At 63.8% G+C, this 45,003-nt stretch carries 52 protein-coding genes and 1 pseudogene; 29 read left to right on the forward strand and 24 right to left on the reverse strand.

Annotated elements, in window-relative coordinates:
- A partial coding sequence (locus A3E77_RS14870; RefSeq protein ID WP_293647313.1) for an FAD-dependent oxidoreductase occupies positions 1 to 496 on the forward strand: 496 nt, incomplete at its 5' end.
- Here the strand turns inward: A3E77_RS14870 and A3E77_RS14875 are convergent.
- Complete coding sequence (locus A3E77_RS14875) at positions 493 to 960, reverse strand: EF-hand domain-containing protein (protein ID WP_293647315.1); 468 nt, start codon at positions 958 to 960, stop codon at positions 493 to 495. The two genes, A3E77_RS14870 and A3E77_RS14875, sit on opposite strands and share 4 nt — an antisense overlap.
- Before the next feature lie 136 nt (positions 961 to 1,096).
- Here A3E77_RS14875 and A3E77_RS14880 point away from each other — a divergent pair, with 136 nt between their 5' ends.
- The gene (locus A3E77_RS14880) at positions 1,097 to 2,002 is read left to right on the forward strand and encodes a hydrogen peroxide-inducible genes activator (RefSeq protein ID WP_293647317.1); all 906 of its coding nucleotides are present in this window, start codon (positions 1,097 to 1,099) and stop codon (positions 2,000 to 2,002) included.
- Positions 2,003 to 2,037: 35 nt separating this feature from the next.
- Here the strand turns inward: A3E77_RS14880 and A3E77_RS14885 are convergent, their stop codons facing one another.
- From A3E77_RS14885 to pgsA, 3 genes are read right to left on the reverse strand one after another with little or no spacing between them, the layout of a single operon-like run.
- A complete protein-coding gene (locus tag A3E77_RS14885) occupies positions 2,038 to 2,478 on the reverse strand; it encodes a molybdenum cofactor biosynthesis protein MoaE (protein WP_293647319.1) in 441 nt (146 codons plus the stop codon).
- Positions 2,475 to 2,732 carry a molybdopterin converting factor subunit 1 gene (moaD, locus tag A3E77_RS14890; RefSeq protein ID WP_293647321.1) on the reverse strand — a complete coding sequence of 86 codons (258 nt, stop codon included), beginning with the start codon at positions 2,730 to 2,732 and terminating at the stop codon, positions 2,475 to 2,477. Before moaD ends, A3E77_RS14885 begins: the two co-directional genes overlap by 4 nt.
- Positions 2,733 to 2,739: 7 nt before the next feature.
- Entirely contained in the window at positions 2,740 to 3,312 is a 573-nt protein-coding gene (pgsA, locus tag A3E77_RS14895; protein WP_293647323.1) for a CDP-diacylglycerol--glycerol-3-phosphate 3-phosphatidyltransferase, read from the reverse strand.
- Between the two features lie 147 nt (positions 3,313 to 3,459).
- On the opposite strand from pgsA, the gene A3E77_RS14900 reads away from it, so the two are divergent.
- Entirely contained in the window at positions 3,460 to 4,731 is a 1,272-nt protein-coding gene (locus A3E77_RS14900) for an MFS transporter (RefSeq protein WP_293647325.1), read from the forward strand.
- Between the two features lie 7 nt (positions 4,732 to 4,738).
- On the opposite strand, the gene A3E77_RS14905 is transcribed toward A3E77_RS14900, so the two are convergent.
- The 3 genes from A3E77_RS14905 to nadC form a co-directional block, all read right to left on the reverse strand.
- Positions 4,739 to 4,963 carry a hypothetical protein gene (locus A3E77_RS14905; RefSeq protein WP_293647327.1) on the reverse strand — a complete coding sequence of 75 codons (225 nt, stop codon included), beginning with the start codon at positions 4,961 to 4,963 and terminating at the stop codon, positions 4,739 to 4,741.
- Positions 4,964 to 5,057: 94 nt separating this feature from the next.
- The gene (locus A3E77_RS14910) at positions 5,058 to 5,750 is read right to left on the reverse strand and encodes a ribonuclease T2 family protein (protein ID WP_293647329.1); all 693 of its coding nucleotides are present in this window, start codon (positions 5,748 to 5,750) and stop codon (positions 5,058 to 5,060) included.
- A 16-nt stretch (positions 5,751 to 5,766) separates the two neighbouring features.
- Positions 5,767 to 6,615, reverse strand: coding sequence for a carboxylating nicotinate-nucleotide diphosphorylase (gene nadC, locus A3E77_RS14915; protein WP_293647331.1), 849 nt, complete (start codon positions 6,613 to 6,615; stop codon positions 5,767 to 5,769).
- Positions 6,616 to 6,720: 105 nt separating this feature from the next.
- Between nadC and A3E77_RS14920 the strand changes: the two genes are divergently transcribed.
- Positions 6,721 to 7,851: an NAD(P)H-dependent flavin oxidoreductase gene (locus tag A3E77_RS14920; RefSeq protein ID WP_293647333.1), complete on the forward strand. Its 1,131-nt coding sequence runs from the start codon at positions 6,721 to 6,723 to the stop codon at positions 7,849 to 7,851.
- A gap of 36 nt (positions 7,852 to 7,887) precedes the next feature.
- Here the strand turns inward: A3E77_RS14920 and A3E77_RS14925 are convergent, their stop codons facing one another.
- Positions 7,888 to 8,334, reverse strand: a complete 447-nt coding sequence (locus A3E77_RS14925; RefSeq protein WP_293647335.1) for a peptidylprolyl isomerase — start codon at positions 8,332 to 8,334, stop codon at positions 7,888 to 7,890.
- Between the two features lie 157 nt (positions 8,335 to 8,491).
- On the opposite strand from A3E77_RS14925, the gene mgtE reads away from it, so the two are divergent.
- Both mgtE and A3E77_RS14935 read left to right on the forward strand, forming a co-directional pair.
- Positions 8,492 to 9,943, forward strand: a complete 1,452-nt coding sequence (mgtE, locus tag A3E77_RS14930; protein ID WP_293647337.1) for a magnesium transporter — start codon at positions 8,492 to 8,494, stop codon at positions 9,941 to 9,943.
- A gap of 223 nt (positions 9,944 to 10,166) precedes the next feature.
- Positions 10,167 to 10,295 carry an entericidin A/B family lipoprotein gene (locus tag A3E77_RS14935; RefSeq protein ID WP_293647339.1) on the forward strand — a complete coding sequence of 43 codons (129 nt, stop codon included), beginning with the start codon at positions 10,167 to 10,169 and terminating at the stop codon, positions 10,293 to 10,295.
- Between the two features lie 32 nt (positions 10,296 to 10,327).
- Here A3E77_RS14935 and tatC read toward each other — a convergent pair whose 3' ends face one another.
- From tatC to A3E77_RS14980, 9 genes are all read right to left on the reverse strand, one after another.
- Positions 10,328 to 11,137 (reverse strand): twin-arginine translocase subunit TatC, encoded by an 810-nt coding sequence (gene tatC, locus A3E77_RS14940; RefSeq protein ID WP_293647341.1) that lies wholly within the window; start codon positions 11,135 to 11,137, stop codon positions 10,328 to 10,330.
- A complete protein-coding gene (tatB, locus tag A3E77_RS14945; protein WP_293647343.1) occupies positions 11,134 to 11,505 on the reverse strand; it encodes a Sec-independent protein translocase protein TatB in 372 nt (123 codons plus the stop codon). The genes tatC and tatB overlap by 4 nt, the downstream gene beginning before the upstream one ends.
- 32 nt (positions 11,506 to 11,537) lie before the next feature.
- Entirely contained in the window at positions 11,538 to 11,768 is a 231-nt protein-coding gene (locus tag A3E77_RS14950; protein ID WP_293647345.1) for a twin-arginine translocase TatA/TatE family subunit, read from the reverse strand.
- Between the two features lie 25 nt (positions 11,769 to 11,793).
- Complete coding sequence (gene scpB / locus A3E77_RS14955; RefSeq protein ID WP_293647347.1) at positions 11,794 to 12,387, reverse strand: SMC-Scp complex subunit ScpB; 594 nt, start codon at positions 12,385 to 12,387, stop codon at positions 11,794 to 11,796.
- A complete protein-coding gene (locus tag A3E77_RS14960) occupies positions 12,384 to 13,169 on the reverse strand; it encodes a segregation and condensation protein A (RefSeq protein ID WP_293647349.1) in 786 nt (261 codons plus the stop codon). The genes scpB and A3E77_RS14960 overlap by 4 nt, the downstream gene beginning before the upstream one ends.
- A gap of 7 nt (positions 13,170 to 13,176) precedes the next feature.
- Positions 13,177 to 14,184 (reverse strand): beta-N-acetylhexosaminidase, encoded by a 1,008-nt coding sequence (nagZ, locus tag A3E77_RS14965; protein WP_293647351.1) that lies wholly within the window; start codon positions 14,182 to 14,184, stop codon positions 13,177 to 13,179.
- Positions 14,185 to 14,291: 107 nt separating this feature from the next.
- Positions 14,292 to 15,065 (reverse strand): SPOR domain-containing protein, encoded by a 774-nt coding sequence (locus A3E77_RS14970; protein WP_293647353.1) that lies wholly within the window; start codon positions 15,063 to 15,065, stop codon positions 14,292 to 14,294.
- On the reverse strand, positions 15,065 to 16,792 hold the full coding sequence (argS, locus tag A3E77_RS14975) for an arginine--tRNA ligase (protein ID WP_293647355.1): 1,728 nt from the start codon (positions 16,790 to 16,792) through the stop codon (positions 15,065 to 15,067). Before argS ends, A3E77_RS14970 begins: the two co-directional genes overlap by 1 nt.
- Before the next feature lie 135 nt (positions 16,793 to 16,927).
- Positions 16,928 to 17,599: a hypothetical protein gene (locus A3E77_RS14980; RefSeq protein WP_293647357.1), complete on the reverse strand. Its 672-nt coding sequence runs from the start codon at positions 17,597 to 17,599 to the stop codon at positions 16,928 to 16,930.
- 152 nt (positions 17,600 to 17,751) lie between these two features.
- On the opposite strand from A3E77_RS14980, the gene ispH reads away from it, so the two are divergent.
- The 3 genes from ispH to rnhA are packed head-to-tail and all read left to right on the forward strand — an operon-like array spanning position 17,752 to position 20,164.
- Positions 17,752 to 18,732: a 4-hydroxy-3-methylbut-2-enyl diphosphate reductase gene (gene ispH / locus A3E77_RS14985; RefSeq protein ID WP_293647359.1), complete on the forward strand. Its 981-nt coding sequence runs from the start codon at positions 17,752 to 17,754 to the stop codon at positions 18,730 to 18,732.
- Complete coding sequence (gene thrB, locus A3E77_RS14990; protein ID WP_293647361.1) at positions 18,732 to 19,694, forward strand: homoserine kinase; 963 nt, start codon at positions 18,732 to 18,734, stop codon at positions 19,692 to 19,694. Before ispH ends, thrB begins: the two co-directional genes overlap by 1 nt.
- Positions 19,691 to 20,164, forward strand: coding sequence for a ribonuclease HI (gene rnhA, locus A3E77_RS14995; RefSeq protein WP_293647363.1), 474 nt, complete (start codon positions 19,691 to 19,693; stop codon positions 20,162 to 20,164). The genes thrB and rnhA overlap by 4 nt, the downstream gene beginning before the upstream one ends.
- A 3-nt stretch (positions 20,165 to 20,167) precedes the next feature.
- Here rnhA and A3E77_RS15000 read toward each other — a convergent pair whose 3' ends face one another.
- Positions 20,168 to 20,344, reverse strand: coding sequence for a YegP family protein (locus A3E77_RS15000; protein WP_293647365.1), 177 nt, complete (start codon positions 20,342 to 20,344; stop codon positions 20,168 to 20,170).
- Between the two features lie 89 nt (positions 20,345 to 20,433).
- Positions 20,434 to 21,564, reverse strand: coding sequence for an NAD(P)/FAD-dependent oxidoreductase (locus A3E77_RS15005; RefSeq protein ID WP_293647367.1), 1,131 nt, complete (start codon positions 21,562 to 21,564; stop codon positions 20,434 to 20,436).
- A 95-nt stretch (positions 21,565 to 21,659) separates the two neighbouring features.
- Here A3E77_RS15005 and A3E77_RS15010 point away from each other — a divergent pair, with 95 nt between their 5' ends.
- The 7 genes from A3E77_RS15010 to A3E77_RS15040 all read left to right on the forward strand — a co-directional run bounded on the left by A3E77_RS15010 (position 21,660) and on the right by A3E77_RS15040 (position 28,714).
- Positions 21,660 to 22,142 (forward strand): A24 family peptidase, encoded by a 483-nt coding sequence (locus tag A3E77_RS15010; RefSeq protein ID WP_293647369.1) that lies wholly within the window; start codon positions 21,660 to 21,662, stop codon positions 22,140 to 22,142.
- A gap of 54 nt (positions 22,143 to 22,196) precedes the next feature.
- Positions 22,197 to 23,228, forward strand: a complete 1,032-nt coding sequence (cpaB, locus tag A3E77_RS15015; protein ID WP_293647371.1) for a Flp pilus assembly protein CpaB — start codon at positions 22,197 to 22,199, stop codon at positions 23,226 to 23,228.
- A gap of 1 nt (position 23,229) precedes the next feature.
- Positions 23,230 to 24,696, forward strand: a complete 1,467-nt coding sequence (locus tag A3E77_RS15020) for a type II and III secretion system protein family protein (RefSeq protein WP_293647373.1) — start codon at positions 23,230 to 23,232, stop codon at positions 24,694 to 24,696.
- A 25-nt stretch (positions 24,697 to 24,721) separates the two neighbouring features.
- The gene (locus tag A3E77_RS15025) at positions 24,722 to 25,363 is read left to right on the forward strand and encodes a CpaD family pilus assembly protein (RefSeq protein ID WP_293647375.1); all 642 of its coding nucleotides are present in this window, start codon (positions 24,722 to 24,724) and stop codon (positions 25,361 to 25,363) included.
- Entirely contained in the window at positions 25,360 to 26,634 is a 1,275-nt protein-coding gene (locus tag A3E77_RS15030; protein WP_293647377.1) for a pilus assembly protein CpaE, read from the forward strand. The genes A3E77_RS15025 and A3E77_RS15030 overlap by 4 nt, the downstream gene beginning before the upstream one ends.
- Positions 26,635 to 26,691: 57 nt before the next feature.
- Entirely contained in the window at positions 26,692 to 27,657 is a 966-nt protein-coding gene (locus A3E77_RS15035) for a type II secretion system F family protein (RefSeq protein WP_293647379.1), read from the forward strand.
- Between the two features lie 67 nt (positions 27,658 to 27,724).
- The gene (locus tag A3E77_RS15040; RefSeq protein ID WP_293647425.1) at positions 27,725 to 28,714 is read left to right on the forward strand and encodes a type II secretion system F family protein; all 990 of its coding nucleotides are present in this window, start codon (positions 27,725 to 27,727) and stop codon (positions 28,712 to 28,714) included.
- Positions 28,715 to 28,769: 55 nt separating this feature from the next.
- On the opposite strand, the gene A3E77_RS15045 is transcribed toward A3E77_RS15040, so the two are convergent.
- Together A3E77_RS15045 and A3E77_RS15050 are read right to left on the reverse strand one after the other, a co-directional pair.
- Positions 28,770 to 29,771: a fumarylacetoacetate hydrolase family protein gene (locus tag A3E77_RS15045; protein ID WP_293647381.1), complete on the reverse strand. Its 1,002-nt coding sequence runs from the start codon at positions 29,769 to 29,771 to the stop codon at positions 28,770 to 28,772.
- A 58-nt stretch (positions 29,772 to 29,829) separates the two neighbouring features.
- On the reverse strand, positions 29,830 to 30,240 hold the full coding sequence (locus A3E77_RS15050; protein WP_293647427.1) for a hypothetical protein: 411 nt from the start codon (positions 30,238 to 30,240) through the stop codon (positions 29,830 to 29,832).
- Between the two features lie 148 nt (positions 30,241 to 30,388).
- Here A3E77_RS15050 and A3E77_RS15055 point away from each other — a divergent pair, with 148 nt between their 5' ends.
- The 5 genes from A3E77_RS15055 (at position 30,389) to A3E77_RS15075 (ending at position 32,723) form a co-directional block, all read left to right on the forward strand.
- A complete protein-coding gene (locus tag A3E77_RS15055) occupies positions 30,389 to 31,624 on the forward strand; it encodes a sensor histidine kinase (RefSeq protein ID WP_293647383.1) in 1,236 nt (411 codons plus the stop codon).
- A gap of 187 nt (positions 31,625 to 31,811) precedes the next feature.
- The gene (locus A3E77_RS15060) at positions 31,812 to 32,018 is read left to right on the forward strand and encodes a cold-shock protein (RefSeq protein ID WP_293647385.1); all 207 of its coding nucleotides are present in this window, start codon (positions 31,812 to 31,814) and stop codon (positions 32,016 to 32,018) included.
- 4 nt (positions 32,019 to 32,022) lie between these two features.
- A complete protein-coding gene (gene infA, locus A3E77_RS15065) occupies positions 32,023 to 32,286 on the forward strand; it encodes a translation initiation factor IF-1 (RefSeq protein WP_037515274.1) in 264 nt (87 codons plus the stop codon).
- Positions 32,283 to 32,465: a hypothetical protein gene (locus A3E77_RS15070; protein ID WP_293647387.1), complete on the forward strand. Its 183-nt coding sequence runs from the start codon at positions 32,283 to 32,285 to the stop codon at positions 32,463 to 32,465. The genes infA and A3E77_RS15070 overlap by 4 nt, the downstream gene beginning before the upstream one ends.
- Positions 32,466 to 32,510: 45 nt before the next feature.
- Positions 32,511 to 32,723, forward strand: coding sequence for a hypothetical protein (locus A3E77_RS15075; RefSeq protein WP_293647389.1), 213 nt, complete (start codon positions 32,511 to 32,513; stop codon positions 32,721 to 32,723).
- Between the two features lie 9 nt (positions 32,724 to 32,732).
- Here the strand turns inward: A3E77_RS15075 and aptA are convergent, their stop codons facing one another.
- Complete coding sequence (gene aptA, locus A3E77_RS15080; protein WP_293647391.1) at positions 32,733 to 34,049, reverse strand: omega-aminotransferase AptA; 1,317 nt, start codon at positions 34,047 to 34,049, stop codon at positions 32,733 to 32,735.
- A 256-nt stretch (positions 34,050 to 34,305) separates the two neighbouring features.
- On the opposite strand from aptA, the gene A3E77_RS15085 reads away from it, so the two are divergent.
- The 8 genes from A3E77_RS15085 (at position 34,306) to A3E77_RS15120 (ending at position 43,788) form a co-directional block, all read left to right on the forward strand.
- Complete coding sequence (locus A3E77_RS15085; RefSeq protein ID WP_293647393.1) at positions 34,306 to 35,652, forward strand: glutamine synthetase family protein; 1,347 nt, start codon at positions 34,306 to 34,308, stop codon at positions 35,650 to 35,652.
- A gap of 14 nt (positions 35,653 to 35,666) precedes the next feature.
- A complete protein-coding gene (locus A3E77_RS15090; RefSeq protein ID WP_293647395.1) occupies positions 35,667 to 36,935 on the forward strand; it encodes an NAD(P)/FAD-dependent oxidoreductase in 1,269 nt (422 codons plus the stop codon).
- On the forward strand, positions 36,932 to 38,275 hold the full coding sequence (locus A3E77_RS15095; protein WP_293647397.1) for an aspartate aminotransferase family protein: 1,344 nt from the start codon (positions 36,932 to 36,934) through the stop codon (positions 38,273 to 38,275). The genes A3E77_RS15090 and A3E77_RS15095 overlap by 4 nt, the downstream gene beginning before the upstream one ends.
- A 7-nt stretch (positions 38,276 to 38,282) precedes the next feature.
- Positions 38,283 to 39,674: a glutamine synthetase family protein gene (locus tag A3E77_RS15100; protein ID WP_293647399.1), complete on the forward strand. Its 1,392-nt coding sequence runs from the start codon at positions 38,283 to 38,285 to the stop codon at positions 39,672 to 39,674.
- 103 nt (positions 39,675 to 39,777) lie between these two features.
- A complete protein-coding gene (locus tag A3E77_RS15105) occupies positions 39,778 to 40,884 on the forward strand; it encodes an ABC transporter substrate-binding protein (protein ID WP_293647401.1) in 1,107 nt (368 codons plus the stop codon).
- A gap of 23 nt (positions 40,885 to 40,907) precedes the next feature.
- A complete protein-coding gene (locus A3E77_RS15110) occupies positions 40,908 to 41,813 on the forward strand; it encodes an ABC transporter permease (protein ID WP_293647403.1) in 906 nt (301 codons plus the stop codon).
- Positions 41,813 to 42,655 carry an ABC transporter permease gene (locus A3E77_RS15115; RefSeq protein WP_293647405.1) on the forward strand — a complete coding sequence of 281 codons (843 nt, stop codon included), beginning with the start codon at positions 41,813 to 41,815 and terminating at the stop codon, positions 42,653 to 42,655. The genes A3E77_RS15110 and A3E77_RS15115 overlap by 1 nt, the downstream gene beginning before the upstream one ends.
- Positions 42,656 to 42,657: 2 nt before the next feature.
- Entirely contained in the window at positions 42,658 to 43,788 is a 1,131-nt protein-coding gene (locus A3E77_RS15120; RefSeq protein WP_293647407.1) for an ABC transporter ATP-binding protein, read from the forward strand.
- 83 nt (positions 43,789 to 43,871) lie between these two features.
- Here A3E77_RS15120 and A3E77_RS15125 read toward each other — a convergent pair whose 3' ends face one another.
- Together A3E77_RS15125 and A3E77_RS15130 are read right to left on the reverse strand one after the other, a co-directional pair.
- A complete protein-coding gene (locus A3E77_RS15125; protein WP_293647409.1) occupies positions 43,872 to 44,810 on the reverse strand; it encodes a DUF808 domain-containing protein in 939 nt (312 codons plus the stop codon).
- A 20-nt stretch (positions 44,811 to 44,830) separates the two neighbouring features.
- Positions 44,831 to 45,003 (reverse strand): annotated as a pseudogene (locus A3E77_RS15130) (aspartate aminotransferase family protein); the annotation flags it as partial.

Genomic DNA, 45,003 nt, shown 5'->3' on the forward strand with positions numbered 1-45,003 from the left:
CATGGTCGGTTTCCAGACCAAGCTGAAGCACGCCGCCCAGGTCGAATTGTTCCGCACCATCCCCGGGCTGGAAAAGGCCGAGTTTGCACGCCTCGGCGGGCTCCACCGCAACAGCTTCATTCGCTCGCCCGAACTGCTCGATGCGCAGCTCCGCCTCCGATCCGCGCCGCACATTCGCTTTGCCGGACAAATTACCGGCTGCGAAGGCTATGTCGAAAGCGCCGCGATCGGGCTGATCGCCGCCCGCTTCGCGATTGCCGAACTTGCGGGGCGCGATCTGCCGCCGCCACCCGCCGAGACCGCACTGGGCGCTTTGCTGGGGCACATCACCGGCGGCGCTGATGCGGCAAGCTATCAACCGATGAACGTCAATTTCGGCCTCTTCCCGCCGCTCGCGGACGACGTCCGCAAAAAAGACCGCAAACTGGGATATACGCAGCGCGCTGGTCGGGCGCTGGCCGACTGGGTCAAACTTGCCGACGGGGTCGCGGCCTAACAGCTACATTTCGGTTTGGCAGCTCGCTTCGGCGCGGTCGTCGCGAACTCGGCCCGCGTCAGGTCGCCCGACCTGTCGCGGTCGGCGCCGGCAAATCGCTCGCCCGTCGCGGCGGCCCATTCCTCGAAGGTCAGCAAATTGTTGCCGTCCCGGTCGAGCTTGCGGAACGCCGATGTCCGTGAAGACATCAGTTCGACGCGGCTGATCTTGTCATTCCGGTCGCGGTCGAAACGGTTGAATCGCCGTTCTTCGCGCGATGCCTCCTTGGCGGCGGGCAGCGCCGGCGGCGCAGGTCCGCGCTTCGGCGCACCCGCCGCTGCGACGGGAATGGCAGGCAACGCCGGCGGTGGATCGGGCAAAACTTCTTCCTCGGCGATCTGGGTATGGCCCTGCCACATGAACAAGCCGCCCGTCAGCAGCAGCGCACTCGCCACGCCGCCGACCAAAAAACGGGAAATCGCCATCCGCACCTCCGCCCCCGGTTGTCGGGACTAGCTATCACGATGCGGCATGGCGCCACAATAAGCGCCGCCATTCTGGAGCGGAAATTTAATCGAATAACCCTCTCGAATTTGCCTCAATGATTGCTACATTCGATCAATGCAACATTATCTTCCGTCCTTGAAACAGATGCAATATCTCGTCGCGCTGCACGAGCATGGTCATTTCGGGCGCGCCGCCGACGCCTGTAATGTGACCCAATCGACGCTGTCGGCGGGTATCCGGGAACTTGAAACCCTGCTCGGCCAGACGTTGGTCGAACGCACCCGCCGCGTCGTTCGGTTCACCGGCCTTGGCAATGCGATCGTCGACAAGGCGCATCGTGTCCTGCGCGAAGCCGAAGAACTGGCCGACATGGCGGCGGCCGCCGCCGCGCCGCTGGTCGGCGAACTCCGGATGAGCGTCATCCCGACGATCGCGCCCTTCCTCCTCCCCGGCTTGCTGCCGCGCCTGCGCAAGGAACGCCCGTCGCTCAAGCTCTTCCTGCGCGAAGAGCCCAGCGCACAAGCGTGCGAATCGCTCCACCACGGCACCGTCGATTGTGTGCTGCTCGCGCTGCCTTATGCGTGCGGCGACGTCGAGAGCGAGGCGTTGTTCGACGATGCGCTGTTTGTCGCCTTCCCAGGCGACCAGAGCGAAGATCTGCCCGCGATGGTCAGCGCCGACCAGATCGACCCCGCGCAAATGCTGATGCTCGAGGACGGGCATTGCCTGAAGGACCATGTCCTCGCCGCGTGCAACCGCCCCGAACTGCGCGCGGGCGCACGCATGATGGGAACTTCGCTCCACACGCTTGTGCAGATGGTCGACAATGGCCTCGGCATCACGATGCTGCCGCAAATGGCGATCGAGGCGGGCATCCTCGATCACACCGACATCGACACGCGCCCGCTCGATTCGGATCACGACTGGCGAACGATTGCGCTCGTATGGCGCAAGGGCAGCCCGCGCGCCGAAGAGTTCAGGATGCTGGCCGATATTTTTCGCAAGCATCAGGTCAGCTAGGACGGCTTCACTCCCCAGTCATGGGGGAAGGACGATTATCCCCACCGTTCCGCCCGCGCCGCATCGCCGTCACGCTGCTCGACCCAGGCTACACGTCCGTCGGCAAAAGTCTCGCGCTTCCACAGCATGACATCGGTTTTCAGCCGGTCGATCAGATATTCGCATGCTGCCAGCGCCTCGGCGCGATGCGGGCTGCTCGCGAGGACAAGGACGATCGTGTCGCCGGGTGCCATCGCACCGACGCGATGGATCAGCGTCAGCGCCGCAATCTGCCAGCGGTCCACCGCGCCATGGGCGAGATCGGCCAGCCCTGCCCCGGTCATCGTCGGATGATGATCGAGGAACAGCTCGGTCAGACCGTCGTCGCCGCGCACCCGGCCGATGAAACTCGCGCTCGCGCCATGGCCCCCGGCATCGTGGAGATCGAGTTCGGCGGCCACATCGATGGCCGCCGTCTGGACCAGGACGCGGATCACCCGCCCGTCACCGGCGGGAAAAGCGCAATTTCGCGGGCTCCCGCCAACGGTGAGCCGGGGCTCGCCATCACCCCGTCGATCGCCGCCCGAACACGCAGGGGGTCGGCAAAGGCGAGCGCCCCGCGATCGTCGCGCGCCGCCAGCCAAGCGACCAGCGCGGCGACGTCGGCCATGCCGGCCGGAACATCGACGACCTCTTCGGCCACCCCCATCCGCTCGCGCACCCACGCGAAATAGGCGATATTCAGCGCCATCGCCGCATCAATCCATATGCTTCAGGCCGACGCGCAGATAATCCCAGCCGGTGATCAGCGTCAGCACCGCGGCGCCCCACAGCGAGGCAAGCCCGACCGTCTTGATCCACGCCATCGCCGGAAGCGCCCCGGCAAGGATCAGCGCGCCAAAGGCGACGAGCTGGAACGTCGTCTTCCATTTCGCAAGCTGGGTGACGGGCATCGAGACCTGCAACGTCGCCAGAAATTCGCGCAGACCTGACACGATAATCTCGCGAAGCAGGATCATCAGCGCCGCAATGACATGATAGCCGGAAATATCGCGGGTAAACACCAGCAGCAGGATGACCGCCGCAATCATGATCTTGTCGGCGATCGGGTCCAGGAAGGCACCCAGCCGCGACACGATACCGCGCGACCGTGCAACATAACCGTCAAAATAATCGGTAATGCCCATCAGGCAGTACAGGCCAAAGGCGAGCGCATAGTCGACCGGCTTGGGCTGGTGCGATCCTTCGATCACCCCCGGCCACAGCAGGAACAGCAAGATGGGCACCGCCAATATGCGCGACAAAGTCAGGATGTTCGGAAGGCTGAGCATGGTCCCTGATTCCATCGCGCGCGTTATATGCAGCCCAAAATGGGCTTTGACCCTGCTTCCCCTAACCGATAAGCCCGCCGGGCGACAACCTTATTGCCCCACGGGGCGGGCGTTGTCCGGATGTCGGGACATAAAAGTGGATTTTCAATGACCGGTTCCTTTGCGCTGATGAAGCAACGCCGGTTCCTGCCCCTGTTTGCGACACAGTTCCTCAACGCTTTCAACGACAATTTCTACAAGATGGCGATGGTGATCCTGGTTACCTTCACCATCTACAAGGACCCGGAAACCGAGGCGTGGTTCAACGCGCTTGCGGGCGGTCTTTTCATCCTGCCCTTCTTCCTCTTTTCCGCACTTGCGGGACAACTCGCCGACAGCACGGACAAGACGCGGATGATCCGCGTCATCAAGACCGCCGAAATCTTCATCATGATCGTCGGCGCGATCGGGATCTGGTTTCACCTCGTGCCCGTGATGCTGCTCGCGCTCTTTGCGATGGGGATGCACTCGACCTTTTTCGGCCCGATCAAATACGCGATCCTGCCCCAACATCTGGAGGAGGACGAAGTGCTCGCCGGGACCGGCTGGGTCGAAGCGGGCACCTATATCGCGATCCTTGGCGGCACGATCGTCGGGGGCCTCACCCCGCCGCATATCGCCATTCCCGGCATTATCCTGGTGGCGATCATTGGGCGCCTGACCGCGACCTATGTGCCGGCGGCGCCGCCGGAAAAAGAAGCGGCGGGGATGGTCATCGACCGCAATGTCCTTCGATCGTCGTGGCAGATCGTCAATTCGACGATGCACATCCCGCGGCTGTTCCTCGCGATCCTCTCGATCAGTTTCTTCTGGGCCATCGGTGCCATCCTCGCGGCGCAGTTCCCGCCGCTCGTCAAAAACGCCCTCGGCGCCGACAACACGGTCGCGACGCTGTTCACCGCGATCTTCTCGGTCGGCGTCGCCATCGGGTCGATCGTCGTCAACCGACTGCTCAAGGGTCACGTCTCGGCGCGCTATTCGCCGGGGTCGGTGATCGTGATGGGGCTGTTCGTGCTCGACCTGTGGTGGAATGTCCGGGGATGGCACCATGTCGGCACCGGCCTGATGAACTGGCGCGACTTTCTGTCGCTGACCGCCGGCGATCGCATCATCCTCGACTTGCTCGGCATTGCGATTGCGGGCGGCATGTTCGTCGTCCCCCTCTATGCCTTTCTGACCACCACGGTCGCGAAATCGCAGACCGCCCGCACCGTCGCGGCGAACAATATCGTCAATTCAGGCTTCATGGTGGCGGCGACGCTGCTGCTCAGCGTGCTGATCGGAATTGGCCTGACGATCGACGACACACTGCTGATGGTCGCCGCGATGTGCCTCGTGTCCGCGGTTCTCGCGTGGAAGCTTCACAAGGCGTGCGATTAGGGTCTGATCAGATCAAGAACATCATCGTTGCGGTGAAGAACACCGCGAAACTCTGCAAAAACAGCTTCAGATCGCTGCCCGAAAAAATCGACACCGGCTCGCGGTGCGCTGCGAGGGCCGTTCGCAACTCGCGCTGCCAATCCTTGGGCGCGTTCAGCCGCGCGATCGTCAGCTGGCGCGCGCCATGTGCCCGGATCAGGCGGCGAATGTCGATATGATCGTCCGAATCCATGCCGCCAAAGCTAGGACGATGTTAACGAGTCGATAAGGTTAAAAGAGTGTTAACGCGGCGGCGTCCCGGCACGGGACGCTTCTGCTGGCGCGGGTTAAGCGCCCGGCAGCGCCCTGATGCGGATCGGACGACTGTCGCGAAGTCCGGTCTGAAAGGATTTGCACCGTGTCGGCTTCATTCGCGCGCCAAGACACAGGCGCACTTCCTTGAGCCAGCCCTGCCTGTCCGCGGACACCGCAATCATCGGCGCCGATATGCCGGGGTTCACCGCGACAAAGGCGCGGCGGATACTCCCCGCAGTCTGCGGTCTCGCACCAAGCCGCTTCATGTCGGGAAAACGCACCGCACGAAACAATATCTCGGCAGCCCGGAAATAGGCAGCGGGATTGGGGCTCATGCAGGTCCCGTGTTTCGCCCATTCATGCTGGATGAGCTGCGCCGACGGGGTCATGCACATATGTCGGCGCAGCACCGGCTGTGGGACGATCTTTGCCGGGCGGCACCATTGCGGATAACCGGGACTGTCGGTTTCGGGCCACAGGCCATGCAAGACCCAACCGAACCGCCCGCCCTCGCCCGAACATTGAAAACGGTCGCGCGCATCCTTGGGGTTGCGGACGCCCGCGCAATGCTGCGGCGACCAGCTCATGCTCAGCAAATAACCCGTCGTCTTGGGATTGCGCACGGGTTCGCCCCGCTTGGGCTGTTCGAGCCGCGGCACCGGGACGCGATCGGGGGCGCGGCATGTCAGGGCTTGCGCGTCGGCGGCCGCCGGAACGAAAGCCAACCCGAACAGGAGCAGTTTAGGCCAGCGCAAAGGCGAGGCCGATATCCGCCGCGGGCGCCGATTGTGTCAGACGGCCCACCGACACATAGGTGACACCCGTCTCGCCGATCGCCCGGATGGTGTCGAGCCGCACCCCGCCCGACGCTTCGGTCGGCACCGTCCCACCGACCAACGCGACACATTCGCGAAGCTGATCAAGGGTCATATTGTCGAGCAACAGGTGCGTCGCACCGGCAGCGAGAGCGGGCTCGACCTGCGCCACGCGGTCGACCTCGACGATGATGCTGGCGATCCCCGCCGCAACCGCGCGCCCAACGGCCTCCTCGACGGAGCCGGCCACCGCGACATGATTGTCCTTGATCATCGCCGCATCCCACAGGCCCATGCGGTGATTTTTCGCGCCGCCCATTCGCGTCGCATATTTCTCCAGCACGCGCAGTCCCGGGATCGTCTTGCGTGTATCGAGCAACGTTGCCGCGGTGCCGGCGAGCGCGTCGACATATTGGCGGGTCATCGTCGCGATGCCGGACAGGTGCTGGACCGTATTCAGCGCCGATCGTTCGGCGGTGAGCATGGCACGGGCATTGCCCGAAAGGCGCATCAAATCGCTGCCGGGCGCTGCCTGCGCCCCTTCCCCGACCAATGTCTCGATCTCCATCGCGGGGTCGAGCGCGCGAAAGAATCGCTCGGCAATGGGCAGGCCGGCGACGGTAATCGCATCGCGGCTGTCCATTGCGCCGCCGAAACGGGCGTCAGCGGGGATCGTCGCCATCGACGTGATATCGCCCTTTGCGCCCAGGTCTTCGGCCAAAGTGGCGCGAACAAAGGCATCAAGGTCGAAATCGGGCAAGGTAAAGTCGGTCATGCCTTCCGCGTTACCGCCGCCGCCCCGCAAATCAACTTGACGTTTACGTCAACTAACGCTGACATGAGTGTCAACCGGCGCTCAAGCCGATTTCGGAGAGGTCCTATGCAATCCCCTATCTGCACGATGCTCGGCATCGAATTTCCGCTGCTCGCCTTTTCACATTGCCGCGACGTCGTGGTCGCGGTGTCAAAGGCCGGCGGCATGGGGGTCTTCGGCGCCGCCTCGCTCCCACCCCAGCGGCTCGAAGAAGAACTTGCGTGGATCGACGCGCATATCGGTGGGCGTCCCTATGGCGTCGATCTGATCGTCCCCAACAGCTTCGCCGGCAAAGGCGAGGCCCGCGGCGCGATGCCCGCCATTCCGGCTGAGCATCAGGCCTTCGTCGCCGGCTTGCTCGAAAAACATGGTGTCGATGACGGCAATCTGTCGCTTCCCGCGGTCGGCGGAGGACTGGGCGAAAATATGACCGACGAAGGGGCCGCTGCGCTGCTCGAAGTCGCTTTCCGCCATCCGATCGGCTTGATCGCAAATGCGCTCGGCGTGCCGCCGCCGCTGATGCTCGAACTCGGCAAGCGACACCAGGTGCCGGTCGCCGCACTGGTCGGGACGCGCGACCATGCATTGGCGCAGGTTCACGCGGGTGTCGATATCCTTGTCGTCGCGGGCGGCGAAGCGGGCGGACATTGCGGCGAGGTCGCGACGATGGTGCTGGTGCCCGAAGTCGCGGCGGCGGTCGAAGCGGTCGGCGCGAACACGCCGATCCTGGCAGCGGGCGGCATCGTCACCGGACGTCAGATGGCGGCCGCGATGGCGATGGGCGCCCATGGCGCATGGACCGGGTCGGTCTGGCTGACGACGGCGGAGGCCGAAATAAACCAGGTGGTGAAGGAAAAGATGCTCGCCGCCTCCTCGCGCGACACCGTCCGATCGAAAAGCCGTACCGGCAAACCGTCGCGCCAGCTCCGCTCGCCCTGGACCGATGCATGGGAAGCCGAGGGCGCACCCAAGCCGCTGCCCATGCCGCTGCAATCGCTGGTTAGCGAACCGGCGCTGCGCAAGGTCGATAAATTGTCAGAGGGCGGCCACGAAGGCGCAAAGGCGCTCGCCACCTATTGGGTCGGCCAGGGCGTCGGCCTGATGAACGAGGCGATGGGCGCCGGCCAGGTCGTGCAGGAGTTCAAGCAGGACTGGATCTCCGCCTGTGAACGGCTCAACGGCTTTATCGGCGACTAGTCAAAAAAATCCCCGCCGAAGCGGGGATTTCCTGAATCAGCTGATGGTCGCCTTGACGATCTTGCCGGGCTCGCGCGGCGGCTCGCCCTTGGGCAGCGCGTCCACATTTTCCATGCCTTCGATCACTTCGCCCCACACGGTATACTGGTTGTCGAGGAAGCGTGCGTCGTCAAAGCAGATGAAAAACTGGCTGTTCGCGCTATTCGGGTTCTGCGCGCGCGCCATTGAACAGACGCCGCGAACATGCGGCTCGCTGCTGAATTCCTGGGGCAGGTCGGGAAGTTCGCTGCCGCCCATGCCGGTGCCGGTCGGATCGCCGCCCTGCGCCATGAAACCCGGAATCACGCGGTGGAAGACGACATCGTCATAAAAGCCTTCGCTGGCGAGCGACGAGATGCGTTCGACATGCTTCGGCGCGAGATCGGGGCGAAGACGGATGACGACGTCGCCGGTCGACAGCGAAAGGGTGAGCGTTTCGGACATGGGTGAACTCCTGCGGTCTGTGTTGGGGGGTCCCATAGCCGCCGCCGCCGCCAAAGCCACGCATTAAATGCGGAAAAGGCGTTCCCGACGTTGCCATCGGCCGGTCACGGCACTAGGGCAAAATCGGACGCCGCAAGAAACCAGGGAGGACCGCGCGATGGACAAACGCGAAGATTCCCTGCCGCCGGACGATGCGGTCATCGCCGACGATCGCAGCCGCGACCCCCCGCCGCGCGAAATCGAAACCGAACTGGACGAGGATGATCGGCTGAAACCCGAATTCGTCCGCGACGTCATCGAGCTTGCCGAGGCAGGCGAAGGCGAGGCCGCGCGCGAACGGATCGGCCGCCTCCACCCCGCCGACATCGCCGACCTGTTCGAGCTGGCCCGCGCCGACGAGCGTCCGATGCTCGCCGCGGTGCTGGGGGACATGCTGTCCGCCGACGTGCTGGCGGAAATGAACGATTATGTCCGCGAGGAACTGATCGACCTGCTCGCGCCCGAGCAAGTCGCCGAACTGGCGGCCGAACTCGACACCGACGACGCCGTCGCGATCATCGAGGACATGGAGGAGGACGAGCAACAGGCCGTACTCCAGGCCATGGAACCCGAAGATCGCGCCGCGATCGAAGACGCCCTCTCCTTTCCCGAGGAATCCGCCGGGCGCCTGATGCAGCGCGACCTGGTCGCGGTGCCCGAGCATGTGACCGTTGGCGACGTCATCGACCGTTTGCGCGAAGACACCGACCTGACCAGCGACTTCTGGGAAATTTATGTCGTCGATCCGATGCACCGTCCGGTCGGCACCTGCCAGCTGAGCTGGATCCTTCGCACCCCGCGCGACATTGCAATCAGCGACGTGATGAAGCGCGAGCAGACGCTGATCCCGATCGACATGGACCAGGAAGAGGTTGCGCTGCGGTTCCAGAAATATGCGCTGATCTCGGCCGCGGTCGTCGACAAGGGCGGGCGACTGGTCGGCATGATCACGGTCGATGACATCGTCCACATCATCCAGGAAGAAGCGGGCGAAGACATTTTGCGCCTCTCCGGCGCCGGCGACGGCGACATCAACGAACCGATCCGCGAAACCTACAGCGCGCGCGTCCGCTGGCTCGTCGCCAATCTTGGCACCGCGCTCCTCGCCTCTTCGATCGTCGGCTTTTTCGGCGGCGCGATCGAGCATATGGTCGCGCTCGCCGCGCTGATGCCGATTGTCGCGGGGGTCGGCGGGAACGCAGGAACGCAAACGCTTGCGGTCACCGTGCGCGCCCTCGCGATGAACCAGCTGACCGAGTCCAACAGCTGGCGGGCGATCTTGCGTGAGATGAAGATTGCACTGCTCAACGGCGGGACGATCGCCTTGATCGCGGGAACCGCAACCGCGCTGTGGTTCGGCAATCCCCAGCTCGGCGGCGTCATCGCTGCCGCGATGATCGTGAACATCTTTGTCGCGGGCGTTGCGGGGGTCGCCATCCCGCTATTGCTCGACCGGCTCGACCAGGACCCCGCCGTCGCGAGTTCGATCTTTGTCACCATGACCACCGATTCCATGGGTTTTCTGGCCTTCCTCGGCCTAGCGGTGCTCAGCGGATTGACCACGCTTTGAAATCAAACCACTGGAATCCGGGCGATTCCTGATCGGTCGAAAAAAATTTCAACGATGCGATTTTTTTGGGGAACTTATCGATTGTTCCGGTCGTTTCCCATTCGAGCAGCGGTCATCGCCCCCCCGCAGCGCTGCTCAGCAACATTGGCCCGGTCCGCATTTCCCTCCCCCCCTCGAAAGCGTGCCGGGCCATTTTGCATCGCATCCAGAGAGGTTTGAAAAAATGACGAGTTTCCGCGCTATCATTCTCGCCGTTTTGGCAAGTGTCGTCGTTACCGGCTGCAACACCGTCAAGGGTGCGGGCCGCGATATCGAATCGGTTGGTCAGGCAGGCAGCGACGCCATCGACTGATCGGGCGACCGCCGCGAGCTTACTCGCTTACCCTAAGCCTCTTCGAGAGGCTCGACAGGCGCCTCTTGGGCGCCTGTTTTGCGTCGGCGCTGCGTGAACCAGATCGCAAATATCGAAATTTCGTATAGCAGGATCAACGGCACCGCGAGCAGAAACTGGCTCAAAATATCGGGCGGCGTCGCGACGGCGGCAATCGCAAAGGCCGCGACGACCATATAACGCCGTGCCGACACAAGTTGCTCGCGCGTGACGATGCCAGCGCGTTCGAGCAGCATCAGCAGGATCGGCAACAGGAAACAGATGCCGAACGCCATGATGAACTGCATGATGAAGCTCAGGTAATTGGCGACCGACGGCAGCGCCTCTTGCTGAATACCGCCCAGATCGCCCTGAAAACCGAGCAGGAATCGCAGCGCGACGGGCACCGTCACAAAATATGCCAGGCTCGCGCCCGCGGCGAACAGCACCGGTGTCGCGAACAGAAAGGGCAGCAATGCGCGTTTTTCCTGCCTGTAGAGGCCGGGGGCGACAAATTTCCAGAGCTGGTTGGCGATGACCGGAAACGCGATCATCATGGCCGCGAACAGCGCGACCTTGATCTGGACGAAAAACGCCTCGAACAGCTGGGTATAGATGATCCGGCCCTGCCCGGCCGCAACCAGAGGCTGGACGAGCACGCGGAATATATCCTCCGCGAAATAGAGGCAGACGCCAAAGGCCACCGCGATCGCCAGCAGCGATTTAAGCAGGCGTGACCGCAATTCGATCAAATGATCGAGCAGCGGCATCTTCCCGCCCGCACCATCGTCGTCGCCGGGCGTCACGACTGTTTCTTCGCTCATGGCAATGGTCCGTCGCGCGGGGGAACGTCATGCGTTTCGGGTTCCGCAGGATTTGGCTCCGCGGGCCGTTCGCGATCGTCTTTCTGGATATTGACCGGAGCAGAGGGTGCGGGAAGGTCGGCGCCATCGATGCGGGGGAATTCGCGCATGATCGCGTCATTCTGTTCGCGCCACTGCTTTTCGAGCTCTTCCAGCTCGGCCTCGCGCATCATCGTATCCAGCCCGGAACGGAAATGGCGCGCCATCCCGCGCGCTTTCCCCATCCATTTCCCGACGAAGCGCATCGCTTTGGGGAGGTCCTTGGGGCCGATCACCACCAGGGCCACCACCACGACGAGCAGCAACTCGGTGGGCGCAACGTCAAACATGAACTAAAACTTCCCCCGCAAGCGGACGATGGTCAGAGCTTGTCGTGCTCGGCCGTCGGCATCGGCGCCGCGTCGGGCGCACGCTGGCCTTCGATATGCTTGGGGGCGGGCGTCGTCGGGCCGTCGTCTTCCGACATGCCCTTCTTGAAGCTTTTGATACCCTTGGCGACATCGCCCATCATGTCCGAAAAACGGCCCTTGCCGAACAGGAGCAGGACGAGAATCCCGACCACGAGCCAGTGCCAGATGCTGAAGCTACCCATCTTAAATTCTCCTTGAGGCCGTCATCTAGGCCTCTTCGCCGTCTTTTACTAGGTCCAGCTCGCCCATCGCTTCCTCGAAAGCGAGGTCGACCGGGTCGAGCAGCCCCGCCGCGCGCAAATCCTCGATACCCGGCAGGTCCTTGCGGCTGTTGAGACCGAAATGTTGCAGGAACGCGTCGGTCGTCTTGTAAATCAGTGGCCGCCCCGGCACTTCGCGCCGTCCTGCGGGCGCGATCCATTCGGCCTCCATCAACACGTCCAGCGTTCCCTTCGACGTCTGGACGCCGCGGATCGCTTCGATTTCGGCGCGGCTGACGGGTTCGTGATAGGCGACGATCGCCAGCACTTCGGCGGCGGCGCGCGACAGCTTGCGCGGATCGTCGCGCTCGCGGCGCAGCAGGTGGGCCAGATCAGCGGGGGTCTGGAAATGCCAATGCCCGCCGCGATCGACCAGTTCGATTCCGCTTCCGGCATGCCGCGCGGCGATCGCCTGGATGATCGCCCGGACATCGCCCGGGGCTATCTCGCCGCCCAGCCGACTCGCCACCTGACGCGCGTCGAGCGCCTCGTCGCTGGCGAAAAGCATCGCCTCTATAGCGCGTTCAAGATCGTCGATCATGCCCCTGGCTCCATCGCCGCTGCCTTCAGGAAAAGTGGCGTGAATGCGCCGTCCTGCTTTAATTGCACCCGGCCTTGCCGCGCCAGTTCGAGCGCGGCAACAAAACTCGACGCAATGGCAGAGCGGCGAAGCGGCCCATCATAATCGGCGGGCAGGAAATCCGAAAGCTCGGCCCAGTCGAGCTTGACCCCCAGCATCCGTTGAAGATGATGAAGCGCGGCGTCGAGCGTGATCACCGGACGCCGCGAAACCATGTGGACGACGGGTTCGGCGCGCAGCTTGACCTGACCATAGGCCGATAACAGGTCATAGAGGCTGGCGTCCCAGCGGCGTACGCGCACGTCGTGCAATCCTTCGGGTTTGGCGCGCAGAAAAACGTCGCGTCCGATCCGGTCCCGCGCGAGCAGCCGTGCCGCGGCATCGCGCATCGCCGCGAGCCGCTGGAGCCGCAGTTGCAGGCGTAACGCCAGCTCATCGGGCGACGGGTCTTCCAGCGGGTCCTTGGGCAACAACAGCGCGGATTTCAGATACGCCAGCCACGCCGCCATCACCAGATAATCCGCCGCGACCTCCAGCTTCAATTCGCGCGCTTCGGTGATGAAGGTCAGATATTGTTCGACCAGCGCGAGGATCGAAATCTGCTTCAGGTCGACCTTCTGGTTGCGCGCGAGCGCCAGCAGCAGGTCGAGCGGGCCTTCCCAACTTTCGAGCGAAAGCTGCAATGCGTCGTCGCGTTCGGGCGCTGCCGGTGCAATCTCGAAATCGAGCGGCAGTTCGTCCATCGGCGCGTCAGGCCATCGCCAGCAGCGCATCGCGCTGGTTGACCAGCGTCGCAAAGGCCCGATCGCCGCCGCCGCCCGAAACCCGGTCCATGGCACCTTCGAGGCGCGCCCGCGACACCGTGCTGATCGGATCGAGCGCATTGGCGATGCCGATCATGTCGTCCATCTTGCCCCAGCAATTGAGCGCGATGTCGCACCCCGCCGCCACGGCCGCGGCGGCGCGCGAAGGGACATCGCCCGACAACGCTTCCATATCCAGATCATCGCTCAGAAGCAGGCCGTGGAACCCGATACGCTGGCGGATCACGCTGTCGATGACGACCGGCGACAGCGTGGCAGGCCGGTCGGGGTCCCACGCCGTGAAGACGACATGGCAAGTCATCGCCATCGCCGCGTCGCGGAGCGCCGCAAAGGGTGCAAGATCGGTCTGGAGATCGCGGTCGAGTGCCGTGACCACGGGCAGTTCCTTGTGCGAATCGAGCAAGGCCCGACCGTGCCCCGGAATATGCTTGACGATCCCGACCACGCCGCCGTCTTGCAGGCCGTTGAGGATGGCTCGGCCGAGCGCCGCAACGCGCATCGGTTCGCTGCCCAGCGCGCGGTCGCCGATGACGTCGCTTGCGCCCGGCTGGCGGACGTCGAGCAGCGGCAGACAATCGACCGTGATGCCGACTTCGGACAACATCGCGGCGAGCGCCATGGCGTTGAGCCGCGCCGCCTCGATCGCGCTCGCCGGCGCGCGTTCATACAGCGTGTCGAACGCCGCGCCGCTCGGAAAAGCGGGCCATTCGGGCGATTTCATCCGCGCCACACGGCCGCCCTCCTGGTCGATCAGGATCGGCAAATTGGCACGCCCGTCGATCGACCGGAGTTCGTCGGTCAGGCGCCGGACCTGTTCACGGTTTTCGATGTTGCGCCCGAACAGGATATAGCCCGCCGGATCGCTGTCGCGAAAAAAGGCGCGCTCATCATCGGTGAGGGTCAGGCCCGACAGGCCAAAGATCGCGGGTATCATCGTGCGTCAAACTCCATCGGTCACCGCCCTGTCAGACCGCGACCAAGGTCCGATCATGCCATAGCGGCTCGATAGCTCCAACGGAGTCTGCGGCCAAACGGGCCGAATCAGCGAACGATGACGCAATTTTCACCGGCGACGCGCAGTTTTCCGCACAAATTCGCGGCATTTGCGGCTGTCCCCGCTGCCACCCGCAAACGATAGACGGTGCCGTCGCCGACCTTGGCGGGGGATACCGACTTGTTGAGTTCGGCCAGATAGGCGAAACGCTTGGACAAATTGGTCCATGCCTTGGCCGCCGCCGCGTTGCTGCTGAATGCGCCGAGCTGGATCATCGCGCCGCCCGATGCCACAGGCGCCGTTTTCGCGGCCGCATCGGGCGTCTTTGCCGACACTGCAGCCGACTTGGCTTTCGCCTTGTCCGCTGGTGCGGCTTTCGTCGCCTGCGCCGCCGCGGTTTTATCGGCGGTCGCCTTGGCCGCCGCCGCTTCGCGCTCTTGCGGTGTCACCGCCGGCTCTTCGGGCATCCGCGAGGGGTCGACCTTGCCGGCGGGTTCGGCGCCTTCGCTGGCCGAAAAGCTCGCATCGCCCTCGCCATCGAACGTCTTGGCCCCGTCATTCTTCGGGGCGACCTTGTAGTCGCCCTGCTGCGCGGCGATCAGTTCGCCCTTACCCCGCGCACCGCCGTTCTGGACCCACCACAGGCCGCCGAGCACCGCCCCGATCAGGAGCAGCCCGCCGAGCACCATCACGAGCAGGCGCGCGGGCGATACTTCGCCATCCTCCTCGAACCCGTCGGCGGCTTCAAGCCACGGCAGTCGGTCATCATCCTCCAGCCCCAGCCCCGCATCCGCCTGTCCGGCGCCCCTATTCTCGGCCATCAAACCAACTCCTCGATCGCCTCGACCCCCATCAGGTTCAGCCCGTTGCGGATAACCTGCCCGATTCCGTCGGCCAAATAAAGGCGCGTCGCAGTCAGTTCGGGATCATTGTCGATCACGATGCGAAGGCCGGGGTCGTCGTTGCCGAGATTGTACCAGGCGTGAAATGCCGCGGCGACGTCAGCCAGGTAGAATGCGATCCGGTGCGGCTCGCGCGCCGACGCGGCGGCCTCGACCGTCCGCGGGAACTGGGCGAGCAACTTGATCAACCCGAGCTCGTGCATGTTGAGGCGCGCCGGAACGGGCGCCGACAACGCGATCCCCGCCTCCCCCGCCTTCTTGCGCAGGCGCGAGATACGGGCGTTGGCATATTGCAGATACCAGACCGGATTGTCGCGCGACGCCTCTACCACCTTCGCAAAGTCGAAATCCATCTGGGCGTCCGCCTTGCGGGTCAGCATGGTGAAACGCACCGCATCCTTGCCGACTTCGTCGACGACATCGGCCAGCGTCACGAAATTGCCCGCGCGCTTCGACATCTTGAACGGCTCGCCATTCTTGAGCAAGCGGACCATCTGGACCAGCTTGACGTCAAAACGCGTCTTGCCGCCGGTCAGCGCGGCCACCGCGGCCTTGATCCGCTTGACCGTCCCCGCATGGTCGGCGCCCCAGATGTCGATCAGCTCATCGGCATTCTGGCTTTTCTGGAAATGATAGGCGAGGTCGGCGCCGAAATAGGTCCAGCTGCCATCCGATTTCTTGATCGGACGATCCTGATCGTCACCGAATTGCGTCGAGCGGAACAGCGGCAGTTCGACCGGCTCCCAATCTTCGGGCGTTTCGCCCTTTGGCGCTTCGAGCACGCCGTCATAGACCAGGTCATGGTCCCGCAGCCATTTCTCGGCCGCGGCGGGCTTGCCCTCGGCCTGGAGCTCGGCTTCGGACGAGAACAGGTCATGGTGGATGCCCAGCTTGGCAAGGTCGGCGCGGATCATGTCCATCATCGCGCTCACCGCCTCGGCCCGGAACAGGCCCAGCCAGGCGCTTTCGGGCGCGCCGACAAAGCGGTCGCCATATTCGGTGGCAAGCTTGTCCGCGACGGGCATCAGATAATCGCCGGGGTAGAGCCCTTCCGGGATCGCGCCAATGTCCTCGCCCAGCGCTTCGCGATAGCGCATGTGGACCGACCGCGCGAGGACATCGACCTGCGCACCGGCATCGTTGACATAATATTCGCGGATGACGTCGTGGCCCGCATATTCGAGCAGCGCGGCGAGTGCATCACCGACAACGGCGCCGCGGCAATGCCCGACGTGCATCGGGCCGGTCGGGTTCGCCGAAACATATTCGACGTTGACGCGCCGTCCCTTCCCCATCGTCGAACGGCCATAATCGCAGCCTTCGCTATGGATCGCGGCAAGTTCGTCGCGCCAGCTGTCATCGACGAGGCGCAGGTTGATGAAGCCCGGACCCGCGACGCTTGCTTCGGTCACCTCATCAAGCGCGGCGAGCTCGGCGACGAGCAGTTCGGCCAGCGTGCGCGGGTTCATGCCCGCTGGTTTTGCAAGCACCATTGCCGCGTTGGTCGCGATATCGCCATGCGCGGGGTCGCGCGGCGGCTCGACGCTGACCGCCGAACGGTCGAGACCTTCAGGCAGGGCGTTGCGGGCGACCAGCGCGTCGAGCGCAGTGTCGATATGGTCTGAAAAGCGGCTGAACAGGGTCACGGTCGGGGCCTATCTTCGATCGGAAAATGACTTGCGCGCGCCCTATCGCAGCTTGGGGCACGCGAAAAGCCCTGCGTCACCATCGGCGCGCAGGGCCTGAACGGGGCGAACGGCACCGAAGCGCCGCCGCTGGACTTATCGTCGGACGTTATATTCCAGCTGGTCTTGCGTCAGCTGGAAACCGATGAGCAGCTCGAAACTCGCCCGCTGCACCGCCGCACGCACTTCGGGAAGCGCCAATGGGTCGATCGCGGCATCCTGGTCGCCGGCTTTCCGCTTGCGGGTGATCCGGTCCTGAATATCGGCGGGCAATGTCGCCGCGGCGCGGTCGACATAGGCCGAAGCCTGCGCCCGGCCCGTGCCGCGCACCTGCCCTTCGGCAAAGGTCACCGCGACATTGCCCAGCCGTTTTGCGACCACGGCGGTGCCGCCCTGCAAAACGGTGGCGTAATAAGGCAGGGTTACCGTCCGCGCGGGGCCGGCGTCGCGCCGCGTCGCAACAACGTCGAAACTGGCGAGCTGATAGACTTTTTCGCTGGCATCGTTGCACTGCGGGGTCACGTTGGTGATCGCCGCCACGACATCGACGGCACGCGCGTCGCGGCTCGTCGCGGGGTCGAACAGCGTCACGTCGCCGGTGTGCAGCGGCACCGCAACAGCGGGGCATGCGCTGCGCGTCGATGTAATCCCGACCCCGCCCGAAAGGTCGATTTCATTATCCTTCGCGCAGCCCGCCACCGTCGCCATGGCTGCCGTGCCGCACAGCACAGTCAGGAATTTACGCGACGGGAACGAAATGGGCATCATGATAAACGGGCTTTCCAAACAGGCGCTTTGACAGGCGTCGGGACGGCTGGTCCCGCTTCATGCGCGCCGCTTCTTATCGGTGCGATGAACAAGGCGCAACGGTGCGAAGTGGCTTTACCGCATGGCGCGCGCTGCGCTAGAGCCGCCGCGAGATGAATGCACCCCATCATATCGCCCCTGTGGGCAGCAGCGAAGCGGCAGAACTCAGGGTTTTGATCGCCGCCCCGCGCGGTTTTTGCGCCGGAGTGGATCGCGCGATCCGCATCGTCGAACTCGCGCTCCAGAAATATGGGGCGCCGGTATTCGTCCGTCACGAAATCGTCCACAATCGCTATGTGGTGGAATCGCTGAAAGCGATGGGCGCGATTTTTGTCGAATCACTCGATCAGGTTCCCGACGGGGTTCCCGTGGTATTCAGCGCGCATGGCGTGCCCAAGGCGGTTCCGGCAAAGGCCGAATTGCGCGGTCTGGAATATATAGACGCGACCTGCCCGCTGGTGTCGAAAGTGCATCGCCAGGCCGAACGCGCCCATGAGGCCGGACGCCACATCATCTTCGTCGGCCATGCGGGGCATCCCGAAGTGATCGGCACGCTGGGCCAATTGCCGGACGGCGCGATGACACTCGTCGAATCGGTCGACGATGTGGCGGCCCTGTCGCCGCCCGATTCCGACATGCTGTCGTTCCTGACACAGACGACACTATCGGTCGACGACACCCGCGATATCGTCGCGGCATTGCAGCACCGCTTTCCGGCGATCTCCGGCCCGCGGGGCGAGGATATCTGCTACGCGACATCGAATCGCCAGGAAGCGGTGAAGGCGATCGCGGGCGAATGCGATCGGCTGATCGTCATCGGCGCGCCGAACAGCTCGAACAGCCTGCGCCTCGTCGAGGTCGCCGAGCGGCTGGGAACGCCCGCGCATCTGGTCCAGCGCGGTGTCGATGTCGATCCCGCGTGGCTGACGGACATCGGGACGCTCGGTATCACGGCGGGCGCCAGCGCGCCCGAAACGCTGGTCCGCGAAGTGATCGCCGCGGTTGCGACGCATCGGCGGATCGTCGAAGACATCGTCGTCACCGCCGAAGAGAATATGATCTTCAAACTGCCCCGCGGTCTCGAACTCAGCTGATGGCGGTCTACACCCACGTCGAGCCCGATGACCTTGCCGCACTTGTTTCGCGTTACGACATCGGCACCGTTGTCTCGTGCAAGGGGATCGCCGAAGGCGTCGAGAACAGCAATTTCCTGCTCGAAACGACCGGCGGCCGGTTCATTCTGACACTCTATGAAAAGCGGGTCAGCGAAGGCGACCTGCCCTTCTTTGTCGACCTGCTCGACCATCTCGCCCGCGCGGACTGCCCGGTCCCGGCGATGATCCGCGACCGAAGCGGCATCGCCATCCAGCAGGTTTCCGGTCGCGCTGCCTGCGTCATCCAGTTCCTGCCGGGCATTTCGCTGACCCATCCGACCCCCGAACAATGCGAAGCGGCCGGATCGGCGCTCGGCCGGATGCACCGCGCGCTCGAGGGCTATGCCGACGCGCGCGAAAACAGCATGGGCCATCGCCATTGGCGCGGTATCGCGGAAGCCGCGGGCGATCTCGACCGCGTGTTGCCGGGGCTCCAGCGTCTCGTCGATGACGAACTGGCGTGGCTCGACGCGCGTTGGCCGGTCGGATTGCCCGCGCATGTCATTCACGCCGATCTGTTTCCCGACAATGTGCTGATGCTCGGCAACCGCGTCACCGGACTGATCGACTTCTATTTCGCCGCCAGCGATTTTCGCGCCTACGACCTCGTCATCACCCATGCCTCTTGGGTGTTTTCAGCCGATGGACAGCATTGCGACCCGGCACGAGCCCAGGCATTGATGCGCGGCTATGCCAGCGAGATCGCGCTGAGCGAGGCGGAGATCGCTGCCCTGCCGCTGCTCGCGCGCGGCGCCTCGCTGCGTTTCTTGCTGACGCGCGCGCACGACTGGATCCATACGCCTGCCGACGCGCTTGTCACGCGCAAGGACCCCTCGCCCTTCCTCGCCCGCCTGCGGCGCTACAGCGCCGACGACGCCGCAAACCTGTTCGCCATTGCATGACCGAAGGCAGCGGCAGGACCGTGATCGTTGCCACCGACGGCGCGTGCAAGGGCAATCCCGGCCCCGGCGGCTGGGGCGCCGTGCTGCGCTGGGGCGATGTGGTGAAGACATTGTCGGGGGGCGAGCCCGATACGACGAACAACCGCATGGAATTGATGGCCGCGATCGAGGCGCTTGCCGCGCTGAAGCGCAGCTGCAACGTCGAACTGTCCACCGACAGCGTCTATGTTCGCGACGGCATCACCAAATGGATATTCGGCTGGCAAAAAAACGGCTGGAAGACGGCGGCGAAAAAGCCCGTCGCGAACGCCGATTTGTGGCAGCGACTGGTCAAGGAAAATGCGCGGCACAGGGTCGAGTGGATCTGGGTGAAGGGCCATGCTGGGCACGGCGACAATGAACTCGCCGACACGCTTGCAAGCGATGCCGCGCTGGAAGTCGCGCGGGCGCGCCGGACGCCCGCGCGATAAAGATCATTCGGCTTCGCGGACTTCCGCGCCCGGACCGTTTTTCAGGATCGACTCGATGGCATTTTTTGCGGAGGCTTTGCTGCTATAGCCCTCGGTCCAGAAGATCGGTTCGCTATTATATTTGAAATAGGCGACAAATTCGCCGGCCTTGTTCTTCTTGATCTCGAAATAATGGGCCATGCCATCCTCCACAGGTCAGGCCATGCCGGGGGTGGCACGGCCATATCCATGGTAATCCCGTCGCTTCGCCGCGCAACCCGGTAGATGGCTCAGCGGAAACGCGATGGCGCGAAAGGGGCCGGGTCGATCCGCCCGATCGCCCCCGTCGGAACCGCCGCGCCGAGTTGCGCCGCGAGCAGCGCGGCGATTGCGGGTGAGGTCTGTATGCCGACCCCGCCCTGCCCCGCGCACCAGAAAAAGGCGGGGTCGTGCCGGTCGACGCCGAACATGGGAAGCCGGTCGGGCGCGAAGCTGCGCAGCCCGGCCCATTTTCGTTCGACTGCGACTACGGGCCAATCGACGACCGACTGCATCCGGTCGATCGCCAGCGCAACGTCGAACTCCTCCGGCGCTGCGTCGTGCGCCGTCGTCGGCGTCTCGTCATGCGGGGTCAACCACACGCGGCTCTCGCCCTGCCCCTTGAAATAGAACTCGCCGCCGACATGGATGACCAGCGGCAGGTCGGCGGGGACCGGCACCCCCAGCCGAACCTGCATTACCGTCCGGCGATAGGGCTGGATGCCAACCGGCGCGACGCCGCAAGCCGCAGCGACCTCGTCCGCCCAGGCCCCCGCGGCGTTGACGATCAGGCTGGCGCGGACCCGGTCGTCGCCCAATTCGACGTCCCACCCGGCGGTAACGCGCCGCGCCCGCCGCAACGGTGCCCGCGTGACCAGAGTCGCCCCGGCCCGCCGGGCCGCGCGCAGATACGCCGCATGAAGGCCGCCGACATCGATGTCGCGGCACGCCGCCTCATAAGCGGCTTCGCTCCATTCGGGACGAAGGCCCGGAATGCGATCGCTGACGGCGGCGCCCGACATCCGCACGACATCGACACCCTGCGCAGAAAATTTGGCAGCAAAGGCATCGACCGCCGCCGCATCCGATCGCCGACCGAGCGTCAGGGCGCCGCGCGGCGACAGGAAACCCTGTTCGGAAAAATCGGCGGGCGGGTTTTCCAGCGTCGCGCGCGAAGCATGGGTCAGCGGCTGCACCCCGACCCCGCCATAGCTTTCGTGCCAGAAGGCCGCCGATCGGCCAGTCGCGTGATAGCCCGGCGCATCCTCCGCCTCCACGACCATCACGCGGCGCCAGGGTGCCAGCGCCGCGGCCAGGCTGGCGCCCGCGATCCCGGCGCCGACAATCAGCACATCGGTGACGGAAGGCGGCGCAGCGGTCATGCCCGCCGCATATCCGCTGGACCGCGGAATGCAAGTCGCGCGTACCCTGCGCCATGGTTACCCTTTGGTAAGCCATAATGCGTAGGGGAAAACCGATGGAAAGCGGCACGATCTCTCTTGGCTTGATGCTCCTGCTCGGCATATTGATGGTGGCCGCCGCGATCAGCGATGTGCGGTCGCGAACGATATCCAACGAACTCAACGTCGCGATGGCGCTGCTCGCGATCCCCTTCTGGATTGCCAGCGACCTTGCGCCCTGGCCCGATATGCCGATCCAGTTCGCGGCGGCCTTTGCCGTCTTCCTGGTCTTCGCCGGGCTGTTCGCCATCGGCGCGATGGGCGGCGGCGACGTGAAAATGATTGGCGCGGTGACGCTGTGGATCCCGCTCCCGCTGTTCCTGCCGGCACTGACGGTAATGGCCGTGGGCGGCGGAATCCTGTCCGCCATCATGCTTATCTATATGAAATTGCGACCTTCGGACAAAGCCGTGGAGGTGCCCTATGGGGTCGCCATCGCGGCCGCAGGCCTTTGGGCGCTTCACCAACACTATCTTAACCAGTTTCAGGCTATCGGTTGAACCTGAGGGCAAGCACCGCCGTGTCTGGTTGGTGTGAGGAGGCGAAAAATCGTCATGGATACGCGAAAGATTATGCTGATCGTCGGCGCGCTGGTGATTGCCATCAGCGCGGCGTTCGGGGTCAACCTGATGATGCGCGGAGCGGCAGCGCCGCAGGCTCGTGCAGCAGCGGCACCGGAAATTACTGGTCCGATGATTTTGGTGGCGACGCGGCAGCTCCCCGTCGGCACGATCGTCGGTCCGGACAGCTTCCGGTTCCAGCCATGGCCGAAGGAATTGGTCGAGAAGGCCTATTTCATGAAGGAAAAGACCGACGTCAACACGTTGGTCGGAACCGTCGTGCGCTATCCGATCACCGCCGGCCAGCCGCTGACGCAAGGCGCACTGGTCCATCCCGACGATCGCGGCTTCCTCGCTGCGGCGCTTGGGCCGGGCATGCGGGCTGTCACCGTCAAGGTCAGCCAGGAACAGGGCGTCGCCGGCTTCGTCTTTCCGGGCGACCGCGTCGATGTGATGCTGGCGCAGACGATCGAGGTCCAGGAAGGCAGCGCCTATCCCGACAAACAGATCTTCACCGCCGAAACGATCGTTCGCAACGTGCGCGTCCTGGCAACCGACCAGCGTTACGATGCCGAGGATGAAACGGGCAAGACCCCGGTTCGCACCTTCGGCTCGGTGACTCTGGAAGCCACGCCGGAAATCGCCGAGAAGATCGCCGTGGCGCAAGACATGGGCAAATTGTCGCTGGCGCTGCGTCCGCTCGCCGAAAGCACCGGCGACCTCGAAAGCGCCATCGCTTCGGGTGAGATCAATGTGCCCGCCAAGGGCGGCGCCGTCGCCGAACGCAAAATGCTCGCCGAAGCGGCCGCACGCCCGACCGCCAGCCGGTCGTCGGCGACGACGGGCGGCGACGTGTCGCGCTTCTGGATTCCCGTTCGCGGCCGCGTGTCGGCCCCGCCGCAGGCATCCGGCAACACCAATCCCGCGCCGTCCTACGGGGATCGCGGTGGCGCTGCGCCGGCTGGCCCGGTCGTGCGGGTGACCCGCGGCGACAAGATGACCGTCGTTCCGGTTGGGGGTAAGTAAGATGAACAGCAAAGCCAATTTCAAGGCAGCAGCCTTGGCCCGCACCCTGGCGATCGGTCTGATGACCGCGACCCTGGTCGGCGCGCCGTCGACGCCTGCAATCGCGCAGGCCGTGCAGAACGCCAGCAGCAGCATCGACCTGTCGGTCGGTCGCGGCCGCCTCGTCAGCCTCCCGGCTTCGATGTCCGACATCTTCGTCGCCGACGACAGTGTCGCCGACGTCCAGGTCCGCTCGAACCGCCAGCTCTACATCTTCGCCAAAAAACCCGGCGAGACGAGCATCTATGCCACCGACGCCAGCGGCCGGGTCGTCTTTTCGACCGTCGCCCGCGTCGGCAACAACATCGAAACGATCGACCAGATGCTGTCGCTGGCGATGCCGGGCGCGAGCATTTCGGCGAACACGATGAACGGCTTTGTGCTGCTCACGGGAACGGTTGAATCGCCCGACGATGCGGCCGAAGCCGAACGGCTGGTGCAGGCCTTTGTCGGCGAGACGACCAAGGTTTTGTCGCGACTGCGCACGGCAACCCCCTTGCAGGTGAACCTGCAGGTTCGCATCGCCGAAGTAAACCGCACCCTGGTCAAGGAAATCAGCGGCAACGTCCTGACGCGCGACAGCACCGGGGGCTTCCTGGGCGGCGTGTTCCGCGGCCGCCCGGCGGGGACGATCACCTATAACCCCGATGGCTCGACGAATTTCGTCGTCAACACGCCGTCGGGAACGAACAGCCTTGCCGGCGCCGGCCGCCTGTTCGGCCTCGACCTGATCGCCTCGCTCGACGTCGGCGAACGGTCGGGCATGGTCGCCACGCTGGCCCAGCCGAATTTGACGGCGATTTCCGGCGAAACCGCCAACTTCCTCGCGGGCGGCGAATTTCCGGTTCCGATCCCCGGCAATTTCGCGGGCACGACGATCGAATATCGTCAATATGGCGTCAGCCTCGCTTATACCCCGACGGTCTTGTCGAACGGGCGGATCAGCCTGCGCGTTCGTCCCGAAGTGTCGGAGCTTTCGACCGAAGGCGCGATCCAGATCCAGGGATTTCAGGTTCCTGCATTGACGGTGCGCCGCGCCGAAACGACCGTCGAACTGGGTTCGGGCGAAAGCTTCATGATCGCCGGACTGCTGAACAACCGTTCGATCGGCGCGATCGACAAGATTCCGGGGCTCGGCGACATTCCCGTGCTGGGCACGCTGTTCAAATCGGACAGCTTCCGCCGCGGCGAGACCGAACTGGTGATCGTCGTGACCCCCTATCTGGTCCAGCCCGTATCGGCGAACGACATCAAGCTGCCGACCGACGCCTTCCAGGATTCGGACGACCTGCAACGCCTTCTCCTCGGGCAAACCAGCAATGGCGTGACCGGCGGCGACCGGCCGAAGCCGCGGCTCGACACCAGCGTTGGCGATGTCGATCGCCCGCGCGGCACCGGCGATGCGTCGCCGGGCTTCAGCATCAAGTGACGCGGCGGATTTCAGGAGCAAAGTGATGAAGAAAATCGCAACTTGGACGATCCTGGCTTTTGCCACGTCGCTCGCGGGCTGCACGGGCGCTGCCTACAGCAACCGCAGTCTTGATTCGGTGCACCAGCCGGTCGTTCGCAACAGCATCTATCAATTCGATGTCGCCGCCTCGAACGGCGAACTGCCGCCCAGCGAACAGGGCCGTCTGCAAGGTTGGCTCGACGCGATGGGTGTCCGCTATGGCGACCGCGTCGCGATCGAGGATGGCTCGGCCTATGGCGCCGGATCGGCCCAGGCCACCGTCCGTTCGATGGTCGAACGCCGCGGGCTATTGCTCAGCAGCGACGTTCCGGTGACCACCGGCGCGGTGCCGCAGGACCATCTCCGCATCATCGTCACCCGCGCGGCGGCCTTTGTGCCGGGCTGCCCGAACTGGGCCAGCAATTCGTCGTTCAATCCCGTCAATGCGACGTCGTCGAATTATGGCTGCTCGGTCAACAGCAACATCGCCTCGATGGTTGCCGATCCGAACGACCTGATCCGCGGCGCCAGCGCCTCGGGCAATGATTCGGCGGCAGCGACACGCGCGATCAAAACCTATCGCACCAAACCTCAAACCGGCGCTGGCGGACTGACCAACGTCTCAACGAGCGGAGACGGCAAGTGAACGCTCCTTTCAAATCCGCAGGTCTGCGCGACCCCTTCAACGCCTTCGTCTGCGACGACGACACGCTGGAGCTGATCCGCGCCGCCGCCAACGACATGGGCTGGCCCATCGAAAAATGTAACAAGGGCGGCCTGCGCAACGCCGTGCAGTCCTTGTCGGTGTCGGCAAGCCCCAACATCCTGTTCGTCGACATGTCGGAATCGGGCGACCCGATCAACGACATCAATGCGCTCGCCGAAGTCTGCGAACCCGGCACGGTGGTCATCGCCGCCGGCCAGGTGAACGACGTCCGGCTGTACCGCGATCTTCTGTCGTCGGGTATTCAGGACTATCTGCTGAAGCCGCTGTCGCTCGAACAGGTCCGCGAATCGCTGACCATGGCCCAGGCGATGCTCACCGCTCCGAAACACGCCGACATGCATGACGACAAGCCGCATCACATGATGGCCGTCGTCGGCGTGCGCGGCGGGGTCGGCGCCTCGCTGGTTTCGACCTCGCTCGCATGGGCGATCAGCGAACAGGCGGGCCGCCAGACAGCGCTGCTCGACCTCGACGTCCATTTCGGCACCGGCGCGCTGACGCTCGACCTCGAACCCGGCCGCGGCCTGATCGACGCGATCGACAACCCCAGCCGCATCGACGGCCTGTTCATCGAGCGCGCGATGGTGCGCGCTTCGGACAAGCTCAGCCTGCTGTCGGCCGAGGCGCCGATCCACCAGCCAGTGATGACCGACGGCTCGGCCTTTTTCCAGCTTGAGGAAGAACTTCGCGGCGCGTTCGAGATGACGATCGTCGACATCCCGCGCCAGGTCCTGATCCCCTTCCCGCACCTGGTGTCGGAAGCGGGCACGATCCTGCTGGTCAGCGACGTGACGCTTGCCGCGGCGCGCGACACGATCCGCCTGCTGTCTTGGTTCAAACAGAATGTGCCGGGCGCGCGCGTCATCCTCGTCGCGAACAAGTTTCAGAACGCCATCGGCGAACTGTCGCGCAAGGAATTTGAATCGTCGATCGAACGCCAGATCGACATCGTCATTCCGTTCGATCCCAAAATGGTCAGCCAGTCGGCAAAGCTCGGCAAATCCTATGCAGAAATCTGCAAGGGAACGAAGTCGGCGCAGGTCTGGACGAACCTGATGCGGCTCATTCTCGACGGCGCCGATGTCGAAGCCGAAGAGGCCCAGATCGCCGCGGCCAAGGGCAAATCGGGCGGCTCGCTGCTCGGCAAGCTTGGCCTGATGACCAAAAAGGGCACGAAACAGGCGGCATGACGGCGCGCCTGACGCGCCGTCACCACCACCAGCGATAGAAGCGGACATCAGCCAGCCATGAATCTGCCAGTCATCCTTATCATCGCCGGGGCCTTTGTGGCCTTTGCCCTTATCGTCATCCTGCTTGGCGGGCCGTCGGCCGGCAAGGCGAAGACGCGGCGACTGGCGATGGTCAAGGACCGTCACGCGGCGTCCACCGAAGCGGTGGTGGCAGCGCAGATGCGCAAGACGATTGCATCGGCGCAGGGCCAGTCGACGCTGACCAACCTGCTCCCACGTCGGGAGGAACTGGAAAAGCGGATACGCCGGACCGGCAAGGGCTGGACGGTGAGCCAGTATATGTTCGCGTCGATGGCCTTGTTCGTCGTCGTTACCGGCGCCCTGCTGGCGCTGCGTGCACCGATGCTGATGGCCGGCCTCGTCGGATTGATGATCAGCCTGGGCCTGCCCTACATGATTGTCGGCATGGCGATCAAAAAGCGCGTCAAGAAATTCAACGCGCGCTTTCCCGATGCCATCGACCTGCTGGTGCGCGGCCTGAAATCCGGCCTGCCCGTCACCGAAACATTTCAGGTGGTGAGCCAGGAGCTTCCGGGCCCGGTCGGCGAGGAATTCAAGGGCGTCGTCGAACGCATCCGTATCGGCAACACGATGGAAGCGGCGTTGCAGGAATCGGCCGACATGCTCGGAACGCCCGAATTCCAATTCTTCTGCATCACGATCCAGATCCAGCGCGAAACGGGCGGCAATCTGGCCGAGACGCTCGCCAACCTGTCCGAAGTCCTGCGCAAGCGCGCGCAGATGAAGCTGAAGATCAAGGCGATGTCGTCGGAAGCGAAGGCGTCCGCCTATATCGTCGGCGCCCTGCCCTTTTTCGTGTTCGGCGTCGTCTGGTCGATGAACCCCAGCTATCTGGCCGGTTTCTTCACCGAACAGCGTCTGATTGTCACGGGTCTGGGCGGCCTCGTCTGGATGAGCATCGGTGCCGGCATCATGGCTAAGATGATCAGTTTTGAAATTTGAAGGGGCAGGACAAGTGAACAGCAGTCTCCTTCTTTCCTCGGCATTCACCGGCACGCCCGCGGGACCGATGGTCCTTGGCGTCGACGTCGTGTGGGCGGGCACGATGCTCGCCGCGGTCGGCGTCTTCGCCGTGCTGTTCGCGATCTACAACGCGCTCACGGTTCGCAATCCGATGACCAAGCGGGTCAAGGCGCTGAACGAACGCCGCGAACAGCTCAAGGCCGGCATCACCGCCTCGACCGCGAAACGCCGCGCCCGGTTGGTCCGCAAAAACCAACATGCTGACAAGATGCGCACCTTCCTGGGCAAGCTCCAGGTGTTGCAGGAAGAACAGATCAAGGACGTCCAGCAAAAACTGGCGCAGGCGGGTATCCGGTCGAAGGATCTGGCCGTCGCCGTGATTTTCGGCCGCATGGTCCTGCCGATCGTCTTTGGCGGTCTCGCCGCCTTCCTGATCTATGGCCTCGACATGTGGCCCGACATGACGCCGTTCAAACGGTCGGGCATCACGATGGGCGCGCTGCTCCTCGGCTACAAGGCACCCGACCTGTTTGTGCAGAACAAGCGCCAGAAGCGCACCGACGCGATCCGCAAGGGTCTGCCCGATGCGCTCGACCTGCTCGTCATCTGCGCCGAGGCCGGACTGACCGTCGACAGCGCCTTCTCGCGGGTGTCAAAGGAGCTGGGCCGCGCCTATCCCGAACTGGGCGAAGAATTTGCCCTGACCTCGATCGAGCTCGGCTTTTTGACCGAACGGCGCCAGGCGTTTGAAAATCTTGCCTATCGGGTCAATCTGGAATCGGTGAAAGGCGTCGTCACCACCATGATCCAGACCGAAAAATACGGCACGCCGCTCGCCAGCGCGCTGCGCGTGCTGTCGGCGGAGTTCCGCAACGAACGCATGATGCGCGCCGAAGAAAAGGCCGCGCGCCTGCCCGCGATCATGACGGTTCCGCTGATCCTGTTCATTCTGCCGGTGCTGTTCATCGTCATTTTGGGGCCCGCGTCCTGCGCGCTCAGCGACGCGCTCTCGGGCGGCAGCTTCGGCGGCGGCTGATCCCGCAGCAACCCATGACAAAGGAGGGGCGGGAGCGATCCCGCCCCTTTTTCGTTCAGCCGACCTGCTGTTCGATCGCGCCAAAAATGCTGTGGTGACGGTCGTCATCCATCCAGATGCGAACGGTGTCGCCCTTTTGCATGAAGGGGGTTTTCGGCTCGCCCTGCTGGATCGTTTCGACCGTCCGCACTTCTGCCAGGCAGCTGTAACCCAGCCCGCCCGCGCTGATCGGCTTGCCCGGCCCGCCGTCGGCATCGCGGTTCGACACGGTGCCCGACCCGATGATCGTGCCGGCCCCCAGATCGCGCGTTTTCGCGGCATGTGCGATCAGCGCACCGAAATCAAAGGTCATGTCGACGCCCGCATCGGCGCGCCCCAGCGGCTGGCCGTTGAGGTCGACGCACAAGGCGCCGTGCAGCTTGCCGTCCTTCCAGCGGTCGCCGAGCGCATCGGGCGTCACGAACACCGGCGACATCGCACTCGACGGCTTCGACTGGAAAAAACCAAAGCCCTTGGCGAGTTCGGCCGGGATCAGGCCGCGAAGCGAAACGTCGTTGGTAAGCCCGACGAGCAATATCTTGTCGCGCGCCGTCACCGCGTCGATGCCGGCGGGCACGTCGCCCGTCACGACGACGATCTCGGCTTCCATGTCGCATCCCCATGCCGGGTCGCCCAGCGGGATCGGATCGCGCGGGCCCAGAAAGGCGTCGCTGCCCCCCTGATACATCAGCGGATCGTGCCAGAAACTGTCTGGCATTTCGGCGCCCCGCGCCTGCCGCACCAGCGCGACATGGTTCACATAGGCGCTGCCGTCGGCCCATTGATAGGCGCGCGGCAACGGCGATGCGGCGTCGCGTTCGTGGAACCGCTCCTTGGGAATGGCGTCATGGTTCAGGTCTTCGGCCAGCGCGGCAAGGCGCGGCGCGGCATAGGCCCAATTGTCGAGCGCCGCCTGCATGGTCGGGACGATCTGCCCCGCGTCGGCATACCAGGCAAGGTCGTCCGAAACGACGACAAGGCGGCCGTCACGGCCTTTTTTGAGCGATGCTAGCTTCACGAATTTTCCTTTTCCTGACGATGCGGCTGGACCGACATCGCCTGAAAAGGAGCGACAATCAGCGCGACGTCGTGATCGATGCGAAACAGGTAAAGCCGCTCTGCCCCGCCTGCAAGCGCCGGATATACTGAAGATAGGCCTGCGACTGGTTATAGGTCGTTCCCGGCAGCGTCTGACCGCGGAACGCGCGCTTCACTTCCTCGCCCGTGAACGGCCGCGCCGAACCGGGGAAAGCCCCCTTGGTGCCCGGCGGGACCAGCTTGCCCGCGGTGTCGATATATTTCCCGGCGCCGGTCGGCCCGGGCACGGGAATCTGGCAATTCATGACCGAAACGGCGGTCTGCGCAAAGGCAGGACGGATCGTCAGCGCGGCCGAGACACCGACGGCGCCAAGCGCCAGCATATGGCGGCGCGTGGGAATGGTCTCTCCGGTCTCGCCGGTTTCTGCGGGCTGGTCGCTGGCATCCATCACGCGCGCATAACCCAATGATGGCGCAAGGAAAAGCAAAAGACCGCCGCCGCGTTCGGCCTTCCCGCTTTGGGACATTCGCAAATGACGCGTTAATTGCCCTAAACATCCTTGCGTCCCGCCACCGCTTCGTGCGACGCCCGCCGCGATGTTCGATCGTTTGTCCAGCCTGGTCATCGCCCTGACGCTCGTCGCCATTGCGGCCATCTTTGCCGCGCTTTCCGGGGGCGACCCGCTGTCGATCGCGATCATGCTGGTTGCCGGTTTCGTCGCGGCCGCCACCGTTTACAGCGCGCTGCCCGCGCCGCTGCCGGACATGCAGGGTGGCAGCGCGCCGCCCTTGGCGGAAACGCCCGCCATATCGCTGCTTCGCCATCCCGACTTCGCGCATTGGGTGGACCAGGAAAAGGAACCGCTGATCGGCACGGCCGACAATATCGTCACCATCGCCAATGATGCCGCAATCCGGCTCCTCGGTCGGCATATCGTGGGCGCCGACGTCCGCACCGCGATCCGCCATCCCGCCGCGACCGACTGGCTGTCGCGTATCGACGGCAACGCGCCGCTCGAAACGATCAGCCTGATCGACTTCCCGCGTCCGGGGCAGCGTTGGACGATGCGGACCGCGGTGCTTGCCGGAAGCGAGCGGATCATCTTTCTGTCCGATCGTTCGGCGATCGACGCCGCCGACCGGATGCGGTCCGATTTCGTCGCCAACGCCAGCCACGAACTGCGCACGCCCCTCGCCGCCATTCTCGGCTATGTCGAAACATTGCAGGAGATGAACGGCGAAGCCGACGCGCCGACGCGCAACCGCTTTTTGTCGATCATCGATCGCGAGGCGCGGCGGATGCAACAGCTGGTCATCGACCTTCTGTCGATCTCGCGCGTCGAGGCCGACCGATTTCGGCGGCCGACGACGCCCGTCGATCTGGCAAATATCGTCCGCACCACGATCGCGCAGCTGCGCGACAGCGAACAGGCGCGCGCAAAGGATATTGCGCCCCGGATCGGCGACGACCCCGCACCGATGCTGGGCGATGAAGCCCAGTTGAAGCAGCTGGCGCACAACATCATTTCCAACGCCATGAAATATGGTCACGCCGATACGCCGGTCACCGTCGAACTTGTCCGCGAGGGGCGGCGCGTCCGCTTGTCGGTCAGTGACGAAGGCGACGGGATCGCCCCCGATCACCTGCCGCGGCTGACCGAACGTTTCTACCGCGTCGACGAAGCGCGCAGCCGTTCGGTGGGCGGGACCGGCCTTGGCCTTGCCATCGTCAAGCACATCAGCGAGCGGCATCAGGGCCAGCTCGACATCGAAAGCGAAGTCGGCAAGGGAACGCGCGTTTCGGTGACATTCCCACTGTCGGGCGACAGCTAAGTCGCGGTCGTCAAAGCGTGAATCTGGCCTTATCCTTGACTTTTGGCCCAATCGCGCCCATCTTGGGCGGGCTATCGTCGCCTGCGACGGATTTTTTTGCCTGATTGGCGGACACTTCCATCTTCACGCTACCTGGCGCCATCGGCATGAGCCGGTGGTAACTCCGCTTCCGTGAAAGGAACGACCCATGCCCATCGGCACCGTAAAATTCTTCAACACCGAAAAAGGCTATGGCTTCATCGCCAATGAGGACGGCTCGGGCGACAGCTTCGTCCACATCACCGCCCTCGAACGCGCCGGGATGTCGACGCTGAACAAGGATCAGCGCGTTTCCTATGACCTGGAAACCGACCAGCGCGGCAAGGTTGCCGCCGTCAACATCCAGCAGGCCTGATCTTTTGGCGAAAGAGGAGCTTTTGACCCTCGACGGCCAGATCGATGAAATTCTTCCCGACGGACGTTTCGGCGTCATTCTGGAAAATGATCATCGGATCATCGCTTACACGGCAGGCCGGATGCGACGTTTTCGCATCCGGTCCGTCGTTGGCGATGCCGTCCGCGTCGAAATGACGCCCTATGACCTGACCAAGGGCCGTATCGTGTATCGCGACCGCGGCGCTGGTCCGGCTGGCGGCGGCCCCCGCAAGGGCAACCGTCGTTGACGCCAACAACGAAAATAAAAGAAAAATTACAGGATATTATGAACTTTAAATTGAATGCATTCCCCTCTCTTCTCCGGCCTTATTCCGCCATCGAGGCGCAGGCCGACAAAGCAGAACGGCGATCGCCGACGCTGTCGCGGCGCGAACTGCGCCGCCTCATTGCCCAAATGGTCGACTAAACTCTCCAGGCCGACCCTCCACTTCTCAATCCAAGGATTTCCGCCATGTCGAACACCAGCGATTTCTACCTGATCCAGGCGGACAAATGCGCGTCCGACGCGGCGGAAAGCACATTGTCGCAGGTCCGCGACCGCAATTTGCGCGCCGAACAGGCGTGGCGCACGATGGCCGAACGTCTGATCCAGACCGAAGCCACGCGCGCGCGACAGGTTGCGGCCGCCGCGGCCCGGATCGAAGCGAATGCGGCCGCCGACTGACGATTTTCGTCAGTCGATGCTCTCCAGCAATTCTCCGATCTTTCCGAACATCTCGTCGATCTGCGTCTTTTCGACGATCAGCGGCGGCGACAGCGCGATGATGTCGCCGGTCGCGCGAACGAGCAATCCCTCGTCGAAACAGGCGTGAAACAACTCCATCGCGCGCGCCGTCGGCGCGCCTGCGCGCGGTTCGAGCTCAATTCCCGCGACCAGACCGATCGTCCGGATGTCGATGACATGGCGGCGGCCCTTCAGGCTATGAGCCGCATCTTCCCAATAGGCGCCAAGCGCGTTCGCCTTGTCGAACAGGCCGTCGCGCGCATAAAGATCCAGCGTGGCAAGTCCCGCGGCGCTCGCGAGCGGATGCCCCGAATAGGTGTAGCCATGGAATAATTCGATGCCGCCCGGCACGCTGTCGAGCACCGCATCGTGGAGGTCGCGCCGCACCGCGACCGCGCCCATCGGCACCGCAGCATTGGTCAGCCCCTTTGCCATCGTGATGATGTCGGGCGTCACCCCCCATTGCCCCGCGGCCGTGGCGCCGCCGACGCGGCCGAACGCCGTGATGACTTCGTCGAAGATCAGGATGATGCGGTGGCGGTCGCAAATTTCGCGCAGCCGCCGAAGATAGTTCACGGGCGGGATCAGGACGCCCGTCGATCCTGCCATTGGCTCGACGATCACCGCCGCGATCGTGTCGGCGCCGTGCAGGTCGACCAGCCGCTGGAGGTCGTCGGCCAGCTCGGCGCCGTGCGCGGGAAAACCGCGCGCGAAGGCGTTGCGGCCGATATCGTGGGTGTGACGCAGATGATCGACGCCGGGAAGCCCGCCGCCGAACGCCCGGCGATTGTTGACCAGCCCCCCGACGCTGATCCCGCCGAAGCCGGTGCCATGATAGCCGCGCTCGCGCCCGATCAGCCGCGTGCGCGTCCCCTGCCCCTTCGCCCGCTGCACCGCGAGCGCGATCTTCAGCGCGCTGTCTACCGACTCCGACCCGCTGTTGGTGAAGAATATCCGGTCGAGTCCTTCGGGCATCAGCGCCGCCAACCGCTGCGCCAGCGCGAAAGGCAGCGGGTGCCCGAGTTGGAAAGTCGGCGCGAAATCGAGCGTTGCCGCTGCCTTGGCGATTGCATCGGTGATTTCGGCGCGACAATGGCCGGCGTTGCTGCACCACAGCCCCGACGTCCCGTCGAGGATCGTTCGCCCGTCGCTGGACTGGTAGTGCATCCCGCTGGCCGACACGAGCTGGCGCGGGTTCGCCTTGTACGACCGATTGGCCGTGAACGGCATCCAGAATGACGCCATTTGGTCGTTTTCACCCCGCATCGCGATCTCCTTCAAACATGTCATTGCAAGGATCCCAGCAACGAAGCAATCTCCAGCCCTCGGCCGAAGCTGTGGTCGAGGGTTGGAGATTGCTTCGCTTCGCTCGCAATGACAACGGGCTTTCGCACGATCAAACGATCCAGCATATAATCATGCCGAAATTGGCCGAACAGCGCCCCCCTCTGGCGCTCCCCCACGGCTTGCGATACGCTGCCCGCTCCATAACGGGCCGACTCCTTGGCCCAATCGGGGGCGCATGTCAGTCAATCTGGAACAATGGATCAGCGACCATAATATCGACGAAGTCGAATGTATCGTCCCCGACATCAACGGGGTTCAGCGCGGCAAGGTGCTGCCGGCCAAGAAGTTCCTGTCGTCGGTCAAGGACAAGTCGCTGCGCATTCCGGGCAGCGTGTTCATCTGTACGATCGACGGTCACTATCCGGAGGACATCGACGACATCTGGGACAAGGACCCCGACAAGATATTGATTGCCGATCCCGATACGATCTGCGTCGCGCCGGGCTTCACCTCGCCCACCGCCTTTGTCATCGCCGATGCCTATAACGGCGATGGCAGCGAGGTCGACATCGCGCCGCGCACGATCCTGAAGAAAGTCCTCGGCCTCTACGCTGAAAAGGGCTGGAAACCGATCATCGCGCCGGAGGTCGAATTCTACCTCGTCTCGCAGAACGCCGACCCCGATTTCCCGCTGACCCCGCCCGTCGGCCAGTCGGGGCGCAGCGAAACCGCGAGCCAGCCTTATGGGCTGGAGGCGATGAACGAATATGAGGATATCATCGATCATATCTATGACGATTGCGAGCTGATGGGGCTCGATATCGACACGATGATCCACGAAATGGGCGCCGCGCAGCTGGAGGTGAATTTCGAGCATGGCGACCCGCTGCGCCTCGCCGACGAGGTGTTTCTGTTCAAGCGCGTCGTGCGCAACGTCGCGAAACAGCACAGCGTTTACGCGACCTTCATGGCGAACCCGATGGCAGGCCAGCCGGGCAGCGCGATGCATATCCACCAATCGGTGGTCGACGCCGCGACCGGCAAGAACCTGTTTTCCACCGCCAACGGGCGCGATAGCGCGATGTTCCGCAGCTATATTGCGGGCCTCGTGCGCTACATGCCGCAAATCTCGCCTTTGTGGGCGCCCAATGTGAACAGTTTCCGCCGTATGCGCCCCGACAGCGCGGCGCCGATCAACGTCCAGTGGGGCGAAGACAATCGCTCGTGCGGATTTCGCGTGCCGATTTCCGACAAGGCCAACCGCCGCGTCGAAAACCGCCTGCCGGGCGCTGACAGCAACCCCTATCTCGCCATCGCGGCGTCGCTGATCTGCGGCTATATCGGGATGGTCGATCGGATGGTGCCGGCGAAGCCGATCACCGGCAGTGCCTATAACCGCGCACGCACCCTGCCGCGCACGCTCGAAGCCGCGCTCGACCGCTTCGCTTCGTGCAAGAAGGTGCGCAACCTGCTGGGCGACGATTTTTTTGAAATCTTCTTTGCGGTCAAGGATTATGAACTGTTCAACTACCAGTCGGTGGTGTCGAGCTGGGAACGCGAACATCTGTTGATGCGGGTCTGATCCGGGCACCCGCCGTGACCGATCCGCTCGCCAACAGCTATTATGCCGCGACCGCGCATCGCTGGCGTTCGGCCTATGACATGGGCGAAGAGCTTTCGTTCGACGTCGCGGTCATCGGCGGCGGCTTCACCGGCCTGTCCGCGGCGCTGGCCTGCGCCGAACGCGGTTTTTCGGTGGTTTTGGTCGAGCGCGAGCATATCGGCTTCGGTGCATCGGGGCGTAACGGCGGGCAATTGATACCGGGCCTTCGCTGGACCGCCTCCGAACTCGAATCCGAATTTGGCCGCGATCGTGCCGACGCCTTGTTCGACCTGTGCTGGCGCAGCAATCGCGTCGAGGCGCGGATCGCCAAACATGGCATCGATTGCGACCTGAAGCCCGGCCATCTGGAGGCGGCGTGGACGCCAAAGGATTTCGACGCGATGCAGCGCGAAGCCGCCTTCCTGGACAAGCGTTTCGGCTATCAAAGCCATATCGTCGCGAAGCAGGATATGGCGGTCCATATCGCCAGCCCCCTCTATCATGGCGGTGTCCATGATCCGCAGGGCGGGCATTTCCACCCGCTCAACTATGCAATCGGTCTGGCGCAGGCTGCGCAACGGGCCGGTGTCTGCATTCTCGAAAATGAACGGGTCTATCGCATCACCGACAATCGCGCCGGTCCCGGCTTGATCACCGATCGGGCGCATATCGCCGCGCACTACATCATCGACGCAACCGACAGCTGGATCGGGCATGTCGAGCCCGATCTCGGCCGCTACACCGTGCCGATCATGAACTATAATATCGCGACAGCCCCGCTTGCGAACGCCGATGAGCTGCTCCCCAGCGACGCGGCGGTCGCGGACAGCCGGTTCGTCCTCAACTATTTCCGCCTGTCGGCCGACAGGCGCCTGATCTTTGGCGGGGGAGAGCGTTATTCGCAGACCCCGCCGCGCGACATCGCCGCGTTCGTCCGGCCTTTCATGGCCGAAGTCTTTCCGCAGATCGCCGACGCGCCGATCGACTATGGCTGGGGCGGCGCGGTCGCCGTGACGATGAACCGCCTGCCGCACATCGGGCGGCGCGGGAACGTCTTTTTTGCGCATGGGTTTTCGGGTCACGGCGCGTTGGTAACGACGATCGCGGGCGAATTGATTGCCGAAGCGGTGGCTGGGATCGCGGAACGCTTCGACCTTCTCGCTAACCTGCCCGCTCGCCCCTTTCCCGGCGGCAAGTGGCTGCGCCGTCCGCTCGCAACGCTGGGGCTGCTCTATTACGCGCTGAAGGACCGGCTCGGATGATCGCCGCGGCCGCCATCGCCCGCCTTGCCGCGCGCGAAGCGAACCATTTTCGCGCCGCCAATCCCCGCGCTTTCGCGCATCATGCGGCGGCGACGGGCTGGTTCCAGTCGGTCCCCTTCCACTGGATGCGCGACTGGCCCAGCCCCGTGCCTATCGTCGCCGCGTCGGCCACCGGCGCCACACTGACCAGCATCGACGAGCAGACCTACGATGATTTCTGCCTTGGCGACACGGCAAGCCTGTTCGGCCACTCGCCGCCCGCCCTGGCCGTCGCGCTGGCACAGCAGGCGAGCCAGGGGCTGAGCTACATGCTCCCGACGACCCGCGGCGCGGCGCTGGCCGATCGTCTCGCGGCGATGTTCGGCCTCCCCCAATGGCAGGTCACCACGACCGCCAGCGAGGCCAATCGCGCCGTCATCCGTTGGTGCCGCGGGATCAGCGGACGGCCGAAAATCCTGACGTTCAACGGCGCCTATCATGGCGCGGTCGATGATGCGTTCGTCGACCTCAACGGCGGCGTGCCGACGATGCGCGCAAGCCTGGTCGGCCAGGTCCATGATCTTCGCGACACCACCACGGTGATCGAGTTCAACGACGAAGAGGCGCTTGCAACTGCGTTGCGCGGCGGCGACATCGCGTGCGTGCTCGCCGAGCCGGTGATGACCAATGTCGGCATGGTTCGGGACGCGCCGGGCTTTCTGGCGACGCTGCGCAAACTCTGCGACGAAACGGGCACGCTGCTCGTCTTCGACGAAACCCACACCATCTCCTCGGGCTATGGCGGCCATGGCGTCGCGCATGGCCCCGCGCCCGACCTGATGGTCGTCGGCAAGTCGATCGGCGGCGGCGTCCCCTGCGCGGTTTACGGCTTCTCGGCCGAAGTCGCCGAACGCATGGCGGCGCTCAACACATCGCGTCCTTCGGGGCATAGCGGCATCGGCACGACTTTGTCGGCCAACGCGCTCGCGATCACCGCAATGGATATGATGCTATCCGACGTCATCACGCCCGCCGCCTACGATCCTATGCTGCGCGGCGCGGCACGACTGGTCGCGGGGCTGGAGCAGGAAATCGCCGCTGCCGATCTCGACTGGCATGTGACGCAGGTCGGCGCCCGCGTCGAGTTCCTGACCTGCCCCACCCCGCCGCGCGATGGCGGCGAGGCGAAAGCGGCGATGAATCCCGAACTTGAGGCGGCGATCCACCTCTTCCTCGCCAACCGCGGGATTTTGCTGGCGCCGTTTCACAATATGATGTTGGTGAGCCCGGTTACCACGGGCGATCAGATCGATCGGCTGGTCGGCGCTTTCGCCGACTGCGTGCGCGCATTGAAGGAGTAGAGGGGCGATGTCGAAATCATCGGGCGTGGTCGCGGGCCGTGCAGAGGCGGAGGCTTTTTTCAAGGCCAATCCCGACGTCGATTCGATCGAAATGATCTACACCGATTTCGGCGGCGTTCCGCGCGGCAAGCGGCTGCGCCAGCATGAAGTGCTCGCCGTCTATGACAGCGGCCGCATGTTCCCCGGCTCGATCACCGTCGTCGACATCACCGGACAGGATACGGTCGAAACCGGCCTCGTCTGGGAAGATGGCGACGCCGACCGATCGATGAAGCCGATCCCGGGCACGCTCGTCCGCACGCCGTGGGGCGGCGAGACGGCCGCGCAATTCCTCGTCGATTTCTACGAGCTTGACGGCACCCCGCACGACCTCGATCCGCGGCATGTGCTGGGCCGCGTCATCGACCGCTATGTCGCCGACGGCCTTACCCCCGTCCTCGCGGTCGAGCTCGAATTCTACCTCGTCGACCCGCGCCGCGCCCGCGACGGCTCCATTCGCCCCGCCCGTCCCGGCTACAGCCGCGACACCCCGCGTAATGTCGAGGTCTATGGCCTGCGCGAACTCGACGACTTCCGCCCCTTCTTCGATGCCCTTTATGCGGCGACCGACGTGCAGGGCTTGCCGCTCGAAAGCGCGATCTCCGAATTTGCGCCCGGCCAGTTCGAGCTGACGCTGCGCCACAAGCCCGACGCCCTACGCGCCTGCGACGATGCAATCATGTACAAGCGGCTCGTCAAGGCCATCGCGCAGCAACAGGGGCTGGAGGCGACCTTCATGGCAAAGCCCTTCGCCGATCAGGCGGGCAGCGGCATGCACATCCATGTCTCGGTCGACGATCGGGCGGGCAGCAACATCTTCGCCAGCGACGATCCAGAGGGCACTCCTGCGCTGCGCCATGCGATCGGCGGCATGATCGGCAGCGTCGGCGACGGCTTTGCGCTCTTTGCCCCCCATGCGAACAGCTATCGGCGGTTCAAGGCAAACAGCTATGCTCCCGTCGCGCCAACCTGGGGTGTCAACAACCGCACCGTTTCGTTCCGCATTCCCGCGGGACCGCCGCCGAGCCGCCATGTGGAGCATCGCGCATGCGGCGCCGATGCCAACCCCTATCTTGCGGTCGCCGCCGTGCTCGCCGGTATGCATCACGGCATGACGAACAAGGTCGACCCGGGCGCCGCGGTCGTCGGCAACGGTTATGACCGCGACAACAGCGGCGACGACAAGCCGCCGTCAAACTGGTTCGCCGCGGTCGATCGCTTCCACGCGTCGGCGCTGATGCGCCATTATCTGGGGGACCGTTTCGTCGACATGTTCAGCATCGTGAAACGCGTCGAGCAGGATAATTATTTCAGCGTCGTGCCGACGCTCGACTATGACTGGTATCTGCGCAATGCCTGATCGTTGGAACATAGTTTCAAAGATTCTTGGTGCAGCGCAAAATAACCTCTTTTCAAGCCGCGTTTATTGAGTCAGCTTGGCGTCGCAAACAGGGAGGCAGCACATGGACCCGATCGAATTAATCAAGCAAACCCGTGGACGTCGTTCGCTCCTCCAGGCGATGGGCGTCGCGGCGATCGGGATCAGCTTCGGCGGCCTTGCGGCATGTAGCAAGGAGGGCGGCAAGAAACTCGCCAATGGCGAGGAAGCCAAGCTCAACTTTTATAACTGGGACACCTATATCGGCGAGAATACGCTCGACAATTTCAAGGAAGCCACCGGCGTCGACGTCACGATGGATTTGTTCGACAGCAACGACGTGCTGTTCGCGAAGTTCAAGGCGGGCAATCCCGGTTATGACGTCATCGTGCCGTCGAACGACTTTGTCGAACGGATGAGCAAGGCCGACATGTTGTTGCCGCTCGACCACAGCCTGATCCCGAACAAGAAGAATATCGACCCGGCCTACATCAACGTCGAATATGACCTGCAACGCAAATTTTCGATGCCCTACACCTGGCTCGCGCTCGGCATTGGCTATCGCAAGTCGAAAGTGTCGGCGACGCCCGACAGCTGGAAAGTTCTGTTCGACAGTCCCGAATATGCCGGACGCATCGCCTGGTTGTCCGAAGCGGGCGACATGTTCCGCCTCTATGGCAAATATCTGGGCAAATCGGTCAACGCGCTGACGCCCGCCGACATTGCGACGATCGAAGCGATGATGATCAAGCAAAAGCCCAATGTGAAGAAATTCCACGAGGATGACGGGCAGGACCTGCTGCTCAAGGGCGACGTCGATGTCGTGCTCGAATATAATGGCGACATTGCGCAGGCGATGGTCGAAGACAAGGACATCGACTTTGTGGTGCCAAAGGAAGGCAGCCAGCTCAATTCGGACAATCTGTGCATCCCGAAGGGCGCGCCGCATCCCAAAAATGCCCACGCCTTCATCAACTATATCCTCGATGCCCAGGTCGACAAGGAAATCACCGAGACGATCCTCTATCCAACCCCCAATGCGGCCGCGAAGGCGTTGATGCCCGACAGTTACAAGAACAACCCGGTCATCTTCCCGCCCGCCGAAGCCTTGGCGAAATGCGAATATGCGCGCTTCAACCCCGAACTGCAGCCGCTTTACGAAGAGGCGTTTACGCGCGTCCGGGCGGCCTGACGGCCTGAAGGAGGCATTGGGGGGTGGCCGAACAGGATTGGAAAACGAACAGGGGGGTGTTTGCGGCGGTGTCGCTGCCGACGCTCCTTTGGGTCATCCTCTTCTTCCTCATCCCGATGGCGATCGTCTGGCTTTACAGCTTCGGCGAGAATAAGGGCCTGACCGAAATCGACATTTCGGGCACGCTCGACAATTACAAGCGCGCGACCGAGTGGCTCTACCTGACCATTTTCGGCAAAAGTTTCGCGGTCGCGGCGCTGGTCACCCTGATCTGCCTGATCGTCGGCTTCCCCGTCGCCATGGCAATCACCTTCGCGAGCGAGAAATGGCGGCCGTGGCTGCTGCTCGGCATCATGCTGCCCTTCTGGACCAACTTGCTCATCCGCACCTATGCGTTGATGATGCTGCTCGGCACGCAGGGCTTCGCGAACAAGGGGCTCGGCGCGCTGTGGGAGGGGACGAGCTGGATCAAGACGCTCGTCGGGCTCCAGCCGCTCCCGACCTGGGAGCCGGTGCAACTGCTCTTCAACAATTTCGCGGTCGTGTTCGGGCTGGTCTATGTCCACCTGCCCTTCATGGTCCTGCCGCTTTACGCGGCGCTCGACCGGCTCGACCGCAGCCTGATCGAGGCGAGCCTCGACCTGGGTGCCGGGCATTTTCGCACGATCATGCGGATCGTCGTTCCGCTCGCCGCGCCGGGCATCGTGGCGGGGGTGATGATCACGCTGATCCCCGCGCTCGGTGCCTATCTGACCCCCGACCTGATGGGCGGGACCGACAGCCAGATGATCGCCAACGTTATCGAGCGCCAGTTCAAGAAGGCGAATGACTGGCCGTTCGGCGCCGCCCTTTCCTTTCTGCTCATCTATGCCATGTTCGCGCTGATCGCGATCCAGTCGATGCGCCGCAAAGTCCCGGCGGTCGGCTGATGGCCCTGTTCGCCCGCGCCCCCATAGCACCGCTGGAATATAGCCGGACGCTGTGGATGCGGCTGTGGGTCGGTGCGGTGATGGTCTTTCTCTATGCGCCACTGGTCGTGCTGATGATTTTCAGCTTCAACGACAGCAAGCGTAACGTTGTCTGGCGGGGCTTCACGACCAAATATTACGAAAAGGCGCTGGGTAACGACCAGCTTGTCGAAGCCTTGCTCAACTCGCTGACGATCGCGGCGCTCGCAACGGTCGCCAGCCTGCTGCTCGGCGCCGTCGCCGCGGTGATGCTCTGGCGTTTCCGCTTCCCGCTCAAGGGTGCGGTCGACGGCACGATTTCGCTGCCGATCATCGTTCCCGAAATTTGCCTCGGCGTCGCCTTCTTGATGTTCTTTGCCGCGGTGGGCTGGCCGACCGACCCGGTCTGGCCGTTCAACCTCGGCGCGATCACCATCGCGCACATCACTTTTTGCTTCCCCTTTGTGACGATGGTCGTGCGCTCGCGCCTCGCGACCTTCAATCGCGAACAGGAAGAAGCGGCAAAGGATCTGGGCGCCAGCGAGTGGCAGGTCTTCCGCGACGTTCTGATCCCGCACATCAAGCCCGCGCTGGTCGCCGGGGCCTTGCTGTCCTTCACGCTCAGCCTCGACGATTTCGTCATCACCTATTTCACCAGCGGCCCCGATACGATCACCTTTCCGGTAAAGGTCTATTCGATGGTCCGCTTCTCGGTGACGCCAGAGGTCAACGCCGCATCGACCCTGCTCATCATTTTGACCGTCATCCTCACCTTCGTCGCGCTCAAGGCTCAGGGCGTGAAAGCCATTGCGGAAACCCACTAACCATGACCGAACCCGCCAAACCGATCATCCAGATCCAGAATGTCTCGAAACGTTTTGGCAAAGTGACCGCGGTCGATAATGTCAGCCTCGACATCAACGCCGGCGAATTTTTCGTGCTGCTTGGGCCCTCGGGCTGCGGCAAGACGACCTTGCTGCGGATGATCGCGGGCTTCGAGCTGCCGACCGAGGGCAAGATCCTGATCGACGGACAGGATATGGCGGGCATTCCGCCGAACAAGCGCCCGGTCAACATGGTGTTCCAAAGCTATGCGGTGTTCCCGCACATGAGCGTCGCCGACAATGTCGCCTATGGCCTCAAAATCGCCGGCGTGAAGGGGGGCGAAGTCCGCGATCGGGTTGCCGAAGCACTCGAACTGGTCAAGCTGGGCGGGTTCGAGACGCGCATGCCCGACCAGATGTCGGGCGGCCAGCGCCAGCGCGTCGCGCTCGCCCGCAGCCTCGTCATGCGGCCAAAGGTGCTGCTGCTCGACGAACCCCTGTCGGCGCTCGATGCAAAGCTGCGCGCCCAGATGCAATTCGAGCTTTCGGATTTGCAGGAAAAGGTCGGCATCACTTTTGTCACCGTCACCCATGATCAGGACGAGGCGCTGTCGATGGCCTGCCGCATCGGGGTGATCAACAAGGGCGAGGTGGCCCAACTCGCAACCCCGTCGGACCTGTATGAATATCCCGCGAACCGCTTCGTCGCCGATTTCGTGGGTTCAGTGAATATTTTCGAGGGCAAGCTGATCCTCGACGAGCCCGACAAGGCCGCGGTCGACTGCCCCGGTCTCGGCAAGGTCTATCTGAACCATGGCGTCACCGGCCCGCACGGCGCCGACGTGTGGGTCGCGCTACGCCCCGAAAAAATCTATCTCCACGTTCCCGGCGCAGGCAAGGCCGTCAACGCCGCGGCACAGGACGCGCCCGACGGCCATAATTTCGCGCGCGGCAAGATCAAGGGCATGTCCTATCTCGGCGATATCACGCTGTTCGAGATCGAGCTGGAAACCGGCGCGCGTATCCGCGTCTCGCGCCCCAACCTGTCACGCCACGACCAGGAAGATTTCACCTGGGACGACAAGGTGAGCATGCACTGGCGTGCTGACAGTCCGGTGGTTTTGCTGGGGTAATCCTCCATCGTCACCCCGGACTTGATCCGGGGTCCACAGCAACACCGAAGTCATCGCACCCGGATCAAGTCCGGGATGACAAGCTAGTGAGCCGCCTTTTTTCCCGGAAGCAGGTGCAGCACGCCGACAATCACGCCGCCGAGCAACAGGCCGAAAATCCCGGCGCCACCCGCGTTGATCAGCCATTCCCACACGCCGGCGCCCGGCAAGCCGCCCGCAACCTTATGCGCGAAATCGTGCAGGCCGTGACCGATGTTGCCAATATGATATTCGTCGAGGCCGTGGAGGAAAATCTGTCCGCCGACCCACAGCATCGCCGCGGTGCCGATCAGTGCCAGCGCGGCGAGCAGCTTGGGCATGAAGGCCACCAGACCGCGCCCGATCGCACGCCGCGCGCTATTGCCTTCCTTCGCCATATGCAGTCCGATGTCGTCCATCTTCACGATCAGCCCGACGACGCCATAGACCGCAATCGTGATCGCGATCGCGACCACCGCGAGCGTTGCCGCGCGCATCGCAAAATGCTCGTCGAGCACCTCGTTCAGCGCAATCACCATGATTTCGGCGGACAAGATGAAATCGGTGCGCACCGCGCCCTTCACCATCGCCTCTTCATGGTCCTTATCGGCGACGATCTCCGCATCTTCGGCCAGGCTTGTCTTGTCCTTCTGCAAAGCATGAAGAACCTTCTCCGCCCCCTCGAAGCAAAGATAGGCGCCGCCGATCATCAACAGCGGGGTGATCGCCCATTGGGCGACCGCCGACAGCAACAACAGCGCGGGCAGGATCAGCACCAGCTTGTTGAAAATCGACCCTTTGGTGATCCGCCAGATGATGGGCAGCTCGCGGTCGGGGGTAAAGCCGGTGACATAACGCGGCGTCACCGCCGTATCGTCGACGACGACCCCCGCCGCCTTAACCCCGGCCTTCGACGCCGCCGCGCCGATATCGTCGATGCTCGCAGCGGCGACCTTGGCGATCGTCGCGATGTCGTCGAGCAGGGCAAAAAGGCCGGAGGGCATAGATTATGGGTCTTTCCTGTTTAGAGCGCGCGGAGTTTCGGCATCACTTCATCGAGAGATTTTCGGATGATGGCAACCATCTCGTCGATCTGCTGCGTCGTGATAATCAACGGCGGGCACATGACCAGGCTGTCGCGGATACCGCGCACCATCAATCCATTGGCGATACAGGCATCGCGCGCCATCGGCCCGG

The organism is Sphingopyxis sp. RIFCSPHIGHO2_12_FULL_65_19, from assembly GCF_001830555.1.
Classification (GTDB): domain Bacteria; phylum Pseudomonadota; class Alphaproteobacteria; order Sphingomonadales; family Sphingomonadaceae; genus Sphingopyxis.

Bases quoted from the DNA above. Each gene is read 5' to 3' on its own strand.
- A3E77_RS14875 (WP_293647315.1), bottom strand. From the start codon at position 960: ATGGCGATTTCCCGTTTTTTGGTCGGCGGCGTGGCGAGTGCGCTGCTG.
- A3E77_RS14880 (WP_293647317.1), top strand. From the start codon at position 1,097: ATGCAACATTATCTTCCGTCCTTGAAACAGATGCAATATCTCGTCGCG.
- moaD (WP_293647321.1), bottom strand. From the start codon at position 2,732: ATGGCGCTGAATATCGCCTATTTCGCGTGGGTGCGCGAGCGGATGGGG.
- pgsA (WP_293647323.1), bottom strand. From the start codon at position 3,312: ATGCTCAGCCTTCCGAACATCCTGACTTTGTCGCGCATATTGGCGGTG.
- A3E77_RS14900 (WP_293647325.1), top strand. From the start codon at position 3,460: ATGACCGGTTCCTTTGCGCTGATGAAGCAACGCCGGTTCCTGCCCCTG.
- A3E77_RS14905 (WP_293647327.1), bottom strand. From the start codon at position 4,963: ATGGATTCGGACGATCATATCGACATTCGCCGCCTGATCCGGGCACAT.
- nadC (WP_293647331.1), bottom strand. From the start codon at position 6,615: ATGACCGACTTTACCTTGCCCGATTTCGACCTTGATGCCTTTGTTCGC.
- A3E77_RS14920 (WP_293647333.1), top strand. From the start codon at position 6,721: ATGCAATCCCCTATCTGCACGATGCTCGGCATCGAATTTCCGCTGCTC.
- A3E77_RS14925 (WP_293647335.1), bottom strand. From the start codon at position 8,334: ATGTCCGAAACGCTCACCCTTTCGCTGTCGACCGGCGACGTCGTCATC.
- mgtE (WP_293647337.1), top strand. From the start codon at position 8,492: ATGGACAAACGCGAAGATTCCCTGCCGCCGGACGATGCGGTCATCGCC.
- A3E77_RS14935 (WP_293647339.1), top strand. From the start codon at position 10,167: ATGACGAGTTTCCGCGCTATCATTCTCGCCGTTTTGGCAAGTGTCGTC.
- tatC (WP_293647341.1), bottom strand. From the start codon at position 11,137: ATGAGCGAAGAAACAGTCGTGACGCCCGGCGACGACGATGGTGCGGGC.
- tatB (WP_293647343.1), bottom strand. From the start codon at position 11,505: ATGTTTGACGTTGCGCCCACCGAGTTGCTGCTCGTCGTGGTGGTGGCC.
- A3E77_RS14950 (WP_293647345.1), bottom strand. From the start codon at position 11,768: ATGGGTAGCTTCAGCATCTGGCACTGGCTCGTGGTCGGGATTCTCGTC.
- scpB (WP_293647347.1), bottom strand. From the start codon at position 12,387: ATGATCGACGATCTTGAACGCGCTATAGAGGCGATGCTTTTCGCCAGC.
- A3E77_RS14960 (WP_293647349.1), bottom strand. From the start codon at position 13,169: ATGGACGAACTGCCGCTCGATTTCGAGATTGCACCGGCAGCGCCCGAA.
- nagZ (WP_293647351.1), bottom strand. From the start codon at position 14,184: ATGATACCCGCGATCTTTGGCCTGTCGGGCCTGACCCTCACCGATGAT.
- A3E77_RS14970 (WP_293647353.1), bottom strand. From the start codon at position 15,065: ATGGCCGAGAATAGGGGCGCCGGACAGGCGGATGCGGGGCTGGGGCTG.
- A3E77_RS14980 (WP_293647357.1), bottom strand. From the start codon at position 17,599: ATGATGCCCATTTCGTTCCCGTCGCGTAAATTCCTGACTGTGCTGTGC.
- ispH (WP_293647359.1), top strand. From the start codon at position 17,752: ATGAATGCACCCCATCATATCGCCCCTGTGGGCAGCAGCGAAGCGGCA.
- thrB (WP_293647361.1), top strand. From the start codon at position 18,732: ATGGCGGTCTACACCCACGTCGAGCCCGATGACCTTGCCGCACTTGTT.
- rnhA (WP_293647363.1), top strand. From the start codon at position 19,691: ATGACCGAAGGCAGCGGCAGGACCGTGATCGTTGCCACCGACGGCGCG.
- A3E77_RS15000 (WP_293647365.1), bottom strand. From the start codon at position 20,344: ATGGCCCATTATTTCGAGATCAAGAAGAACAAGGCCGGCGAATTTGTC.
- A3E77_RS15005 (WP_293647367.1), bottom strand. From the start codon at position 21,564: ATGACCGCTGCGCCGCCTTCCGTCACCGATGTGCTGATTGTCGGCGCC.
- A3E77_RS15010 (WP_293647369.1), top strand. From the start codon at position 21,660: ATGGAAAGCGGCACGATCTCTCTTGGCTTGATGCTCCTGCTCGGCATA.
- cpaB (WP_293647371.1), top strand. From the start codon at position 22,197: ATGGATACGCGAAAGATTATGCTGATCGTCGGCGCGCTGGTGATTGCC.
- A3E77_RS15020 (WP_293647373.1), top strand. From the start codon at position 23,230: ATGAACAGCAAAGCCAATTTCAAGGCAGCAGCCTTGGCCCGCACCCTG.
- A3E77_RS15025 (WP_293647375.1), top strand. From the start codon at position 24,722: ATGAAGAAAATCGCAACTTGGACGATCCTGGCTTTTGCCACGTCGCTC.
- A3E77_RS15035 (WP_293647379.1), top strand. From the start codon at position 26,692: ATGAATCTGCCAGTCATCCTTATCATCGCCGGGGCCTTTGTGGCCTTT.
- A3E77_RS15040 (WP_293647425.1), top strand. From the start codon at position 27,725: ATGGTCCTTGGCGTCGACGTCGTGTGGGCGGGCACGATGCTCGCCGCG.
- A3E77_RS15050 (WP_293647427.1), bottom strand. From the start codon at position 30,240: ATGGATGCCAGCGACCAGCCCGCAGAAACCGGCGAGACCGGAGAGACC.
- A3E77_RS15055 (WP_293647383.1), top strand. From the start codon at position 30,389: ATGTTCGATCGTTTGTCCAGCCTGGTCATCGCCCTGACGCTCGTCGCC.
- A3E77_RS15060 (WP_293647385.1), top strand. From the start codon at position 31,812: ATGCCCATCGGCACCGTAAAATTCTTCAACACCGAAAAAGGCTATGGC.
- A3E77_RS15075 (WP_293647389.1), top strand. From the start codon at position 32,511: ATGTCGAACACCAGCGATTTCTACCTGATCCAGGCGGACAAATGCGCG.
- aptA (WP_293647391.1), bottom strand. From the start codon at position 34,049: ATGCGGGGTGAAAACGACCAAATGGCGTCATTCTGGATGCCGTTCACG.
- A3E77_RS15085 (WP_293647393.1), top strand. From the start codon at position 34,306: ATGTCAGTCAATCTGGAACAATGGATCAGCGACCATAATATCGACGAA.
- A3E77_RS15095 (WP_293647397.1), top strand. From the start codon at position 36,932: ATGATCGCCGCGGCCGCCATCGCCCGCCTTGCCGCGCGCGAAGCGAAC.
- A3E77_RS15100 (WP_293647399.1), top strand. From the start codon at position 38,283: ATGTCGAAATCATCGGGCGTGGTCGCGGGCCGTGCAGAGGCGGAGGCT.
- A3E77_RS15105 (WP_293647401.1), top strand. From the start codon at position 39,778: ATGGACCCGATCGAATTAATCAAGCAAACCCGTGGACGTCGTTCGCTC.
- A3E77_RS15115 (WP_293647405.1), top strand. From the start codon at position 41,813: ATGGCCCTGTTCGCCCGCGCCCCCATAGCACCGCTGGAATATAGCCGG.
- A3E77_RS15120 (WP_293647407.1), top strand. From the start codon at position 42,658: ATGACCGAACCCGCCAAACCGATCATCCAGATCCAGAATGTCTCGAAA.
- A3E77_RS15125 (WP_293647409.1), bottom strand. From the start codon at position 44,810: ATGCCCTCCGGCCTTTTTGCCCTGCTCGACGACATCGCGACGATCGCC.